At 64.9% G+C, this 55792-nt stretch carries 51 protein-coding genes, 2 tRNA genes and 1 pseudogene (1 of these 54 cut by a window edge); 30 read left to right on the top strand and 24 right to left on the bottom strand.

Annotation, left to right across the window (positions count from 1 at the left end):
• From IP68_RS08110 to IP68_RS08090, 5 genes are all read left to right on the top strand, one after another.
• Positions 1 to 188, top strand: partial view of a hypothetical protein gene (locus IP68_RS08110; RefSeq protein ID WP_054134476.1) — the 3' portion only. The gene continues 88 nt to the left of window position 1, outside the view; the window shows 188 of its 276 coding nt (coding positions 89-276); its start codon lies off the left edge, out of view; it ends in the stop codon at positions 186 to 188.
• Complete coding sequence (locus tag IP68_RS08105; RefSeq protein WP_054134475.1) at positions 185 to 559, top strand: type II toxin-antitoxin system VapC family toxin; 375 nt, start codon at positions 185 to 187, stop codon at positions 557 to 559. Before IP68_RS08110 ends, IP68_RS08105 begins: the two co-directional genes overlap by 4 nt.
• On the top strand, positions 556 to 1287 hold the full coding sequence (gene trmD, locus IP68_RS08100) for a tRNA (guanosine(37)-N1)-methyltransferase TrmD (RefSeq protein ID WP_054134474.1): 732 nt from the start codon (positions 556 to 558) through the stop codon (positions 1285 to 1287). The genes IP68_RS08105 and trmD overlap by 4 nt, the downstream gene beginning before the upstream one ends.
• A gap of 10 nt (positions 1288 to 1297) precedes the next feature.
• On the top strand, positions 1298 to 1687 hold the full coding sequence (gene rplS, locus IP68_RS08095; protein WP_054134473.1) for a 50S ribosomal protein L19: 390 nt from the start codon (positions 1298 to 1300) through the stop codon (positions 1685 to 1687).
• Between the two features lie 274 nt (positions 1688 to 1961).
• Complete coding sequence (locus IP68_RS08090) at positions 1962 to 2987, top strand: aspartate-semialdehyde dehydrogenase (protein WP_054134472.1); 1026 nt, start codon at positions 1962 to 1964, stop codon at positions 2985 to 2987.
• Positions 2988 to 3043: 56 nt separating this feature from the next.
• Here IP68_RS08090 and IP68_RS08085 read toward each other — a convergent pair whose 3' ends face one another.
• From IP68_RS08085 to IP68_RS08075, 3 genes are read right to left on the bottom strand one after another with little or no spacing between them, the layout of a single operon-like run.
• Complete coding sequence (locus IP68_RS08085; protein ID WP_054134471.1) at positions 3044 to 4627, bottom strand: DHA2 family efflux MFS transporter permease subunit; 1584 nt, start codon at positions 4625 to 4627, stop codon at positions 3044 to 3046.
• A 9-nt stretch (positions 4628 to 4636) separates the two neighbouring features.
• A complete protein-coding gene (locus tag IP68_RS08080) occupies positions 4637 to 5749 on the bottom strand; it encodes an HlyD family secretion protein (RefSeq protein ID WP_054134470.1) in 1113 nt (370 codons plus the stop codon).
• Positions 5742 to 6176 (bottom strand): MarR family winged helix-turn-helix transcriptional regulator, encoded by a 435-nt coding sequence (locus tag IP68_RS08075; protein ID WP_054134469.1) that lies wholly within the window; start codon positions 6174 to 6176, stop codon positions 5742 to 5744. The genes IP68_RS08080 and IP68_RS08075 overlap by 8 nt, the downstream gene beginning before the upstream one ends.
• A gap of 84 nt (positions 6177 to 6260) precedes the next feature.
• On the opposite strand from IP68_RS08075, the gene IP68_RS08070 reads away from it, so the two are divergent.
• The 3 genes from IP68_RS08070 to IP68_RS08060 all read left to right on the top strand — a co-directional run bounded on the left by IP68_RS08070 (position 6261) and on the right by IP68_RS08060 (position 9594).
• Positions 6261 to 6911, top strand: coding sequence for a 2-hydroxychromene-2-carboxylate isomerase (locus IP68_RS08070; protein WP_054134468.1), 651 nt, complete (start codon positions 6261 to 6263; stop codon positions 6909 to 6911).
• Positions 6908 to 7675 carry an alpha/beta fold hydrolase gene (locus IP68_RS08065; RefSeq protein WP_054134467.1) on the top strand — a complete coding sequence of 256 codons (768 nt, stop codon included), beginning with the start codon at positions 6908 to 6910 and terminating at the stop codon, positions 7673 to 7675. Before IP68_RS08070 ends, IP68_RS08065 begins: the two co-directional genes overlap by 4 nt.
• A 77-nt stretch (positions 7676 to 7752) precedes the next feature.
• Positions 7753 to 9594 (top strand): M2 family metallopeptidase, encoded by a 1842-nt coding sequence (locus IP68_RS08060; RefSeq protein WP_156317991.1) that lies wholly within the window; start codon positions 7753 to 7755, stop codon positions 9592 to 9594.
• 232 nt (positions 9595 to 9826) lie between these two features.
• Here IP68_RS08060 and IP68_RS08055 read toward each other — a convergent pair whose 3' ends face one another.
• The 5 genes from IP68_RS08055 to IP68_RS08035 form a co-directional block, all read right to left on the bottom strand.
• Positions 9827 to 10408 (bottom strand): hypothetical protein, encoded by a 582-nt coding sequence (locus IP68_RS08055; RefSeq protein WP_054134466.1) that lies wholly within the window; start codon positions 10406 to 10408, stop codon positions 9827 to 9829.
• Positions 10409 to 10590: 182 nt separating this feature from the next.
• Positions 10591 to 12216, bottom strand: a complete 1626-nt coding sequence (locus IP68_RS08050) for a SulP family inorganic anion transporter (RefSeq protein ID WP_054134465.1) — start codon at positions 12214 to 12216, stop codon at positions 10591 to 10593.
• 33 nt (positions 12217 to 12249) lie between these two features.
• The gene (locus IP68_RS08045; RefSeq protein WP_054134464.1) at positions 12250 to 12921 is read right to left on the bottom strand and encodes a carbonic anhydrase; all 672 of its coding nucleotides are present in this window, start codon (positions 12919 to 12921) and stop codon (positions 12250 to 12252) included.
• Positions 12922 to 12954: 33 nt separating this feature from the next.
• Entirely contained in the window at positions 12955 to 13296 is a 342-nt protein-coding gene (locus IP68_RS08040; protein WP_054134463.1) for a metalloregulator ArsR/SmtB family transcription factor, read from the bottom strand.
• A 73-nt stretch (positions 13297 to 13369) separates the two neighbouring features.
• Complete coding sequence (locus IP68_RS08035) at positions 13370 to 14809, bottom strand: AMP nucleosidase (protein ID WP_054134462.1); 1440 nt, start codon at positions 14807 to 14809, stop codon at positions 13370 to 13372.
• A 164-nt stretch (positions 14810 to 14973) separates the two neighbouring features.
• Here IP68_RS08035 and IP68_RS08030 point away from each other — a divergent pair, with 164 nt between their 5' ends.
• Positions 14974 to 15507, top strand: coding sequence for a YbjN domain-containing protein (locus IP68_RS08030; protein ID WP_054134461.1), 534 nt, complete (start codon positions 14974 to 14976; stop codon positions 15505 to 15507).
• A gap of 103 nt (positions 15508 to 15610) precedes the next feature.
• Here IP68_RS08030 and rplI read toward each other — a convergent pair whose 3' ends face one another.
• The 5 genes from rplI to IP68_RS08005 all read right to left on the bottom strand — a co-directional run bounded on the left by rplI (position 15611) and on the right by IP68_RS08005 (position 19689).
• The gene (gene rplI, locus IP68_RS08025) at positions 15611 to 16222 is read right to left on the bottom strand and encodes a 50S ribosomal protein L9 (protein ID WP_054134460.1); all 612 of its coding nucleotides are present in this window, start codon (positions 16220 to 16222) and stop codon (positions 15611 to 15613) included.
• A 12-nt stretch (positions 16223 to 16234) separates the two neighbouring features.
• Positions 16235 to 16459 (bottom strand): 30S ribosomal protein S18, encoded by a 225-nt coding sequence (gene rpsR, locus IP68_RS08020; protein WP_017670246.1) that lies wholly within the window; start codon positions 16457 to 16459, stop codon positions 16235 to 16237.
• A 20-nt stretch (positions 16460 to 16479) separates the two neighbouring features.
• Complete coding sequence (gene rpsF, locus IP68_RS08015; RefSeq protein ID WP_054134459.1) at positions 16480 to 16839, bottom strand: 30S ribosomal protein S6; 360 nt, start codon at positions 16837 to 16839, stop codon at positions 16480 to 16482.
• A 183-nt stretch (positions 16840 to 17022) separates the two neighbouring features.
• On the bottom strand, positions 17023 to 18165 hold the full coding sequence (locus IP68_RS08010; RefSeq protein WP_082382215.1) for a GGDEF domain-containing protein: 1143 nt from the start codon (positions 18163 to 18165) through the stop codon (positions 17023 to 17025).
• 117 nt (positions 18166 to 18282) lie between these two features.
• Complete coding sequence (locus tag IP68_RS08005) at positions 18283 to 19689, bottom strand: phosphotransferase family protein (protein WP_054134457.1); 1407 nt, start codon at positions 19687 to 19689, stop codon at positions 18283 to 18285.
• 140 nt (positions 19690 to 19829) lie between these two features.
• On the opposite strand from IP68_RS08005, the gene fabD reads away from it, so the two are divergent.
• From fabD to mltG, 5 genes are all read left to right on the top strand, one after another.
• Entirely contained in the window at positions 19830 to 20768 is a 939-nt protein-coding gene (gene fabD / locus IP68_RS08000; protein WP_054134456.1) for an ACP S-malonyltransferase, read from the top strand.
• Positions 20769 to 20949: 181 nt separating this feature from the next.
• Positions 20950 to 21687: a 3-oxoacyl-[acyl-carrier-protein] reductase gene (gene fabG, locus IP68_RS07995; protein ID WP_054134455.1), complete on the top strand. Its 738-nt coding sequence runs from the start codon at positions 20950 to 20952 to the stop codon at positions 21685 to 21687.
• Positions 21688 to 21826: 139 nt separating this feature from the next.
• On the top strand, positions 21827 to 22063 hold the full coding sequence (locus tag IP68_RS07990) for an acyl carrier protein (protein WP_023836488.1): 237 nt from the start codon (positions 21827 to 21829) through the stop codon (positions 22061 to 22063).
• Positions 22064 to 22282: 219 nt separating this feature from the next.
• The gene (fabF, locus tag IP68_RS07985; RefSeq protein ID WP_054134454.1) at positions 22283 to 23539 is read left to right on the top strand and encodes a beta-ketoacyl-ACP synthase II; all 1257 of its coding nucleotides are present in this window, start codon (positions 22283 to 22285) and stop codon (positions 23537 to 23539) included.
• Positions 23540 to 23546: 7 nt separating this feature from the next.
• The gene (gene mltG, locus IP68_RS07980) at positions 23547 to 24521 is read left to right on the top strand and encodes an endolytic transglycosylase MltG (RefSeq protein WP_117352359.1); all 975 of its coding nucleotides are present in this window, start codon (positions 23547 to 23549) and stop codon (positions 24519 to 24521) included.
• A gap of 21 nt (positions 24522 to 24542) precedes the next feature.
• On the opposite strand, the gene IP68_RS07975 is transcribed toward mltG, so the two are convergent.
• On the bottom strand, positions 24543 to 24962 hold the full coding sequence (locus tag IP68_RS07975; RefSeq protein ID WP_054134453.1) for a hypothetical protein: 420 nt from the start codon (positions 24960 to 24962) through the stop codon (positions 24543 to 24545).
• Positions 24963 to 25185: 223 nt separating this feature from the next.
• On the opposite strand from IP68_RS07975, the gene IP68_RS07970 reads away from it, so the two are divergent.
• Positions 25186 to 25731 carry a peroxiredoxin gene (locus IP68_RS07970; protein WP_054134452.1) on the top strand — a complete coding sequence of 182 codons (546 nt, stop codon included), beginning with the start codon at positions 25186 to 25188 and terminating at the stop codon, positions 25729 to 25731.
• A 107-nt stretch (positions 25732 to 25838) separates the two neighbouring features.
• On the top strand, positions 25839 to 26360 hold the full coding sequence (locus IP68_RS07965) for a 2'-5' RNA ligase family protein (protein ID WP_054134451.1): 522 nt from the start codon (positions 25839 to 25841) through the stop codon (positions 26358 to 26360).
• 6 nt (positions 26361 to 26366) lie between these two features.
• Here IP68_RS07965 and IP68_RS07960 read toward each other — a convergent pair whose 3' ends face one another.
• Positions 26367 to 26852 (bottom strand): hypothetical protein, encoded by a 486-nt coding sequence (locus IP68_RS07960; protein WP_054134450.1) that lies wholly within the window; start codon positions 26850 to 26852, stop codon positions 26367 to 26369.
• A gap of 270 nt (positions 26853 to 27122) precedes the next feature.
• Here IP68_RS07960 and IP68_RS07955 point away from each other — a divergent pair, with 270 nt between their 5' ends.
• The 3 genes from IP68_RS07955 to IP68_RS07945 are packed head-to-tail and all read left to right on the top strand — an operon-like array spanning position 27123 to position 31762.
• Complete coding sequence (locus IP68_RS07955; protein WP_156317989.1) at positions 27123 to 28484, top strand: hypothetical protein; 1362 nt, start codon at positions 27123 to 27125, stop codon at positions 28482 to 28484.
• Positions 28484 to 30085 (top strand): SUMF1/EgtB/PvdO family nonheme iron enzyme, encoded by a 1602-nt coding sequence (locus IP68_RS07950; protein ID WP_054134448.1) that lies wholly within the window; start codon positions 28484 to 28486, stop codon positions 30083 to 30085. Before IP68_RS07955 ends, IP68_RS07950 begins: the two co-directional genes overlap by 1 nt.
• A 3-nt stretch (positions 30086 to 30088) precedes the next feature.
• Positions 30089 to 31762: a caspase family protein gene (locus tag IP68_RS07945; protein ID WP_054134447.1), complete on the top strand. Its 1674-nt coding sequence runs from the start codon at positions 30089 to 30091 to the stop codon at positions 31760 to 31762.
• 78 nt (positions 31763 to 31840) lie between these two features.
• Here IP68_RS07945 and IP68_RS07940 read toward each other — a convergent pair.
• Together IP68_RS07940 and IP68_RS07935 are read right to left on the bottom strand one after the other, a co-directional pair.
• Positions 31841 to 31931: transfer RNA gene (locus IP68_RS07940), tRNA-Ser, on the bottom strand.
• Positions 31932 to 32021: 90 nt separating this feature from the next.
• Entirely contained in the window at positions 32022 to 32657 is a 636-nt protein-coding gene (locus IP68_RS07935) for an adenylate/guanylate cyclase domain-containing protein (RefSeq protein ID WP_054134446.1), read from the bottom strand.
• A gap of 82 nt (positions 32658 to 32739) precedes the next feature.
• Between IP68_RS07935 and IP68_RS07930 the strand changes: the two genes are divergently transcribed.
• The 3 genes from IP68_RS07930 (at position 32740) to IP68_RS07920 (ending at position 35977) form a co-directional block, all read left to right on the top strand.
• Positions 32740 to 33777 (top strand): peptidylprolyl isomerase, encoded by a 1038-nt coding sequence (locus tag IP68_RS07930; RefSeq protein WP_054134514.1) that lies wholly within the window; start codon positions 32740 to 32742, stop codon positions 33775 to 33777.
• An 84-nt stretch (positions 33778 to 33861) separates the two neighbouring features.
• Positions 33862 to 34977, top strand: a complete 1116-nt coding sequence (gene ald, locus IP68_RS07925) for an alanine dehydrogenase (protein ID WP_054134445.1) — start codon at positions 33862 to 33864, stop codon at positions 34975 to 34977.
• A gap of 28 nt (positions 34978 to 35005) precedes the next feature.
• A complete protein-coding gene (locus IP68_RS07920; protein WP_054134444.1) occupies positions 35006 to 35977 on the top strand; it encodes an oxidoreductase in 972 nt (323 codons plus the stop codon).
• A 13-nt stretch (positions 35978 to 35990) separates the two neighbouring features.
• On the opposite strand, the gene IP68_RS07915 is transcribed toward IP68_RS07920, so the two are convergent.
• The 3 genes from IP68_RS07915 to IP68_RS07905 all read right to left on the bottom strand — a co-directional run bounded on the left by IP68_RS07915 (position 35991) and on the right by IP68_RS07905 (position 38356).
• A complete protein-coding gene (locus IP68_RS07915; RefSeq protein WP_156317988.1) occupies positions 35991 to 36389 on the bottom strand; it encodes a hypothetical protein in 399 nt (132 codons plus the stop codon).
• Positions 36390 to 36656: 267 nt separating this feature from the next.
• Complete coding sequence (locus IP68_RS07910; RefSeq protein WP_054134442.1) at positions 36657 to 38087, bottom strand: tetratricopeptide repeat protein; 1431 nt, start codon at positions 38085 to 38087, stop codon at positions 36657 to 36659.
• 192 nt (positions 38088 to 38279) lie between these two features.
• Positions 38280 to 38356, bottom strand: a tRNA-Met gene (locus tag IP68_RS07905).
• Between the two features lie 200 nt (positions 38357 to 38556).
• On the opposite strand from IP68_RS07905, the gene IP68_RS07900 reads away from it, so the two are divergent.
• The 4 genes from IP68_RS07900 (at position 38557) to IP68_RS07885 (ending at position 45760) form a co-directional block, all read left to right on the top strand.
• Complete coding sequence (locus IP68_RS07900) at positions 38557 to 39792, top strand: NAD(P)/FAD-dependent oxidoreductase (protein ID WP_054134441.1); 1236 nt, start codon at positions 38557 to 38559, stop codon at positions 39790 to 39792.
• A gap of 179 nt (positions 39793 to 39971) precedes the next feature.
• Entirely contained in the window at positions 39972 to 41126 is a 1155-nt protein-coding gene (locus IP68_RS07895) for an efflux RND transporter periplasmic adaptor subunit (protein ID WP_054134440.1), read from the top strand.
• A 9-nt stretch (positions 41127 to 41135) separates the two neighbouring features.
• Positions 41136 to 44327: a multidrug efflux RND transporter permease subunit gene (locus tag IP68_RS07890; RefSeq protein ID WP_054134439.1), complete on the top strand. Its 3192-nt coding sequence runs from the start codon at positions 41136 to 41138 to the stop codon at positions 44325 to 44327.
• Positions 44324 to 45760, top strand: coding sequence for an efflux transporter outer membrane subunit (locus IP68_RS07885; protein ID WP_054134438.1), 1437 nt, complete (start codon positions 44324 to 44326; stop codon positions 45758 to 45760). Before IP68_RS07890 ends, IP68_RS07885 begins: the two co-directional genes overlap by 4 nt.
• A 565-nt stretch (positions 45761 to 46325) precedes the next feature.
• On the opposite strand, the pseudogene IP68_RS07880 reads toward IP68_RS07885, so the two are convergent.
• Both IP68_RS07880 and IP68_RS07875 read right to left on the bottom strand, forming a co-directional pair.
• A pseudogene (locus IP68_RS07880) lies at positions 46326 to 48074 on the bottom strand (DEAD/DEAH box helicase); the annotation flags it as partial.
• A 162-nt stretch (positions 48075 to 48236) separates the two neighbouring features.
• Positions 48237 to 49019: a TylF/MycF/NovP-related O-methyltransferase gene (locus IP68_RS07875; RefSeq protein ID WP_054134436.1), complete on the bottom strand. Its 783-nt coding sequence runs from the start codon at positions 49017 to 49019 to the stop codon at positions 48237 to 48239.
• Positions 49020 to 49297: 278 nt separating this feature from the next.
• Here IP68_RS07875 and IP68_RS07870 point away from each other — a divergent pair, with 278 nt between their 5' ends.
• A complete protein-coding gene (locus tag IP68_RS07870; protein WP_156317986.1) occupies positions 49298 to 49684 on the top strand; it encodes a hypothetical protein in 387 nt (128 codons plus the stop codon).
• Between the two features lie 19 nt (positions 49685 to 49703).
• Here the strand turns inward: IP68_RS07870 and IP68_RS07865 are convergent, their stop codons facing one another.
• Both IP68_RS07865 and radC read right to left on the bottom strand, forming a co-directional pair.
• Positions 49704 to 50891: an NAD(P)/FAD-dependent oxidoreductase gene (locus tag IP68_RS07865; protein ID WP_054134434.1), complete on the bottom strand. Its 1188-nt coding sequence runs from the start codon at positions 50889 to 50891 to the stop codon at positions 49704 to 49706.
• 197 nt (positions 50892 to 51088) lie between these two features.
• Positions 51089 to 51781: a DNA repair protein RadC gene (gene radC / locus IP68_RS07860; protein ID WP_054134513.1), complete on the bottom strand. Its 693-nt coding sequence runs from the start codon at positions 51779 to 51781 to the stop codon at positions 51089 to 51091.
• Between the two features lie 1805 nt (positions 51782 to 53586).
• Here radC and IP68_RS20830 point away from each other — a divergent pair.
• From IP68_RS20830 to IP68_RS07845, 3 genes are read left to right on the top strand one after another with little or no spacing between them, the layout of a single operon-like run.
• Positions 53587 to 55155 (top strand): YdbH domain-containing protein, encoded by a 1569-nt coding sequence (locus tag IP68_RS20830; protein WP_369814832.1) that lies wholly within the window; start codon positions 53587 to 53589, stop codon positions 55153 to 55155.
• Positions 55156 to 55169: 14 nt separating this feature from the next.
• On the top strand, positions 55170 to 55379 hold the full coding sequence (locus IP68_RS07850; protein WP_369814828.1) for a YnbE family lipoprotein: 210 nt from the start codon (positions 55170 to 55172) through the stop codon (positions 55377 to 55379).
• On the top strand, positions 55379 to 55759 hold the full coding sequence (locus IP68_RS07845) for a YdbL family protein (RefSeq protein WP_054134431.1): 381 nt from the start codon (positions 55379 to 55381) through the stop codon (positions 55757 to 55759). The genes IP68_RS07850 and IP68_RS07845 overlap by 1 nt, the downstream gene beginning before the upstream one ends.
• Positions 55760 to 55792 lie beyond the last annotated feature (33 nt).

Below are 55792 nucleotides of genomic sequence, written 5' to 3'. Positions count from 1 at the left end.
GGGAGTGGACGATCACCGAACAGAATGGCGAATATGTTGTTCGGGAAATCGGCGCGCCAAGGCGCAAGTTCAATATCGATAAGGTGGCGGGGTCAGCGACCAGCCTCAAACCGATCAAACCCGAGGACAGGGTGTTTGAAGAGCGGCCGCTGCGCTGGGATTTGTTGGGCGGCAGTGACGGTTCATGAAATACCTGCTCGACAGTAACGTCATCATTGCCCTGACGATGAACGCAGACGATCGTGTTATCGGTCGCGCCGGTGAGTGTTTTGAGGGGGACATTGTCACGTCCGCCATCGCTATCGCCGAGGTTGCTCTCGGATCGGTTCGGGGAAAGCCCCCTGGGTTCGCTCAACTGCAAGCCTTTCTCGAGGAAGTACCCGTCTTGGCCTTCGACATCGCAGCAGCCCGCGCCTATGCCGCGTTGCCGTTCAAGCGTCGCAGCTATGACCGCCTGATTGCTGCACAGGCATTGTCCCAGAATCTTATCATGGTCACGGACAATGAGAATGATTTCGCCGACATCCCCGGCCTCAAGGTCGAGAACTGGACCCAATGACCTTCGCAGCCCAGATCCTCACGCTCTACCCCGAGATGTTCCCTGGCCCGCTCGGCCACAGCATCGCGGGGCGTGCGCTGTCCGAGGGGCGGTGGTCGCTCGACGCGATCCAGATTCGTGACTTTGCCACCGACAAGCACCGCAGTGTCGATGATACGCCTGCGGGTGGCGGGGCGGGGATGGTGCTGCGCGCCGATGTGCTCGCCAGCGCGGTCGATCATGCACTTGAACGCTCGCCGAACGCGCCAGTGATCGCGATGACACCGCGCGGCGCGCCGCTCACCCAAGCGCGCGTAAGGCAACTCGCGGACGGCCCTGGCGTCTCCATCCTGTGCGGGCGATTCGAGGGGTTTGACGAGCGATTGTTCGAGGCGAGGCCAATCGAGCAGATTTCGATCGGCGATTACGTGCTTTCGGGCGGGGAAACCGGGGCTTTGGTGCTGCTTGACGCTTGCGTTCGGCTGTTGCCCGATGTAATGGGCGCCTCTTCCAGCGGAGACGAAGAATCGTTCGAGAACGGTTTGCTCGAATATCCGCACTACACCCGACCTCAAATTTGGGAAGGGCGTGCGATCCCCGAAGTGCTGCGATCGGGGGATCACGCGAAAATCCGGGCATGGCGTGACAGCCAGGCTGCGGAGATAACACGGCTAAGGCGGCCGGATCTTTGGGAGCGCCATGGGGGCACTCCGGATCAGTCGCCCTCTGGTGCGCGGCGAAAAAGATAGGACAGGTCATATGAACCTCATCCAGACGCTCGAAGCTGAAGCTATCGAGGCATTCAAGGCTAGCAAGACCATCCCCGACTTCCGGGCTGGCGATACCATCCGCGTCGGCGTGCGCGTGGTCGAAGGCGACCGCACCCGCGTCCAGAATTACGAAGGCGTGTGCATTGCACGTTCGAACCGGGGCCTCGGCTCCAACTTCACCGTGCGCAAGATTTCGTTCGGTGAAGGCGTCGAGCGTGTGTTCCCGCTCTATTCGCCCAACATCGATTCGATCACCGTGGTGCGCCGCGGCGTCGTGCGTCGTGCGAAGCTGTATTATCTGCGCGGCCTGACCGGCAAACGCGCACGTATTGCAGAGCGTCGCGACAACCGTCCCGCCAAGGGCAGCACCGAAGCCTGATCGTTTTCGACAGTCTTTGATCTTGCAAAAGGGCGGTCTGCAAAGGCCGCCCTTTTTCGTTGTCACGTCGTCCCGATGCAGGCCCGCCCAACTCCCCGATCCCCATCCGGGAATTTTCGGCGAGTTGAAGGCAGGCTGATGGACGGTTTGTTTCGCAAGCTGCAGATGTGGCGCAATAATATCTTCGCGCTGTCGCATCATCGCCACTCGCAGCTTGTATTGCCGGGGCTGAGCCGCTAGGCGCCCCGGTGCATTGCACTGGAGGAATTGATCCGTGGGTTATCGAGTAGTCGTAGTCGGCGCGACCGGAAATGTCGGTCGCGAAATGCTGGCCATCCTGGCCGAGCGCGAGTTCCCGATTGATGAAATTGCAGCAGTTGCCTCGTCGCGTTCGACGGGCACCACGGTCGAGTTCGGCGATACCGGCAAGATGATCAAGGTGCAGAACATCGAGCACTTTGATTTCACCGGCTGGGACATCGCGCTGTTCGCAGCCGGCTCTGCCGCGACCAAGATATATGCGCCCAAGGCCGCCTCGCAGGGCTGCGTGGTGATCGACAACTCGTCGCTGTATCGCATGGAGCCCGACGTGCCGCTGATCGTTCCGGAAGTGAACCCCGATGCGATCGATGGCTACAAGGCGCGCAACATCATCGCCAACCCCAATTGCTCGACCGCGCAACTGGTCGTCGCGCTCAAGCCGCTGCACGATGCCGCGACGATCAAGCGCGTCGTCGTCGCGACCTATCAATCGGTGTCTGGCGCGGGCAAGGAAGGCATGGACGAGCTGTTCGAGCAGTCGCGCAACATCTTTGTCGGCGACAGCGCCGAGGCGAAGAAGTTCACCAAGCAGATCGCCTTCAACGTCATTCCGCATATCGACGTTTTCCTCGACGATGGATCGACCAAGGAAGAGTGGAAGATGGTGGTCGAGACCAAGAAGATCCTCGACCCCAAGATCAAGCTGGTCGCGACCTGCGTGCGCGTTCCGGTGTTCGTCGGCCATTCCGAAGCGGTGAACATCGAGTTCGAAAACGAACTGAGCGCCGAGGACGCGCAGAAGATCCTGCGTGAAGCGCCGGGAATCATGCTGGTCGACAAGCGCGAAGACGGCGGATACGTGACCCCGGTCGAGTGCGTCGGCGATGGCGCGACGTACATCAGCCGCGTGCGCGACGACAGCACGGTCGAGAACGGCATCTCCTTGTGGTGCGTGTCGGACAACCTGCGCAAGGGCGCGGCACTCAACGCGGTGCAGATCGCCGAACTGCTGGGCCGCCGCCACCTCAAAAAGGGCTGAAACGTAAGCGCGGTGAGGGCGCTAACCTCACCGCGCTTTACGAGCCTACTGTGCTCTCACTCCCCGATATGGACCGGGGCGACGGCCATGTTCTTGGGCCGGCGCAGCAGCAGAAGCAGCGGGATCGCGGCGAGATTGACCAGCATCATCGCGTGGAAATCGTCGATATAGGCGATCATCGCTGCCTGGCGGTTGATCTGGGCATTGACCACCAGCAACGCCGCATCGCCCAGCGACCCGAACTTGTCGGCAGTGCCGGGGTCCAGCATGGCAAGCGAAGAACCGGTGATGTGCGCGGCCAGATCGCTGTGGCTGACTTGGATGTTGAAGCTTAGCAAGGTGGTGAGCACGGAGATGCTGACCGACGCGCCCAGGCTGCGGGCGAGGTTGAGCAGGCTGGCGCCATCTGTACGGTGGCGGGGCTCGAGCGTGGCGAACGCCAGAAAATTGAGCGGGATGAACACCAGCCCCATCCCGATCCCCTGCACGAACCCTGCGACCACTATCGGGTGCCAGGTCATGTCCAGCGACCATCCGGTCATCATCCACAGCGAATAGGTCGCGGTCGCAGCCCCGGTGATCATCAGATAGCGCGGGTCGACCGTGTTCACCAGCCTGCCTGCCACCCCCATGCTGATCAGGATGCCCAGCCCGCGCGGGGCCAGCAGCAGGCCGGTATCCAGCACCGAATAGCCGAACAACTGCTGCAGCATCGGCGGTAGCAGCGCCATGCTGGCAAACATCACCACGCCCACCACCAGCATGAACAGCAAGGCAGCGGCCATGTTGCGATTGCCCAGCAGGCCGTGCTCGAACAGCGGATTGCGACCCCAGATCATATGCACCGCGAAAATCCACAGACATGCAATCGAGATTGCGGCTTCGATCAGGATTTCGGGGCTGGAAAACCAGTCGAGCTGGGTGCCGCGATCGAGCATGATCTGCATCGCGGCAAGCCCGAGCGCGAGCATCGAAAAGCCGAACAGGTCGAACCGGCGGCGGGTGCGCTCCCGGCTGGGCAGCAGCCAGGCAAGCAGCGCGATGGTGACGATGCCCACCGGCACATTGACCAGAAACACCCAGCGCCAGCTGTAGCTCTCCGTCAGCCAGCCGCCCAGCACCGGCCCCATGATCGGCCCGATCATGATCCCCATGCCCCAGATCGACATCGCGCGCGCCTGGCCGCTGGGCGGGTTGATGTCCATCAGCACGGTCTGCGACAAGGGACCGATGAATGCTGCAGCAATCCCCTGGATGGCACGGAACAGCACCATCTCTTCCAGAGTGGCCGCCGCGCCGCACGCCATCGAGGCGAGCGTGAAGGCGATGACCGCCCAGACGAACAGGTTGCGTGATCCGACGCGCTCGGCCAGCCAGCCGGTGATCGGCATCGCGATCGCGGATGCGACCAGGTAGCTGGTCAGCGCCCAGATAACCGTATCGGCGGTTGCGCCCAGGCTGGATTGCATGTGCGGAAGCGCGACATTGGCGATGGTGGTGTCGAGGATCTGCATGATCGTCGCCATCATCACTGCGAGCGTCAGCAGTCCCCGGTGGCGAACCGGCATGGCGGGCAGGTCGATGGGCAGGGCCCCCGGCGCAGGCCCGGCGAAACGGGCAGGGGCGGCGCGGCTAGCCATCGCCCGGTCCTAGCGGTGCTTGCCGGTATCAATGGTGACGTCTGCCGAAAGCCCTGCGATCAGCCGCCGGTCAGCGGTTTTGTCCAGCCGGATGCGTACCGGCACCCGCTGGGTTACCTTCACCCAGTTGCCGGTCGCATTCTGCGCCGGAAGGATCGAGAACTCCGACCCCGTTCCCGCGCCGATGCTTTCCACCCGCCCGGTCAGCTTGAGATCGGGATAGGCATCCAGCCTGACCTCGGCTGGCTGACCAACCCGCATGTGGTTGAGGTCGGTCTCCTTGAAATTTGCCTCGATCCAGCTGCGGTCATCGACCACCAGTGTGAGCGCGGGAAGGCCGACGACCATGGCCTGGCCGCGCTGCAGCCGCTCTGCCTGGACCACGCGGCCACTAACGGGCGCGCGGATCACGGTGCGGTCGAGATTGAGCGCAGCAGTGTCGCGCCGCACCCGGGCCTGCGCGATGGCGGGGCTGACGCCCGGGACAGCCGTTCCAGTTGCCAGCCGCGATCTCGCCTCGGCCGCGCTGGCCTCGGCTGCGCGCAGTTGCTCGCGCGCCATCTCTACCCTGCGCTCGGCTTCGTCGAGCCGTGCCCTGGTGGTGAAACCGCGCTCCATCAGCGCCTGCTGGCGCTCCAGATCGATCCGCGCATAGGCGATTGCATCGCGCGCGGACGCTATCCCAACGCCGGTCGAGCGTGCTTCGCTCGCCAGCGTGGCGACCGAGACCTCAGCGCCTGCGATATCGGCATCGGCCTGGCGCACGGCCAGCGCATAGGGTTCGGGATCGACGCGGAAGAGGATGTCGCCCTGCTTGACGGACATGTTCTCGCGGACCCTGACATCGATGATGCGCCCGCCGACCTCTGCCGAAATGGCAACCTTGTCCTGCTGCACATAGGCATTGTCGGTGGAGACATAGCGCCCGCCAGACAGCCAGTAATACGCGCCCAAAGCCAGCAGCACGACAGGCACCGCCAGCATCAGGCCGCGCACGGCCCAGCGCCCGGAAGGCTTTTCCGGGGCATCGATCGCGGCAGGTCGGCTGCCTGCTTCGGACGCCGGCGCCACCGAAGTGTCCTGCGTTTCGGGGGAGGTTGCCTTGCTGTCGCCGTCAAGCATCGACCGCCTCCCGCCGCGACAGGTTCACGCGCATGCGCTCGACAAGATCGCCCAGAACGGCGCGCTCTTCCTCGCTCAGCCCTGTCAGGGCAAGCTCCTGCACCAGATCGGCCTCGCGCTGCAGCTGCGCCATCAGCGGTTCGGCCTTTTCGGTCAGATACAGGTTCCAGGCGCGGCGGTCGTTCGGATCGGGCTTGCGGCACACCATGCCCGATTCCGCCAGCCGATCGATCATCCGCGAAAGCGTGATCGGCTCGACTTCGAGCAGATCGGCCATCTCGCTCTGGCGCATGCCGGGATCGCGCTTGAGCCGTGCGACCGTGCGCCATTGCAGGCTGGTCATTCCCAGATCGCGGATGTTGCCGTCGAACATCCGGCGGAAAAGCCTGGCGGTATCGTTGATGAGAAAACCGATCGAGTCTGTCATGGCTATCGATATAATAGCATATGACACTAACTCAAAGCGCGAATGCATTTGCATCCGGACGGATGTTTTGGCAGTCTTTGTGTCATGACATTGACAGCCGACATCTTCTGGTCGTTCCGCTCGCCTTACAGCTATCTCGCGACGCGGCGGTATCGCGCGATGGCAGAGCGCTATGACCTCGCGCTCAACCTGCGCCCGGTCTATCCGCTGGCGATCCGCCAACCCGATTTCTTCGAGAAGAGCCAGCCCGGCTGGCTGCGTTACACGCTGACAGACGTATTCCGGCTGGCGCAGTATCTGGACATCCCGTTTGCGCCGCCAAACCCAGACCCGATCAAGCAGAACATCGCGACGCGGACGATCTCGCCCGACCAGCCTCATGTCTATCGCATCACGCGGCTGGGGCAGGTGGCCTCGCGCCAGGGCAAGAGCCTTGCCTTCTGCGACGAGGTTTCGCGGCTGATCTGGGGCGGCACCGCTGGCTGGCACGAGGGCGAGCATCTGGCCGGCGCCGCCGCGCGCGCAGGGCTGGACCTTGCCGAGCTTGACGCCATTGCGCTGGCCGAGCCCGAGGCGCTGGACGCCGAGCTTGCCGCCAACCAGGAAGCGCTGGAGATGGCGGGCCACTGGGGCGTGCCGACCCTGGTGTTCGATGGCGAACCGTTTTTTGGTCAGGATCGGATCGATCTTGCCATCTGGCGCATGGAGCAGGCTGGCCTTAAAGAGCGGGGATGACCCAGCCCAGCACCACCATCACCACCAGCCGCATCCGCTCCTTCGACGGCACCGAGCTTGCGGTGCACCAAACCGGCGAGGGCAGGGCGCTGTTGCTGCTCCACGGGCTGTTCTCGAGCGCGGAGACCAACTGGATCAAGTTTGGCCATGCGGCAAGGCTGGCGAGTGCGGGCTTTCGCGTCATCATGCCCGATCTGCGCGCGCACGGCGCAAGCGGCGCGCCGCATGATCCGGCGGCGTATCCGCGCGATGTGCTGGTCGACGATGCATTGTCGCTGATCGATACGCTCGGGCTCGACGATTTCGACCTCGGTGGCTTCTCGCTGGGGGCGCGCACCACCGCCAAGCTGCTGGCGGCAGGGGTGACCCCGCGCAAGGCGGTGCTCGCCGGCATGGGCTGGGAAGGGCTGACCGGCTGGGGACGGCGGCGCGATTTCTTCGTCACCGCGATCGACCGGCGCGACGAGGTCAAACGCGGCGATCCGCATTTTCTGGCGGTTGCGTTCATGAAGACCCAGGGGATCGACCCCATCGCTGCGCGCTTGCTGCTAGACAGCTTTGGCGACGTCGATACCGATGCGCTGGTCAAGCGCGACGTTCCCGTGCTGGTGGTCTGCGGCGCCGACGACCAGGACAACGGCTCTGCGCCCGAGCTGGCGCGGCAGCTGCACGTTGCAACCTATCGCGAGATCAGGGGCACGCACATGTCGAGCGTGCTGGAGCCCGCGCTGGCGGACGAAATGGTTTCATTTCTCACCGCTTGACGCTCCGCCGTGGCGGTTCCATCGTTGCTGCCATGCTGCTGCGCCGCTGTACGGCGCATGATGAGAAGGTGTCTGAAATGAAATCCCTGAAATCGATCGTGTCCGTCATCGCATTGTCCGTTGCCGCCTGCGCTGTTCCCGCATTTGCCGAGGACGCTGCTCCGCAGAGCGTCGCTGCCAAGCCGACCGCTGCCGAGGCCGATGCCTTTGTTACCGCTGCCGAAAAGGAGATGTACGACTACATCATCTCGGCCAGCCGGGTGTTCTGGGTCAACTCGACCTATCTCACCGACGATACCAATGCGCTGGCGGCCGAGGTCGGCGCCAAGGGCACCGAGATGCAGGTGCGCTTCGCGCTCGAGGCGGCGAAGTTCAACGATGTCGCAGGGCTCAGCGACGAGACGCGGCGCAAGCTCGACAAGATGCGCGGCGGCATCGTGCTGCCCGCGCCGACCACTCCGGGCGCAGCGGCCGAGCTCAACACCATCGCCACAAACCTGCAGTCGATCTACGGCAAGGGCAAGGGCACGCTCGAGGGCAAGCCGGTGAACGGATCGGACATCGAGGCAGCCATGGGTGAAAGCCGTGACCCCGATGCGCTCAAGGAAATGTGGGCGAGCTGGCACGACAATGTCGGCGCGCCGATGAAGGACGACTACGCCCGGATGGTCGACATCGCCAACCAGGGCGCGCGTGAGCTGGGCTTCAAGAATGTCGGCGCGATGTGGCGCTCGCAATACGACATGAGCGCGGACGAGTTCGCCGCGCTGACCGAGAAGCTCTGGCAGCAGGTCAAGCCGCTGTACGACGATCTGCACTGCTACACCCGTACCAAGCTCAACGAGAAATATGGCGATGCGGTGCAGGCCAAGACCGGACCGATCCGCGCCGATCTGCTCGGCAACATGTGGGCACAGGAATGGGGCAACATCTATGACGTTGTGGCCCCTGCGGGCGCGGGCGATATCGGCTACGACGTCACCGAGCTGCTCAAGGCCAAGCAGTATGATCCGATCAAGATGGTCAAGGGCGGGGAGGCGTTCTTCTCCTCGCTGGGCTTTGCGCCGTTGCCCGAGACCTTCTGGCAGCGCTCGCAGTTCACCAAGCCCGCCGACCGCGAGGTGATCTGTCACGCCTCGGCCTGGGACGTCGACAACAAGGACGATATCCGCATCAAGATGTGCATCAAGGTGAATGCCGACGACTTCACCACCATCCACCATGAGTTGGGGCACAATTACTATCAGCGGGCCTATAACAAGCAGGACACGCTGCATCTCGATGGCGCCAATGATGGCTTCCACGAGGCGATCGGCGACATGGTCGCGCTGTCGATCACGCCCGATTATCTGGTCGAGATCGGCCTGCTCGACAAGGCCAAGGTACCCGGCGCGGACAAGGACCTTGGGCTGCTTCTGCGGCAGGGCATGGACAAGCTGGCGTTCCTGCCCTTCGGCCTGCTGGTCGACCGGTGGCGCTGGGGCGTGTTCGACGGCAGTATCAAGCCTGCCGGATACAACGAGGCCTGGACGGCGCTGCGCCTGCAGTACCAGGGGATCACGCCGCCGGTTGATCGGCCCGACAATGCTTTCGACGCTGGCGCGAAATACCATATCCCCGGCAACACGCCCTATACCCGCTATTTCCTCGCGCGAATCCTGCAGTTCCAGTTCTACAAGGCCGCGTGCGACATCGCCGGCTGGAAGGGCCCGCTCCATCGGTGCACCTTCTACGGCAACAAGGAGGTCGGCAACCGGCTGAACGCGATGCTGGAGATGGGTGCGTCCAAGCCCTGGCCCGATGCGCTCGAGGCGTTCACCGGATCGCGCGAAATGGATGGCACCGCGATGGTCGAATATTTCGCGCCGCTCCAGACGTGGCTCAAGGAACAGAACAAGGGCAAGCAATGCGGCTGGTAAGCGGCGCTGGTTTCAGGGGTCGGTAACAGAACAGGAGCAGAAACTACGGCCCGAGAGCCGCAGCATCTGCCCCTGTCTGAGGTCGCAGCGACCGATGACCGGTCGTTAGAATGATGGGGCCTGCTCTCCTGAAGCGGGGGGCGCCTCTTGCCGGAAAACAGGCCCCGAGGCACCGCGCATGAGGGAATCGCGCGCAGCACCTATCTGTTGGGCGGGTTACAGCCGGGGCTGATTACCGCTTGGTGTTCGTATACGGCGCACCTGCTGCGCTGGTCGTCGAAGGAACGACGGTCGGATCGACATAGTCGCTGTTCTCGTCGGCCTGCGGCGCAGGATCGACCTTGCTCTTGCGGGTCAGCGCGATGGCCGCTGCGATCAGCGCGATACCGCAAGCCGCAAGACCGATGGCCACTGCCGGATGCGCGCGTGCCTGGTCGGCGGCGTATTTGCTGTTCTGGCTGACCTTGGCGGAAAGCTCGCGTGCGGCAACCGTCAGACGCTCAGAGGCATCTTGCGCTAGTTCGCCGGCCTTGTCGCGAAGCGGGCCCATTTCGGTGGTCAGCGCCTTGGCATTGTCCGAAATGATGTGCGCGGCAGCGTTCGCGTTGCGGCGGGCGAGGTCGGATGCGATCCGGGCGTTCTCCGAAATCACTTCGCCGGCCAGCTTGGCGGTTTCGGTGGCCTTGGCGCGCAGTTCGTCGCGGTGGTCATTGACCGATGCAAATGCACTCGCAGCTTCCGTGCGGGCACGTTCGGCGAGGTTCAGCGCGTCTTCCTTGATGCGCGCTGCAGCAGTCTTGATGGCATCGCTCATAGATAATCTCCTTGGCTTCATCGGCTGGGGTTACCATTCCGTTGATGGAGGCATTACGCCGACCACCGCCAAATGTTCCCTTGATCCCGACACAAACTGCATGGTTTTCGACAGAGGAATGCAAAAAGGCCGCCGGGTTGCCCCGACGGCCTTTGTTTCTGTAGCAGTTAGAGAGGGTTGGATCAGGCAGCCGGCTCAAGCACCGGCGGGGCTTTTTTTGGCCCCTCTCCCGGCTGGTCCGGATTGCCGTCGAACTGATCCTGCATCTTCTGGTAAGGCGATGCATAGCGATCGCGAAGATCCTTCCACTCCATAATCATGGTGCCGCCCGTGGCGTTATGCTGCTTCTCCCATGCGCCCAGCATGTCGAGGCAGGCGTGGTCGATATGGTCGAGATGTTCGACATGCACGTGCACTTCGCGGCCCGACTTGACGGTTTCCAGCACGCTCGCAAGCCGTGGGATCGAGAAGAAGGTTGCCGATCCGTGCAGGAACACATCGGTGCGGTTGGCCATCTCGTCGTCCTCCAGATCAACCCGCACATGCGTGAAGGTGTACACCACCTTGGCGGTGGCCAGCACGAAGCCGATGATCACGCCGGTGAGCAGATCGAACACCACGATGCCGCCCAGCGTCGCGAAGTAGATCACCAGTTCGATCCGGCCATAAGAGGCGATCTTCTTGATCTGTGCGATGTTGACCAGCTTGTAGCCGGTATACACCAGGATCGCGGCCAAGGCTGCGGTAGGGATATAGGCCAGCAGCCAGGGCAGGGCGGCAACCGTGCCGAGAATCCAGACGCCGTGCATGATCGCCGAGAGGCGCGATTTGCCACCGGCCTGGACATTCGCGGACGAACGCACGATCACGCCTGTCATCGGCAGCGCGCCGACCGCACCGCATAGCATGTTGCCGATGCCCTGCGCGCGCAGTTCCTTGTCGTACTTGGTGCGCGGGCCGGTGTGCATCTGGTCGACCGCGGTGGCGCACAGCAGCGTCTCGGCGCTGGCGACGAACGCGAAGACCACACCCAGCAGCAGGATGTCCATCGAAAGGCCGCGCTGAAAGGCTTCGGCCGTGGGGATGTTGAGCGATGCTACGATGTTGTCCGGCACGGTAACGCGGTTGATGTCGAACCCGGCAAATAGCGCGACCAGCGTGCCAACGATCACGGCGATCAGCGGGGCGGGCACGACGGCGAGCGACTTGGGCTTGAACTGGTTCCACAGCAGGATCGCGGCGATCGTCGCGACGCCAACCATGGCCGCGAGGTGATGGCTGTCCATCGCCATCGGGAACACTGCCTTGTAGATCGCCTCGGGGATCGAGATCAGGTTCTCGAGGCCGCTTCCACGCGGGCTGTCATCGATCATCACATGAAACTGCGAACCCAGGATCAGCACGCCGATCCCGGCGAGCATCCCGTGAATGACAGACGGCGATATCGCACGAAACCACTGGCCGAGCCGCGCGACCCCTGCCATCAGCTGCAGCGCGCCGGCGATCAGGCCGACGACACCCATCATGATCAGGCCGTGCTCTTCCACCAGCTGGTAGCACAACACGGCAAGACCCGCCGCCGGTCCGCTGACCTGCAGCGGAGAACCGGCGAGCGAGCCCACGACGATCCCGCCGATGATGCCCGTGATCAGCCCCAGCGCAGGCGGTGCGCCCGATGCAATGGCAACGCCAAGGCACAGGGGCAACGCCACCAGGAACACGACGACAGAGGCCAGCAGGTCCTGTGGCCAGCTTTTCTTCATCGTCTCGAATTCACCCATCGGGGCGGTAGTCGCGGTCATGATCATGCTCCTGGGGATCGGAAGGTCAGGGACTCAGGTTCAGGCTGCACATTCATGCTTGGCCACGGCAATCGCGGCCATTTCACTGGCGTAATGCTCGTGCACGGCCACGAACTTGCCGGTGGTGTCATCATAGGCGGTCACATCGCCCGTGCGGATATCATAGACCCAACCGTGGAGCTGAAGCTCACCCGCGGCGAGTCGCGCGGCGACAGCGGGGTGGGTCCTGAGGTGATTAAGCTGCAGGATGACATTTTGTTCCAGCAGCATCTGCATCTTGCCCGCATCATCGAGGTTGCTACCCAGATGATTCACTACTTCGACCGCAGCGCGGGTATAGCCCAGCCATTCGCGAACATGGGGCAGGCCGTCGAGGCCCTCGGGGTTCATCGCGCCCTTCATGGCACCGCATTCCGTGTGTCCGCAAATCACGATGTGCGGCACCTTGAGTGCAGCAACCGCGAACTCGATCGAAGCGGTCATGCCGCCGGTGTGGTTGGTGTGCGGGGGAACGATGTTGCCCGCATTGCGGCAGATGAACAGCTCGCCCGGATCGGTCTGCGTGATCATCGCGGTTTCGATGCGCGAGTCCGAGCAGGTGATGAACAGGGCTTCGGGCGACTGGCCCTTGGCGAGGCTTTCGAACAGCTCCTGCTTCTCGGGGAAGACTTCGGTCTGGAAGCGGACGACGCCTGCGGCGAAATGGGGCATGGGGAGGCTCCTTCTTGATAGATGTCTAAAGGGTCAGGACCAGAGTTCTCGCACTTCCTGCAGCTCTCCGGCCAGGGCCGCCGGGGCGCGAGCCTCGACAAAGGCCAGACCTTCGGTGATCCAGCCCGCGATCTGCGGCTGGGCAAGGCTGTAGAGGTGCTGTCTGCCGTTGCGCCGTTCCGCAACCATCCGGGCAGCCCGTAACAGGCTGAGATGCTGGGAAAGACGGGTCGGGGGCAGGTTGAGCCTCTGTGCGAGCGTGTTCACGTCACACTCGCCCGTGCGCAGTTCCTCGATCAGACGTATCCGGTCGGGATGCGCGATGAGCTTGAAGAACTCGGCAAGCTCACGGGCGATAGGGATGCGCTTTGGCATGAGCCGCAGGCTGGCGCATCTTCAGCTCTGCGTCAATGCATATCTGCAAATATATGCAGACGTTATGATAAAGTTACCGGAACGGCGGCTCGTTGAAGGCGCGCAGCTTGCGGCTGTGCAGCGAGTTGCTCTCCCCGCGCAGCATTTCGCAGGTGCGGATTCCGATCTGCATGTGCGCGGCGATCGCCTCCTCGTAGAAGCGATTCGCCTGGCCGGGCAGCTTCAGTTCGCCGTGCAGCGGCTTGTCCGACACGCACAGCAAAGTGCCGTAGGGCACGCGGAAGCGATAGCCCTGTGCGGCGATGGTCGCGCTTTCCATGTCGATTGCCACCGCGCGCGATTGCGAGAACCGCAGCGCGCTGGCCGAATAGCGAAGCTCCCAGTTGCGGTCGTCGGTGGTGACCACCGTTCCGGTGCGCATCCGTCGCTTGAGATCGGCGCCGCTGGTGCCGGAGATTTCCTCTGCCGCGCCGGCCAGCGCCTGCTGGATTTCCGCGATGGGAGGGATCGGGATTTCCGGTGGCAGCACATCGTCCATGATGTGGTCGTCGCGCAGATAGGCATGGGCGAGCACATAGTCGCCGATCCGCTGGGTGGGGCGCAGGCCGCCGCAATGGCCGATCATCAGCCACACTTCGGGGCGCAGCACGGCAAGGTGATCGGTGATGGTCTTGGCGTTGGACGGGCCGACGCCGATGTTGACCAGGGTGATGCCGCCGAAATCGGGCGCGATCAGGTGATAGGCGGGCATCTGGTGGCGCCGCCATGCGCTGTCGGCCACCAGCGGGCTGGGGTCGGACCCCGGCTGATCGGTGTACAGCCCGCCCGCGCCCGACAATGCGGTGTAATGGCCCTTGCCGATCTGGCTGCAGGCCCAGCCCACGAATTCATCGACATAGCGGTGATAGTTGGTGAACAGGATGAAGCGCTGGACATGCTCGGGCGGGGTGCCGGTGTAGTGCCGGAGCCGCGCCAGCGAGAAATCGGTGCGCAGGCCGTCGAACAGCGACAGCGGGCGGTCCATGCCCTGGCCGAACGGCAGAAAGCCGTCGGCGATCTCGTCCCCGATATCGGCAAGCTCGGTGGTCGGGAAATGGCGGGCGAGTTCGAGCGGGGTGATTCCCCCCAGGTCCATCCCGGCGATCCCGTCGAGCACATAGGGGAAGGGGATTTCCTGGGTGCTTGCCTCGACCGACATGGCCACGTCGTAGTTCTCGCGCAGCAGGTTCAACTGCTCGGTCAGATAGTCGGCGAACAGGCGTGGCCGGGTGACGGTGGTGGTGTAGAGCCCCTGCGCGTTCAGCCGCCCGAACGCCAGACCGGTGGAGGAGCCGCGCTCGCGTCCATCATACTCGATCCGCAGCAGCGGATAGCTGAAACCGCCATTGCGGCGCTGCTCCGGATCGGGGAGCGTTCCATGCTCGACAAAGGCCCGGATGGCGGTCTGGAGATTGGCAACCGACTGCTCATAATGGTCGGCAAGGGCGGTGATGATCTGGTCTACACTGTTCATGTTCGACGCTTAACGACTTTGCGCGACACTGTCATTACCGGAAAATGACCGCCCCGCTGCGGTTTTTCGAAAGGTTGCAACCTGCGACAGGCACCGCTTATGATGCACCCCACACACCAAAGGGGGGGCAGGAGATGACGATGCACAGGCGAGTGACATTGCAGATGTTGAAAACGGGTCTGGTGGGCTGCCTTGTGCTGGCCGCCGCGCAGATGCCCGCGCTGGCGCAGCAGCCGCCGTCCGGCAACCCGGACGACATGACCGAAGTCAACGCCTTCACCCCGGCGAGCGTGCGCCAGATCCTGTCGTCCTTCGGCACCGCCATCACCATTGCCGACCGGCAGACTCCCGAGGGGCGCCCGTTTGTCGAGGCGAGTTTCGGCCAGCTGAAGATCAACATGTTCTTCACCGCCTGCCCGCCGGGGCAGCCCGATCAGTGCCAGGGGCTTTACCTCCTCGCGTTCTGGCCCAAACCGGCGGAGCGCAACCTTGCCAACCTTACCCAGGCGGCAGGCGACTTCAACCGGCTCTACGAGTTCAGCAAGGCGGGCGTTTCGGTGGCGGGTGAGCCGTTCGTGGCTCGGTATCTGATCAGCGATTTCGGCGTGAAGCGAGGAACGCTGCGGCGCGAGGTCACCAACTTCGTGGTGCTGGCGCAAAGGTTCAACCAGGAAGTCGTCGCGCCGCCTGCGCGGTAACACGACCGATCCGCGCGGCCGCGGGCGGGAATGACACGGGCAACAAAAAAGCCGGGCTCCTTTGTGAGGAACCCGGCTTTTTGTGTGTCGGTATCGAACCCGATCAGGCGTCGGTATCGTCGCCTTCGGCTTCTTCGGTCTCATCCTGCGGGATGAGGCCCGGTTCGGCATTGGGGTCAAACTTTTCGACGAAGCCGGCAGGCTGCTGGTCTTCTTCAAACATCTGACGCATCACGTCGACGCCGGCCTTCTGCAGCTCGGCTTCGTCATCGCTGCGCGCAACGTTGACGGTGACGCTGACCGAAACTTCCGGGTGCAGCGCGATCTTGACCGGGAACACGCCCAGCGTCTTGATCGGGCGTTCCAGGATGATCATCGCCTTGGTGACGGCGGTGGCACCAGCTTCGTTCAGCGCATCCGAGATATCGCGAACCGAGACCGAGCCGTAAAGCTGGCCGCTGTTCGACGATGCGCGGATGAGGATGACCTGCATGCCATCGACCGTTTCGGCACGCTTGGCAGCTTCGTCACGCTTGGCGACGTTGTCGGATTCGATGCGCTCACGGTTGGCTTCGAAGACCTTGCGGTTGGCTTCGTTGGCGCGCAGGGCCTTCTTGTTGGGCAACAGGAAGTTGCGGGCATAGCCGTCCTTCACGGTGACGACGTCACCGATCGAGCCAAGCTTCTCGATCCGTTCGAGCAAAATGATCTGCATGTCTCTTGCTCCTTACTTCACGATGTACGGCAGCAGGCCGACGTGGCGTGCGCGCTTGATGGCCTTGGAAAGTTCACGCTGCTTCTTGCCGGAAACGGCAGTGATGCGGCTGGGAACGATCTTGCCCCGCTCGGACATGAAGCCCTGCAGCAGGCGCACATCTTTGTAATCGATGGCGGGAGCATTCTTGCCCGAGAACGGGCAGGACTTGCGGCGGCGGAAAAATGGGCGTGCCATGTGTCTTTATCCTTCTTGGCTCAAGCGTCGCGGTCGCGGCGGGGGCGACGTTCGCGGTCCTGCTTGCGCATCATGACCGACGGGCCTTCTTCCAGCTCGTCGACGCGCACGGTCAGATAGCGGATGACATCTTCGTTGATCGACGTCTGGCGTTCCAGCTCGGCGACGACGCCGGCGGGGGCGTCGATGTTGAGCATCACGAAGTGCGCCTTGCGGTTCTTCTGAATCTTGTAGGCGAGGTTGCGCAGACCCCAGGTCTCGGTCTTGGTGACCTTGCCTGCGTTCTGTTCGACAATCTCGGTGGCGGTCTGGGCCAGCGCGTCTACCTGGGCCTGTGACAGGTCCTGGCGCGCCAGAAAGACATGCTCGTAAAGCGGCATGTATTGGCTTCCTTTACTCATCTGCCGATCGCTGATGCGCGCACCATGCAACGCACCCCTCCGGCTTTCTTCGAATGCCCGCAGACGATCAGTCGTCCGAAGGCAAGCGCGGGCTAATACCCAGAACCTTGAAGAAAGCAAGCGCGGAGACGAGAAAAAGAGGCATCTGGAAAGGATTCCCGATCAATTCGAGGAGTTGAAGATCAGCACCTTGTTGCGGCCGCTGTGCTTGGCTTCATATAGGGCCGCATCGGCATTGCGCAGAACCTGGCGGTTGGGTTCGCCCGGATTGAACGGCGCAATGCCTGCCGAGAAGGTTACCCGGCCGATATTCTGGCCGTTGTCCTTGTTGACCAGCGAACGTTCGGCCAGCTCCTCGCGAACAGCGTCGATCTGCTGCTTGGCTTCCTGGGTGCTGGTGTTTTCCAGCACGATGACGAACTCCTCGCCGCCATGCCGGGCCAGATGGCAGTTGCCCCGGCCGAACCCGTCGAGCGTCTTGGCCACCAGCTGCAGCACGCGGTCGCCCGCTTCATGGCCGTGGGTATCGTTGACCTGTTTGAAATGATCGATGTCGATGAACGCGACCGAGAGAGGCTCGAAGCGCTCCTTGGCACGGATCGTTGCGGCGGAGAACTGCTGTTCGAACGCCCAGCGGTTGGGGAGGCCCGTCAGCTGGTCGCGCTGCGCCTTGTCGTTGGCCTCGTCGAGCCGGTTGCGCATCTGGCTGAGCTTCTTGGTGCTCTGGTCGAGGCTTTCGCTCGCCTTCTTGGTCGATTGCAGCATCTGCGAGGTGATCTTGAGCAGCGCCTTGAACTGCGCCTCGATCGGCATGTCGGCCTGGTCGGCCGGGTCCAGATCGCGCATCCAGTCGAGCCGCGACTGCAGCACCTCGGCATAGGCCATGCTTTCCTTGCCGCTCTTGCTCAGCGTCTTGAAGCCGCCTGCAAGCAGCGTCTCGCTCTCGGCGACAAGCGCGTTCAGGTCCTTGACCTTCATCTGGCCTTCGCATTCGTCCAGGATTTCCGCAACGATCTCGGGCGACAGCCGCCCGTTGGCATCGAGCTTGCGGTTCACAGCCTCGCGCAGCATCATGTTGCCGCCGTTGAGATATTCCCACGCCAGGCGGTAATGATCGGGCACCGGGTCCAGCTGAACCTGCTCAAGGAACGAGAACACCTTGAGGTACTGGAGCTTGCTGATGTTTTCAAAGACGGTTTCTTCCCGCGGGGCATCGTCCTCTGCCCTGGACTGGCCCGCCAGGATGGAAGCCGCCAGCTTCATCCGGTCCCTGAAATTGCCCCGCTGTACCTGGTGTTCCGCCATCGGTTGAGCCCAATCGTCCTTAATCAACTCTTCACCAGCATTAACGACCGCGCGCCGCAGGCCTTAAGTGGAAACTTGATGTCGAGACGATTTTGTAACCTGGCGTAACCGGGCGGGTCAGAGGGGCGAGGTCCAAAGCTGCCGGGCGACCGCTAGTCCGGCATAGCGCGGCTGGTCGATCAGGCAGTTTTCCACCGCCAGCCGGCGCAGATGATCGTGCTGCATCCGGGTCACGCTGCCAGGCTCGCAGCGCAACCGCTTGCGTAAGGTGCCGGCATCCATGCCGATGTCGGCAAGCCTGTGCTGCTGCAGGGCGGCAAAGCCCGGGCCCATGGCGGCGTCGCGCGCGGCCATGCCCAGCGCGTTGATCGCGACCTTCGCCTCGAACCTTGCATGGCCGCTGGCCTGGTCCGCGATCTGCGCATCGAGCCAGCCGCTCACCGCACCGATCAGCGCCGCGCCGCTTGGCACGCCGTTTTCGGTTGCGTGCTCCGCCTGGGGCCATGGCATCGGGGCTTGTGGCGACGGCAGGTCGTCGGACAGCATCAGCAGCAGGTCGATCTCGACCTCGGACGCGCGCCGCCCGATCACCAGCCGCTCGGGCCCCTCCCGCTCGCTGCGCCGCCAGATATCGGCCATCACCAGGCAGCACACCCCCCACCACAGGCAAGAATAGACCAGCCAGAAGCGGAAGCGCGCCGGATCGACCGCATGGCCGGTCAGCGCCTCGTAATGCTGGAGCATGGCGCCGGGCTGGGCAAATCCGCCCAGCATCTGATCATAGTGGCCAAAGCGCCAGCTGGGGATGCAGCCAAAGGCAAGGTCCTGCACCGGGTCTCCCAGATGCGCGAGCTCCCAGTCGAGCACGGCGGACAGGCCATCGGGTGTCAGCAGCAGGTTGCCCATGCGGAAATCGCCGTGGCACAGCGAAGGCTCGACAGGGTCGGGCAGGGCATGCTCGAGCCAGCCGAAAGCCAGCGCATAGATCGGCGAGACACCGCCCAGCGAATGCCAGCGCTGCTCGAGCTCGGCGACCATCTCGGCAGGGCTGCGACAGGGCAGTTCGGCGGGAAGGCGGCCCGGAGATATGGCATGGATCGCCGCGAGCTGCTCGGCCCATTGGCGTGGCAGGCCTGCCAGCGCGTCGCCATAGGCAGGGTCGCGCAGCAGCACCTGCGGCAAGGCCTCGCCAGCCGCGCAGGCCATGATGAAGCCTTCGCCAAGCCCGTCCTCCGGTCGCAGCCGCGCGCGCACCGCCGGCACCATCACCCCATGCTCGCCCGCTCGCTCGATCACGTCGGCCTGGCCGTCGAGCGAGAGGCTGGCGGATTCGATCGCCGCATCGTCGCCGCTCAACCCTTCGGGCATCCGCCGCAGGATCAGCGGCTCGTCGCCCCAGCCAAAGCGCCAGCTCTGCATGCTCGCACCGCCGGAAAGCCGCTGCAACCCGGTAAGCGGACCGTCGCCGCCCAGCCGCTCGCGGCAAAGCGTTTCCAGCGACGCTGCAAAAAGTGTATCGTCCATGGCGAGGTGTTAAGTGGTCGATTAACAGGCCGCAAGCACCTTGCAACGCTGCGTCATCGGAGATAACGGGCGGCGCTTGTCGCGCGAGACCGGGGGGTCTTGCCAGCGACGGACAGATCGGGGCGAGGGACAGCAGGATCATGACACGCGCATTCATTTTTCCCGGACAAGGCAGCCAGAAGGTCGGCATGGGCAGGGAGCTCGCCGCCTCGAGCACCCAGGCGCGCGAGGTCTTCCAGGAGGTCGACGATGCGCTGGGGCAGAACCTGTTCCGGCTGATGTGCGAGGGCGATGCGGACGAACTGCAGCTGACCGAAAACGCCCAGCCTGCGATCATGGCCAACGCCATCGCCACGCTGCGCGCGCTGCAGCATGAAGCAGGCACCGGCAGCCCGGTCAGCTTCGTCTATGTCGCGGGGCACAGCCTGGGTGAATATACCGCATTGTGCGCAGCCGGATCGTTCGATCTGGCGACCACGGCGCGGTTGCTGAAGATCCGTGGTCAGGCAATGCAGGCGGCAGTACCGGTCGGCGTCGGCGCGATGGCGGCGCTGCTGGGCATCGAGTTCGAGCAGGCTGTCAAGGCCGCCGAGCAGGCGGCGCAGGGCGAGGTGTGCGCGGTCGCCAACGACAACGCGTTCGGCCAGGCGGTCATCTCGGGCCATGCCAGCGCGGTCGAACGGTGCCTGCCGATCGCCAAGGAGCTTGGCGCGCGCAAGGCGATGATGCTGCCGGTCTCGGCCCCGTTCCACTGCGCGCTGATGCAGCCTGCGGCAGACCGCATGGCCGGCGCACTGTCCGAAACCGAAATCCGCGAGCCTGTCGTGCCGCTGTTCGCCAACGTCACCGCAGCGCCGGTGAGCGAGCCTGCGGAAATCGGCGCACTGCTGGTCGAGCAGGTCACCGGCATGGTGCGCTGGCGCGAATCCGTGATGGCGATGCACGCTGCTGGCGTGGATCAATTCATTGAGCTGGGTGGCAAGGTGCTGGTCCCGATGATCAAGCGCATCGTCGAGGATGTCGCCTGCGACAGCCTGGTCGACATGCGCGATATCGAAAGCCTGTTGGAGGCGGTGTGATACTTGCTCCTCCCCTTTGACGGGGGAGGATACAAAGGCTTGTCAGCTTGCTGCCTAGCCGGTGTTGGAGAGGGTGGGGCGGTGTCCGCATTCCCCTCTCGCGCTGCGACTGGGTGGCAAAGCCACCAAGTCTCGCGGCCTTTCCCGCAAGGGGAGAGGCGTTAACAGTCAGGAGACTTCAATGTTCGATCTTACAGGCATGACCGCCCTCGTCACCGGCGCCAGCGGCGGCATCGGTTCCGCGATCGCGCGCGGACTGGCGGCGCATGGTGCGCGGCTGGCGCTGTCGGGGAGCAACGCAGCCAAGCTTGATGCCTTTGCAGCCGAACTGGGCGGCGACCATGTCACGCTGGCGTGCGACCTGTCCGACCCGGCTGCGGTCGATGCGCTCGTGCCGCGCGCGGTCGAGGCGCTGGGCGGGCTCGACATTCTGGTCAACAATGCCGGGATTACCCGCGACAACCTGGCGATGCGGATGAAGGACGACGAGTGGTCCGACGTGATCCGCGTCAATCTGGAAGCCGCGTTCCGCCTGTGCCGCGCGGCTGCCAAGCCGATGATGAAGGCGCGCTTCGGCCGCATGATCTCGATCACCAGCGTGGTCGGTGCCACCGGCAATCCGGGACAGGCCAATTATGCTGCGTCCAAGGCTGGCCTTGTCGGCATGTCCAAGGCGCTGGCGGCAGAGCTTGCCAGCCGCAACATCACCGTCAATTGCGTCGCCCCCGGCTTCATCGCCTCGGCCATGACCGAGGTGCTGCCCGAGGGGCAGAAGACCGCGCTGCTGGGCCGCATTCCGGCGGGCAAGCTGGGCGAAGGGGACGATGTCGCCGCCGCCGTGGTATATCTTGCCAGCCGCGAATCCGGCTATGTCACCGGCCAGACGCTGCACGTGAACGGCGGCATGGCGATGCTGTGACCTGCCGTCGCGGGCAAGCAGCGCGGCGCATCCACCATGTTTGGCTGCGCCCGCCTCTTGCCAGCGATCAAAAGCCGCATTAGGGCGGGCGGGTATTTTCGTTCGCACATCCATTTACACACTATTGAAGGAACTCTGAATGAGTGAGACTGGGGACCGCGTTAAAAAGATCGTGATCGAGCATCTCGGCGTTGAAGCAGAGAAGGTCACCGAGGACGCAAGCTTCATCGACGATCTGGGCGCTGACAGCCTCGACATCGTCGAACTGGTGATGGCTTTCGAGGAAGAGTTCGGAGTTGAAATTCCCGACGACGCCGCCGAGAAGATCAGCACCGTCAACGATGCCATCGAATATATCGACAGCCACAAGGGCTGATCTGCAGCTGACACAGGGGCTGGGCCCGAAGTGCCTGCGCAAACCGCACCAGCGGTCGCAGGAGGGCAGCGTCGTCATGATGCAGATGGCGACCATGTGAAATAGGATGGCTTCCCTGTCTGTCGCGATGCGACCGGGGAAGCCATTTTTCGTTCCGGCCAGTGCCCTCGATCGTTTGAGGGAACTGATCGCACAGAAGATATGCAGGAGTGAGGGCGTATGCGCCGCGTAGTCATAACGGGTCTGGGACTGGTCACGCCATTGGGGGCGGATGTCGAGACGACATGGGCGAACCTCATCGCCGCCAAGTCGGGCGCGGGACCGATCACCCGGTTCGATGCGAGCGATCAGAAGTGCCGCATCGCCTGCGAAGTGAAGCCCAAGGACCATCCCTGGGGCTTTGATGCGGACAAGCGCGTCGATCACAAGGTCCAGCGCCAGGTCGATCCGTTCATCATCTACGGCATCGATGCGGCGGGCCAGGCGCTTGAAGACGCCGGGCTGACCGACATGAGCGAGGAAGAACGCTTCCGCGCGGGATGCTCGATCGGTTCGGGCATTGGCGGTCTGCCGGGAATCGAAAGTGAATCACTGCTGCTGGCCGAAAAGGGTCCGGGCCGCGTATCGCCCCACTTCGTCCACGGTCGGCTGATCAACCTCATCTCGGGCCAGGTTTCAATCAAGTACGGCCTGATGGGACCCAACCATGCCGTCGTCACCGCGTGCTCCACCGGAGCACACTCGATTGGCGACGCAGCGCGGATGATTGCGCTCGACGATGCCGATGTCATGCTGGCGGGCGGCGCTGAAGCGACGATCTGCCCGATCGGCATCGCCGGTTTCGCGCAGGCGCGCGCGCTCAACATGACCTATAACGACCGCCCCGAACAGGCCAGCCGCCCTTATGACCAGGACCGCGATGGCTTCGTGATGGGCGAGGGCGCAGGCGTCGTCGTGCTCGAAGAGTACGAACGGGCCAAGGCGCGTGGCGCGAAGATCTATGCCGAAGTGGTGGGCTATGGCCTCTCGGGAGACGCGTATCACGTGACCGCGCCGCAGCCGGAAGGCAGCGGAGCCTATCGTTCAATGGAAATGGCGCTGAAGCGGGCGAACATGACCCCCGCCGATATCGATTACATCAACGCTCACGGAACTTCGACGATGGCCGACACCATCGAACTGGGCGCGGTCAAGCGGCTGTTCGGCGATGCCATTTCCAACGTTTCGATGAGCTCGACCAAATCGGCCATCGGCCATCTGCTTGGCGGCGCGGGCGCGGTCGAGGCGATCTTCTGCATTCTTGCGATCCGCGATCAGATCGTCCCGCCGACGCTCAACCTCGACAACCCGAGCGAGGGCTGCGAGGGCGTCGATCTGGTGCCTCACACTGCCAAGAAGCGCAAGGTGACCGCGGTGCTCAACAACAGCTTCGGTTTCGGCGGCACCAATGCCAGCCTCATCATGAAGGCGGTATAACGCCATCATGCTGCGCCGATTGGGATGCATCGTTCTGGCCGGAGCCGCGGCCCTGGTGCTGTTGATCGGCGGCAATTTCTATTGGGGCTGGACGGGTGAAGGCCCGGCGCAGCAGGAATTGGCAATCGTCATCCCCGCGGGCAGCTCGCTTGCCCGCGCGGCGCAAGTGCTCGAGGACAAGGGCGCGATCAGTTCGGCAGGGGCCTTCCTCAACCGGGCCAAGGTGTTCGGCGGCGATGATCCGATCAAGGCGGGCGAGTTCGTCATCCCCGCACGCGCCAGCAACGCGCAAATCCTCAACATCCTGCAGGGTGGCGAGGTCGTATTGCGGATGGTCACCGTTCCCGAGGGCATGCCCAGCATCCTGGTGCAGGAAAAGCTGATGCGCGAGCCGTTGCTTACCGGCGAGGTTCCGGTGCCCGAGGAAGGATCGCTGCTGCCCGAGAGCTACAGCTTCGAGCGCGGTGAAAAGCGCATCGCGGTGATGCTGCGGATGCAGAAGGCGATGCAGGACACGATCGCCGAACTGTGGCCCAAGCGCTCGCCCGAAACGGTGGTCAAGACGCCCAAGGAAGCGATCACGCTGGCCGCGATCGTCGAGAAGGAAACCGGCAAGCCGTCCGAGCGCCGGATGATCGCAGGGGTCTATTCCAACCGCATCCGCAAGGGCATGATGCTGCAGGCGGACCCGACCATCATCTACCCGATCACGCGCGGCAAGCCGCTGGGGCGGCGCATTCGCCAGTCCGAGATCGCCGATGTCAACGACTACAACACCTATGCGATGACGGGTCTGCCCAAGGGGCCGATCACCAATCCGGGGCGTGCCTCGATCGAGGCGGTGCTCAACCCGGCGCGGACCGAGGCGCTGTATTTCGTCGCCGACGGCACCGGCGGGCACGTCTTCGCCAACACGCTCGCCGATCACAACCGCAATGTCGAAAAGTGGTTCGCACTGCGCAGGGCGCGCGGCGAGATGTAGTTTTGTCCTGCTGGCGCTGCCCTAGCGGCTCCAGCGGCGCTTTTTCGCAGTCAGTGCCAGCCAGATTTCAAGCGCGATCGATCCTGCGATCAGCGCCTGGAAGCCCAGAACCTCGGCCGTGAGATTGGCCGGATCGCCAAACAGCCACGCGTTCTGCAGCACCAGACCAACGGCCGAAGCGATGAACAGCCACAACGCGACATGCCGCCGCAGCAGCAGCGCGATGACCCCCGCCGTGCCCGCAACGGTGGCGAGCACGAAGCCGTAGAACGCGATCGCGGGACGCGCGGCGTATATCGCCTGCTGTTCCGGCGCGAGCTTGCTCACATCGCCCAGGCCGATCACCGGATCGTACAGCAACGCGATGAGGCCGATGACATTCCAGGCAAGCAACGCGATCGCCAGCAACCAGAACCAGCCAAGCGGGCGGGACATCAGCATTCAGAACCTCCAGAAACATTCAAAATGAAGCTTTCTGCTCATTTTGGCAAGCATGTCACGGAACCATGCATCGGGTCCAACCGGACTGTCGCCGGGAATGCGGTCAACTCATCGAAAAAAGCGATCAGGCCAGTCCAATCAATTCATTTCACTCCGTGCGGCAGGGTCGCTACCTGCTGCAGTGCAAAAACAATTTTCCCCCATCGTTCAAAGGAGTTCTACTATGATTGGACGTCAGGTCCCCAATGTGTGCCTCAAAACGCGCGTGCGCGATGAGAGCATCGAAGGCCCCAATCCGTTCCGCTGGCAGGACCAGCTCACCGGCGATCTGCTTGCCGGCAAGCGCGTCGTCATCTTCTCGCTCCCCGGCGCGTTCACGCCGACCTGCTCGACCTCGCAGGTCCCCGGCTTCGAAGCGCTGTACGACGATTTCCGCGCGCAGGGCATCGACGAAATCTACTGCGTGTCGGTCAACGACGCGTTCGTGATGTACCAGTGGGGCAAGTCGCTGGGCGTCGAAAAGGTCAAGCTGCTTCCCGATGGCTCGGCTGACTTTACCCGCCGCATGGGCATGCTGATCCGCAAGGACCATGTCGGCTTTGGCGAGCGCAGCTGGCGCTATGCCATGGTCGTCGACAACGGTGTGGTCACCGACTGGTTCGAAGAGCCGGGCATCAACGACCACGGTCTGGACAGCGATCCCTATGGCGAAACCGCACCTGAAAACGTGCTCGCCAAGATCAAGACGAAGCAGCTCGAACTCGCATAAGCGAGAGCGCTCGCAATATACCCTGACGGGTCGCAAGCGGGGGGCGCGGAGCAGAGATGCACCGCGCCCCCTTTGTATGTTGCGCAGGCCAAGGCTAAGGCATCGTCATGCGACGCGAACCGATCATCATGACTGCCAGTATGGGCGCGGCGGATCAGGCTTGGGCCAATGCCCTGCGCCGCGCGCATTATCCGCCCGAGCGCAATGTGCTCGATGCGCATGTCACGCTGTTCCACCACTTGCCGGGTGCCTATGAGGCCGAGGCGGTGGCGCGCGCCAAGGCGCTGGCGGCAGAGTTTGCCGCCCCCGATGCCCGGCTGAGCGAGGTGATGAACCTGGGCCGCGGTGTTGCCTATCGCATCCATTCGCCGGGCCTGCTGGCGATCCGCGACATGATGGCAGAAGGGCTGCACGGCCTGCTCACCGCGCAGGACCAGGGCCAGCCCAGGCTCCACATCACGGTGCAGAACAAGGTCGAGCCGGCAGCGGCCAAGGCGCTGCTGCAACAGCTGAGCGCCGAATTCCTGCCGCGTCCGATCGCAATTACCGGGCTGGCGCTGCACCGCTATATGGGCGGACCATGGGAGCCGATCGGCGACTGGCGCTTTCGCGGCAAACAGCGCGCCTGAGCCGGGTCAGCGCCCCAGCGCGCGCGCTCCGGCTCTGACCGCCAGAACCAGCGTCGCAATGATCGCCGTGCCGGTGAGGGCGAACTTGAGCGGGGTCAGCACCGTCTTGGCATCCAGCAGATCGGCACGCCCGCTCAGCGCCAGAAGTTGCACGATATTCTCGGCGTAGTCCGCGACCATCCCGGCCAGCATTGTCAACGCGACCCAGCCCGCCGGTGCGCCACCCAGCCGGATCGCAAGCCCGGCAAAGAAGGCGCCATAGGCCAGCGGATACAGCCCATCATAGATCAGCGTGGCATGCGCGTGCACATCACGCTGCCACGGTGTCAGCTGCGCCAGAAAGGCGCGGGCCTGTGTCCCGTTCAGCGTCAGGTCGAGCATCCCGCCGATCGCATCGCCCGTCTGTCGCAGCAATCCCGCCAGCAGCACCATCGCGCCAAAGCTGATCGCGAGCACCGAGGTGCGGGAAAGGCGGGGAACGGCATCTGGCATCGAACCACTCCTGAAGCTGGCGCGGGTGATCCGGGCGGCTGCGGCAGTGCCACCATGCCCCGGCGCACGCGACAGGGCAATTGCCGGGTGTATCGCGCAGCACGAAGCGGGACGCCTCGCGAAACGGCGATTTGTCGCGGTTTGCGACAATTTGCCACAGCGTCCCCGCGAGGCCAACGGTTCAAGCTGGCTCAGTGGCCGGACTGCGACGGGGCAAGGCAACGCCCGTGTTCCGGCCCCTCATCAGGTGTCTGTTCCAAGGGGGAATACGTGTCCAAATTGAAATTCGGCAGCGCGCTCGCTGCCTGTGCGGTGCTGTGCGCCGGTACTTCGGCCTTTGCCCAGCAGGCGGGCCAGCCGGTCCCGAACATCGCCAATTACCAGGAGCTCAGAAAGTCGTTCCGCATCGGCATCCGGGTCAACAACCAGCTCAACGGCTTCGACCAGTCGGCCCGCTTCGAGCAGGACACGATCGACGACATCATCGACTTTCTCGACCCCAGCGTGATCGCCACCGTGGTCGGCTTCCAGAATGCCCAGCTGGGCGCGGTGTCGGGCGTGTTCGACATTCGCGGCGCGACCGCCGTTGCAGGCTATCTGCAGAACAGCGCGCTGCTGACCGTATCGATCGTCTCGCCGACCGGTCAGCTGGTGACCCAGCGCAATGGTGCGGCGTGTACATTCACCTTCAACGGGATCAACCGGCAGCAGGCGTTCAACGCGTTCGATGCCGCAGTGGACGATGAAGGCACGCCGACCTCGCAAGCGCTGCTCGGCTGTCTGGCGCGTTCGTTCACGCGCTTTTCGCCCGCAGATCCGCTGGCGGGCAACCCGGGCAGCCTTCAGGCGCAGCTCACCCGCAGCGCGCTCGATCTGACCAATGGCGATTCGCTGGTCGAGCAGGACGCACAGCCCGAGGGCGCGAACACGCCCAACGATCCCTGGCTGATCGGCGCAACCTACAACACCGGTTCTGCCGGCCGTTTCGACATCGGCCGGGTGGATGCCCGCGTTCAGCGCAGCTTCCGCATCTTCGAGGGCAACCGCGCGCTGCTCAAGTTCGACCTGCCGTTCAACTATGCCCGGATCAACGGCATCGACAGCTACAGCGCGCAGATCGGCCTGGGGCTGGAAATCCCGCTGATCGAGCGCAAATGGTCGATCGAGCCGCGCATCGGCTATGGCGCGGTCTATTCTGAAAATGCCGGCTCGCTCGGGCACATCCTGCAGGGGTCGATCACCAGCCGCTATGTCATCGACGGGATCGGCCGGGGGCGGCTGATCGTCGGCAACATGGTCGGCTATGGCCAGACGCTGGACACGCCGGGGACGCAGGCGAACATCAACCCCGACCTCAAGAACTGGTCATTGCGCAATGGCGTGGCCTATGACCTGCCGCTCAAGGCGCGGTTGTTCAGCCGGGGCAGCTCGATGCGCGCAAGCTATGCGTTCACGCAGTACTTCGGCAGCGATCTGCGCAACGACAGCTTCCACGAGGCGACGATCTCGTTCGGTATCCGCGGGCGGGAGGATTCGGTGCGGGCCACGCGTGACCTGATCCGGATCAACTTCAGCACCATCCAGGCGCGCGGGTACAGCACCTACAGCGCGGGCATCGGCTTCCGCTTCTGATGCTGCGGCTCGTCCCGTTGCTGGCGCTGGCTCTGGCCTCTTTCGGGGCGTGGCTGATGTCGGCGCCAGATGCCTTCGGACAGAGCCAGGCGCGTGAACCGCGCCTGGCTCTGGTCATCGCCAATGGCAACTATCGCGGGTTCGACCGGCTGCAGGCGACCTTCGGCGATGGCGAGCGGATCGCCGCGGCGCTTTCGGGCACCGGCTTTGTCGATCCCGGCGGCGGCGCGGTGCGCACCCGCCGCGACCTGAGCGCGGCCGAGATGGAGGCGGAGATCGCCGCGTTCCGCGCCGCGCTTGCCACCGCTGGGCCCCAGGCCTTTGGCGTGCTGTACTTCTCCGGCCATGGCGTCGCGCTCGGCAATGGCGGCGATGTCCAGATGGTGCCGGTCGATGGCTCACCGGTCGGACTGGCGGCTGGCGGATCGCTGTCGCGTTCGGCTGTCACCCGCAACCTGATGGGCTCTGGCGCACGCACGGTGCTGGTCGTGCTCGACATGTGCCGCAACACGATATCGCTGCCGGTCCAGCAAGTGTCGACCAGCGATGCGGTCACCGGCGGCGATACGCTCGTCCCCGGATCGAAAGGCCTGCGCCGCGTGATCCGCTCTGCCGAAAGCAGCATTCGGCCCGATCAGGGCTATCTCGTCGCGTTTTCCACCAGCGCCGACCAGTTCGCGTTCGACAATGGCATCTTCTCCAAGGTGCTCGCTGAGGAAATCCGGCGCCCGCAGCAGAACATTGCCGATGCGATGAAGCGCGTGTCGGATCGGGTCGCCATGGCCAAGGCGGCAAGCTTCCAGAAGCCGACTTTCGATTATGGCCTGCAGGGCCAGCCGCCGTGTTTCGTCTCGTGCGATCCCAGCAGCGGCAACCGCTTCTATGACTGCGCGAACTGCCCCTGGATGCGGATCATCCCGGCGGGCAAGGGGGTGATCGGTTCGCCGGTGTCCGAACCCGGGCGCGGCAAGGACGAGGCTGCCCAGCAGACCGCGGTGATCGCGCGCGACTTCGCGATGGGGGTGTACGAGTTGACGGTGGCCGAATGGACCGCGTGCGTGCGGGATGGCGGTTGCCCGAAGCTGTCGACCTGGGCGGCGGACAACCCCAACCCGCTGATCCCGGCGACCAGCATCAGCCATGACGATGCGCTCTCGTTTCTGGGCTGGCTGTCGCGCCAGTCGGGCCGGGCCTATCGCCTGCCCAGCGATACCGAATGGGAATATGCCAGCCGGGCAGGGGCCAGCAGCGCCTTTCCCTGGGGCGACAGCATCACCCCTTCGGAAGCCAATTACGATCATACCGCGCGCTACCAGGGGTCTCCGACGTCGCCCTATCGCGGCTATCCCGAGGCGGTGTCGGGCTATCCACCCAACAGCTTCGGTCTCTACCAGATGCAGGGCAATGTCTGGGAATGGACCTCGCAGTGCCTTGATGCGGCCTGTCGCAACCGGGCGGTGCGCGGCGGATCGTTCGAAAGTGTTCCTGCGGCGCTGCGCTCTGCCAACCGTTTCGGCGTGGCTCCAACCAAGCGCCGCGACGATGTCGGGCTGCGGGTGGCGCGCGACCTGGAACCGGACGAAGCCGGGGTGGGCGGCTGAGCCATGCGCGCTGCCTTGCGCCTGTGCAGTCTGGTTCTCGCGCTGGTCGCCGGGGTCGGCTCGCTACCCGCCTATGCCGAGACCCGCGCAATCCTGGTGGGCGTGTCGCGCTATCAGTCGGCCAGCATTCCGGACCTTGCCGGACCTGCAAATGACGTGTCCGCGATGGAGCGGCTCGCGCGCAGTCTTGGCGCCAGCGACATCGTGACGCTCGCCGATGGCGCGGTCACCCGGTCCAGCGTCGAGACCGCGATCCATGACATGGGCCAGCGCAGCCGCAGCGGGGATTGGGTGCTGTTCTATTTTTCGGGTCATGGCGCGCAGGCGCGCGCGCAAAATCCTGACGAGACCGATGGCGCCTATGACCAGTTCGTGCCGCTGCCGGGCTTCGATCCTGTGGGACAGGATCCGGAAAGCTTCATCGTCGACAAGGACTTCTATGCGTGGATGAAGCGCTATCTGCCGCAGGATGTCGCGATCCTGATGGTCGTCGACAGCTGTCATTCGGGCACCATGCACCGCGCCATCGATCCGCGCACCTTCGCCTTCACGCCGCGCATCGCCTTCCGCCCCGGCGAAGCCCGCGCGATCGAGCTGGTGGCGCGGCCCGGGCCAAGGCTGGGTGCGCTCGGGGCGGACGCGACGCCGGGCGTCGTACCCGGCGAGATTGCGGTGCCCAGGCGCGAGGACCTGCCCAATCTGGTCTATATCGGCGCATCGCGCGACGATCAGCTGGCGCTGGAAGCGGCGCTGCCGCAGGAGGGCGCACCGCAGCGCGGCGTGCTCACCTATGCGCTGGAACAGGCGCTCAGCCTGCCGGGCAGCAACGATCAGTCGCCGGTGGCGGATCTGGATGGCGACGGGCTGGTCACGGTGGTCGAGATCGGCTCCTATCTCAACAGCCAGGTGCGCATGCTCACCGCGCAGCGGCAGGAAAGCACGTTGTTCTTTCCCGCAGGCTGGGCCGAACGCCCGGTGTTCGCGGCAGTGCCCGTTCCCCGGCTGACCTTCGATCTGCCTGCGCCCTCTGTGATGATCGCCGGGCAGGGCGACGACCTTGCCACCGCCCCGCAGGACGCCGCCTGGCAGCTGGCGGCATCGTCCAACGAGGCCGATTTCCTGTGGCTGCTGGGCTCGCGCGAGGTGCTGCGCAGCTCGGGCGATGTGGTGGCCAGCGGCATCGCCAGCCAGGCCGCCTTTGCGGGCGTGATGGACAAATGGCAGGCGATCCTGACGCTGCGGCCTTTGGTGTCCGAGCTGGCGATGCGGCTGACGGTGAATCCGCTGGGGTCAGACGCGCTCTATGGCGAGGGTGCGCCGATCGCGGTGGCGCTGGCCCGCACCCGGCGCGGCGGCGGGCCGCGTTACGCCACGGTGTTCAACCTCGCCTCGGACGGCACGGTGCAGTTGCTCTATCCGCTGGGCCCGGATGGCGACGGGCAACTGGACGATGCGCTTCAGCAGTCGCTGCTGGAGACGGTCGTGGTGCCGCCGTTCGGGGTCGATCACCTTGTAGCCCTCGCCACCCCGGATGTTCCCGAAGCGCTGCGCGCTGCCCTGCGCAACGCCGATGGCCAGCGCGCGGCAGGGGGCCTGGCAGCGCTGATCCGCGCAGAGCTCAAAAAGGGGCGCGGCAAGGCCTCGCTGTCGATCGCGGAACTCTACACGGGCAACTGAACGCCGCGCCAGGCGAGCCAGGGCGCGCGCGACGGCGGCGGTGCAGAGCGGCTTTTGACAAGGGCTGCTGGGGGGTGCTGGCGGAGCGGGTGGGATTCGAACCCACGATAGGCTTTTGACCTATACACACTTTCCAGGCGTGCGCCTTCGACCACTCGGCCACCGCTCCGCTTGTCCTGGGAGCCGCCCCCCTAAAGGCAAGTGCGGACCAGTGCAAGAGGTGGTTTGGCGGGCGCGGCGGGGGCCGTGCCGCGCTGGCTTACAACACCATGTGATAGTTCAGCGCCAGGCCCGAAATGCTGAGCTGTTCGGGCCTGGTCTCGACGGTCTTGAGTGTCAGTGTCGCCCTTGCCGCTTCGGTCAGCAGGATCTCGCTGCGCGCGGCAATGTCCTCCCCCAGCTTGCACGCCAGGTTCATCTCGTCGCCGAACAGATCCTCGTCATCGATGTTGAGCACCGCGCCATAGCCGATCCCGATCGAGGCATAGAGCCTGCGATCCTCGGGCAGGATCAGGTTCGCGGCCTTGAGCTGGCGCACGATCGCGCGCGCGGCGCGCACCGCGTCATCGGTCGTATCGAACAGGCAATAGAGGTTGTCGGCCTCCGCCTTGACCAGCAGCCCGCCCTTGTCCTCGATCTCGGGCATCGCCAGACGTTTCATCTGGTGCACCATCAGCAGGAACGCCGCGATCCCGTGTCGCTGGGTGGTGCGCGAAAAGCCGCTCATGTCGAGCACCATGACCGCGCGGGTTTCGCAGAACACCTGCTCGATGGTTTCGGCCAGCGTTGCCATCCGGTCGGGAGTTTCGATCATGTCGTCGAGCAGCCGGTCGAGCGTCGCGCGGCTGTTGCGCAGCGACAGCGGGGTATCATCGTTTTCGTCAGGAACAGCCATGATATTCTCCCCCGCGACCCTGCAAAACCTGCACCGGCTTGCGCGGTTTCGCAAGCGGTCAGCGCGTGATAGCGTGTCCGCCATGACAAAGACCCGAATCCGCTCCGCCTTGCTGAGGTCCATCGCTGCACTGGCCCCGCTGGCGCTGTTGGCGGCTGCCGAGCCGCCACCTGCCAGCCCAAGCCCCGGCGAGATCGTCGAAGCCGCGCCGGCTGCGCATTGGACTGCGATCGCGGCATCGGATCTGCTGGTGATGGAGCTTGCCCCCGATGCGGCGGGCAAACCGCGCCGGGTTGTTATCCAGCTGATGCCCGCGCCGTTCAGCACCGGCTGGACCGACAACATCCGCAAGCTCGCCGCTGCCAAATGGTGGCATGGCCTCGCCATAGTGCGGGTGCAAGACAACTACGTCGTGCAATGGGGTGATCCCGACGGCGAGGACGCGGCCAAGGCGAGGCCGCTGCCTGCCGGGATCGCGCAGGTCCCGGAGAGCGGGTATGTCATCGGGATGGATGCCTTTGATGCAGCCGTAAAGGAATGGTTGTCGGCGGACGACAGCGCCGGGGCCGCTGGAGCCTCCGCTACGGCTATTGGCGAGGAAGTATCGCAGGACGATGGTCGCCCTTGGGCCGGGCCTGACACATACGCCAAGACGCTGGATTTCTTCCGTGGTTGGCCGATTGCCGGAAACGATGAAAATGTGTGGCCAGTGCATTGCTATGGCATGGTCGGTGTCGGGCGCAACCTGTCGCCCGACACCGGCAGTGGAGCAGAGCTCTACACGGTGATCGGCCATGCGCCACGCCACCTCGACCGCAATATTGCGCTTGTGGGCCGGGTGGTCGAAGGCATCGAGCATCTGTCCAGCCTGCCGCGCGGTACGGGCGAATTGGGCTTCTACGAAACGCCCGCAGAACGCACGCCTATTGTGTCGGCTCGCCTGGCGTCGGACTTACCGGAAGCGCAGCGCCCCAGGCTCGAATACCTCGACAGTACCAGCGAATCATTCGTCCGTTACGCGCACGCGCGGTCCAACCGCAAGGACGCGTTTTTCAACATCCCCGCAGGCGGTGCGGATATTTGCAACATTCCAGTGCCAATTCGGAAAATTACGCAATAATGTAATAAAGTAACAAAATGATGTCGCACAGGGAAGGCGGTGCAGGTAAGCCATGGGCAAAACATCCAGCAGGAGAAGTCTGTCATGCGCGTCGGAACCGTCAAGGAAATCAAGAACCACGAATACCGCGTCGGCCTGACGCCCGAGAGCGCCCGCGAACTGGTGCAGCACGGCCATGAGGTCTGGGTGCAGAAGGGCGCAGGCCTGGGCATCGGCGAGAGCGACAACGACTATCTGCGCGCTGGCGCCAAGCTGATCGACACCGCGGCCGAAATCTTCGCCGAGTGCGAGATGGTGGTAAAGGTCAAGGAACCGCAGTCGGTCGAGCGTGCGATGCTGCGCGAAGGCCAGATCCTGTTCACCTATCTGCACCTTGCGCCCGACCCTGAGCAGACCAAGGATCTGGTCGCTTCCAAGGCGGTGTGCATCGCCTATGAAACCGTCACCGATGCCAGCGGCGGTTTGCCGCTGCTCAAGCCCATGAGCCAGGTCGCAGGGCGCATGTCGATCCAGGCGGGTGCGACCGCGCTCGAAAAGGCGCACGGCGGACGCGGCATCCTGCTCGGCGGCGTTCCGGGCGTGGCGCCCGGCAAGGTCTGCGTGATCGGCGGCGGCGTCGTCGGTTTCAACGCCGCGCAGATGGCGGCAGGCCTTGGCGCCGACGTTACCATCCTCGATCGCAACCCCGAGGTGCTCGAGCGGCTGGGCTATTATTTCGAATCGCGTGCCAAGACGCGCTTTGCCAACGCCGCCAATGTCGCCGAATGCGTCGCGGCCGCCGATCTGGTGATCGGCGCTGTGCTGATCCCCGGCGCTGCCGCGCCCAAGCTGGTGACGCGCGAGATGCTTTCCACGATGCGTCCGGGCGCGGTGCTGGTCGATGTCGCGATCGACCAGGGCGGCTGCTTCGAAACCAGCCACGCGACGACGCATGCCGAGCCGACCTATATCGTCGATGGCATCGTGCATTACTGTGTCGCCAACATGCCCGGCGCGGTTGCGCGCACCAGCACCTATGCGCTCAACAATGTTACGCTGCCGCATATGCTGCGCATGGCCGACAAGGGCTGGAAGGACGCGCTGCGCTCTGACGCACATCTGGCCGCGGGCCTGAACGTGTGGAACGGCCGGGTCACATACAAGGCGGTGGCGGATGACCTTGGCTACGACTATTGTCCGATGGAAGAGGCGCTCGCCTGAGGCGCCCACAGCGCAGCAGGAGAGCTTCATGATCGCAGCCCATCAGACCCCCGTCGATTCGCCTTTCGGTCGCCACAGCGAACCGCATGAGGTGCTCGCCGGGATCGATCTGACAGGCAGGAATGCGATCGTCACCGGGGGCTATTCGGGCATCGGGCTGGAAACGGTGCGCGCGCTGGCGGCAGCGGGCGCATCGGTCACCGTGCCTGCGCGCGATAGTGCCAAGGCGCACGCCGCGCTGGACGGCATCAAGGGCGACATCCGCATCGCGCTGATGGACCTTGCCGATGTCGCATCGGTGCGGCGTTTTGGGCAGGGCTATGCCGAGAAGGTCACGCGGCTCGACCTGCTGATCAACAACGCAGGTGTCATGGCGTGCCCGGAAACACGGGTGGGGCCGGGCTGGGAGATGCAGTTCGGTACCAATCATATGGGCCATTTCGCGCTGGCCGACGTTCTGCTGCCGCTGCTTGAGCGTAGCGGTGAATGCCGCGTGGTGGCGCTGTCATCGACCGGGCACAAGCTTTCCGACATCCGCTGGGACGACCCCAACTGGAGCGATGGCAGCTACGACAAATGGAAGGCTTATGGCCAGTCCAAGACCGCCAATGCGCTGTTCGCGGTCGCGCTGAATGCGCGGCTGGCCGAAAGCGGCGGTATGGCGTTTGCCGTCCACCCCGGCGGCATCATGACCCCGTTGCAGCGGCATCTGCCGACCGAGGAAATGGTCGCATTGGGCTGGCTGAACGAGCAGGGCGAGATTGCCGAGGGTGCCCGCGCCATGTTCAAGACACCCGCGCAGGGCTGCACCACCACGCTGTGGGCCGCCACCAGCCCGCTGCTACACGGCAAGGGCGGGGTCTATTGCGAGGATTGCAACATCGCGGCAGTCTCCAGCGGCGAGCCCGTCCGCTATCGCTTTGTCGAGCCGCACGCGGTGGACAGCGACAGTGCCAAGCGGCTGTGGGACCTGAGCGGCCGGTTGCTCGCCCACGCCTGAGCCGCAAACTGCCCTAGCGGAAATCCGCAAACGCGATGAGCTTGCGAAACCCGGCCGTGCAGCTGGGCTTGCCATCGACCACGCGCTGCTCGACCCAGATATCGCCCGAGTGATACCCCCATTGCGCCAGCCGCTTGCGGGGTTGCGCCACCGTCTGCCCGCCCAGCCAGCGCGCGACCGCAGGTTTGAGCGCCAGCCGCGCGCGGCCTTGCGCGTTGCAGGCGCGGGTGCCGTGCCAGCTTTCGATGTTCCTCGCGAGATCGGCCTGGACGCGGGTCCGCTTGCCTGGGGGAGTGCCGTGATCGGCCGAGCGGAAGGACAGCATCTGCGCCTGGGCGGGCCAGCCGAGCACGACCCATGCACCCAGCACGCTGGTCAGGAACAGCGCCAGACCTATCGCCACTCGCCGCATGGAGTCCCCCGAAGGCCGTCCTGCCGATGGCAAGACCCAAACACCCCGATCGATCGGCCCGATGCTGTGGCCGGGTGACAAGGGTGGCCTGATCGCCGGGGCCGGGGCACGAAAGATGGCCAGCAGCCAGTTGGGTCGACGAATACCCCCGGTCCCGCCGATCAGACCATGATCCTGCTAGCGCAAACGGGGCGAAACTAGGCTGTAGCAAATTGTTGCGAAGCGGTGAAAATCGCGGAGTATGCAGGTGACGCAGGCGTTACTCGATCAGGTCAGCCGCACCTTGGGGGTGGCGATCACCACCTTGTTGAGCAGCGCCTGCACCTCGGCATCGCCCTGCCACTGCTGGGCGATGCGCTTGTTCAGCGTCGCCGAATACCAGCGTTCGCCCAGCATCGCTGCCTGGCGCAGCAGCGCGACCAATGTCTCGCGGTCGCCCATGCTGGAGGCCTGGAAGGCGGGGGTCATCCGCGTCTTGCGCTCGCCTGCGGCAAATTCGCGCTGGGCATCGGCCACCAGCACCAGATGCGCTGTCGCCGGATTGCGGACGACCGCCGTATCCAGTTTCTGTGCAAGCGCGAGCAGCTCGGGCACCTTGCGCAGCCTGGCCAGCTCGCCGAATTCACGGGCATAAGCGCGGATGTCGCCGCGCGAGATATGCGCCCAGGCCAGGCAGTTGCGGATCGTCGCATCGTCGGGATATTGCGCCTTGAGCTGGTTGAGTTCCATCAGCGCACGACGGTCTCTTCCCGCCTGCCAGTGCGCGCACGCGCGTTCGATCGCGATCGCCGGAGTGCCCGGCAACAGCAGCTGCGCGGTATCATACTCGCGCTGCGCCGCCGTATCCTGGCCCAGATCGGCCAGAACGTTGGCGTACCAGAAATGGCTCAGGCCATCGTGCGGGTCGAGCGTCAGCGCGCGCTGGAACGAATTCACTGCGCGCTGGGCGTCATAGCTCCACCAGTACTGGATGAAGCCATTGGCACGGTGTGCGGCTGGCAGGCGGCTGTCGAGCTTCAGCGCCTGTTCGACGGCGGATTTCGCCGCGCTATAGGCCCGGCTCTCGGTCGCCGCGCCGTATTCGCGCGTGATCAGCCATGCCTCGGCAAGGCCTGCATAAGCGGGCGCGAATTCGGGATCCGCGGCGATCACGCGCTCATACAGCCCGATCGCCCGGCTGAGCGCGGCGGGCGTGCGGCGAGCCCACAGATCACGCGCGGCGACATAGTCGCTGGCCACCTTGGGGTCGCGGGGCAGGGGGACGATCTGTTCGCTGCGCGGTTCGCCGGGCGACTGCGCCCCGCCAAGCATCGGCAGCGACACTGCAAGCACGCCAGCCAGCGCCACCGCGCCGAGGGAAGGCCACAGCCAGCGCCGGGACGATTGCGACGGTGCATCCGTCCCGAGCGATTGCGTCTGAGGCGCGGACGGTGGCGGTGCGCTGCTGGCGGGCAGCGGAGCTTCGGGCTCGGGCGCTGCCGGCGCGTTAGCTAGGTCGTCCTGCTCGGCGCGGCGAGCCCAGGTGGCAAGCTCGCGCTCATAGGCGAAAACGGATCCCTGTTTTCCGCCGGGCAGGCGGTGGACGGGCAGGTCACGCTCGCGCGCCCAGCGCATTACGGTCGTCCGGTCACGGCGGAAATATCCGGCGATAGACTTCCAGCCATCCAGTCTGCGATCGGGGGATTCCGGCTGGTTCACCACTGGTCTCACAGATGCCTAAGCGCGCGCTCAGCAGCCCGGACACGCACAATAGCCGCCGGAACGCACGCCGACATTATCGGCAATCTGCCGATGGAGTCTATCTAAAATGCTGAAAACCAAGCGGATCATGGCCGCTTAAAATCTCGGCGGGGGCAAAGAAAAAATTTCCGGCGCCGATTGTGTCCGGGATGGTAGCGGAGGAGGGACTTGAACCCCCGACCTACGGATTATGATTCCGCCGCTCTAACCAGCTGAGCTACTCCGCCATCCCGGCGCGCCCGGCGTTATTCAGCCGGGGCAGGCCGCGCGCTATAGTTGGCACTTGCGCGATGGTCAAACCAAAATGCGCCTCAACACCGCTATTGGATTGCGCCATGATGAGCAGGCTTGTTTTCCGCAGCGTCAACCGGCACATGGCGCGCAGGATCACGGTTGCCGAAGGGCTATCGAGCAGGAGAGGGATGCGGTGCAGGACAGCTATGACATTGCCATCGTCGGAGCAGGACACGCGGGCGCACAGGCGGCGATCTGCCTGCGCCAGATGGGGTTCGCAGGCTCGATCGCGCTGATCGGCGAGGAGCAGTTCCCCCCTTATGAGCGCCCGCCGCTGTCCAAGGAATATCTCGCCGGCGACAAGCCGTTCGAGCGAATCCTGCTGCGTCCCGAAACCTTCTGGAGCGAGCGGCAGGTTGACCTGCAGCTCGGCAAGCGGGTGACCGCGGTCGATCCGGTCGCCAAGTTGCTGACCACCAGTGGCGGCACGCAGACCGGCTATGGCCAGCTGATCTGGGCAACCGGTGGCACGCCCCGGATGATGGATTGCCAGGGCAGCAATGCCAGCAACGTCTTTGCCGTGCGCACCCGCGCCGATGTCGACAAGATCATAGCGCGGCTCGACAACACGCAGAGCGTCGCGATCATCGGCGGCGGCTATATCGGGCTGGAAGCGGCCGCGGTAATGCGCAAGCTTGGCAAGCAGGTCACGCTGATCGAGGCGCTGGACCGGGTGCTCTCGCGGGTTGCCGGCCCGTCGCTGTCGGCATTCTTCGAAAAGGAACACCGCGACCACGGTGTGGATCTGCGCACCGGCTACACCGTCGATCACATCGAGACCGACGAGGCGGGGCATGCCGTCGCGGTGCGCTGCGGCAATGGCGAGCGGATCGCGGCGGACATGGTGATCGTCGGTATCGGCATCATCGCGCAGACCGGGCCGCTGATCGCAGCCGGGGCAGCGGGCGGCAACGGGGTCGATGTCGACGAGTTCTGCCGCACCAGCCTTCCCGATGTCTATGCCATCGGCGATTGCGCCGCGCACGCCAACGCCTTTGCCAACGACCGGGTGATCCGGCTGGAATCGGTGCAGAATGCCAACGACCAGGCCAAGGTCGCCGCAAGCCACATCATGGGCACGGCCGAGCCCTATCAGGCGGTACCGTGGTTCTGGTCCAACCAGTATGACCTCAGGCTGCAGACCGTCGGCCTGTCGCTCGATTACGATCAGGAACTGGTGCGCGGCGATCCTGCCAGCCGAAGCTTCTCGGTGATCTACCTGCGCGGCGGCAAGGTGATCGCGCTCGACTGCGTCAATGCCACCAAGGACTATGTCCAGGGCCGCAAGGCGGTGCTCGAAGGCGTGCCGCTCGATCTGACGGAACTGGCCAATCCGGCTATCCCGATCAAGGAAGTCAGTCACGCCTGATTGGCCGGAGTGCCGGTGCGGACCATGGTGTCGGTCCATCGCGAAATTTTGTTGCCGGGGATGAAACAAACTTGCCCCGTCAGGGGTTAACCTTCTAATACCGCGCCATAATCGTATACGGTGTCCCCAGTTTCTTCGAGTCTGTCATTTCCTTATCCGTTCGACCAACACGAACGATCGTGAAGCACGTCGCCCTGGCAGGGCTGGCGGCGCTCGCGCTTGCCGGATGCTCTAGCGCAGAGGACGACAAGAGCGGCGAACGGCCTGTGCCCGAAGTCGGCTTCGTTGTCGTCCGGGCGAGCCCCGTGCCCGTTTCGGTCGAGCTAGCCGGGCGGATCGCTGCTTTCGAGATGTCCGAGGTTCGCCCGCAGGTCACTGGCATCATCCGCCGCAGGTTCTTCGCCGAAGGCGCTGTGGTGCGGGCAGGGCAGACGCTCTACGAAATCGATCCGAGGCTGTATCGCGCGGCGACCGCAGAGGCGAACGCCAACCTCAACAGCGCGATGGCCAATGCCGAGGCAACCCGCATCCGGGCCGAGCGGCTGAAGCCGCTAGCCGAGGCGCAGGCGGTGGCGCTGCAGGATTATGTCGATGCCGCCGCCGCTGCGCGTCAGGCCGCCGCAGCGGTGCAGCAAAGCCGCGCGCAGTTGCAGACCGCTGACGTGAACCTGCAGTTCACCCGCGTTCCTGCGCCGATCACCGGGCGCATCGGGCGTTCGCTGTTCACCGTGGGCGCGCTGGTCACCGGCAACCAGGCCGAGCCGCTGGCGGTGATCCAGGGGGTCGATCCCGTGTTCGTGGACATCCAGCAATCGAGCGCGGAACTGCTGACGCTGCGCCGCTCGCTCGCGCAGGGCGGGGCTGCGCCAGCGAGTGCAGAGGTGTCGCTGGTGCTGGAAGACGGCAGCGACTACGGGCCGCGCGGTGTGGTGCAATTCTCCGAAGTGATGGTCAACGCCGCGACCGGTACGGTCACGCTACGCGCGCGCTTTGCCAATCCCCAGGGGCTGCTGTTGCCCGGCATGTTCGTCCGCGCCCGCTTCGACCAGGCGATCAACACCAGCGCCATTCTGGTGCCGCAGGCCGGGCTCAGCCGCAATGCCCGCGGCCAGGCGGCGGTCTTCGTGATCGACGCGCAGAACCGCGCGACCGAACGCCAGGTGACCGCAGACAGGGCCGTGGGCACCGACTGGGTGGTCACCAAGGGACTGAAGCCGGGCGACAAGGTGATCGTCCAGGGACTGGCCAAGGTCAGGCCCGGCGCGCCGGTCCGCCCGGTTCCGGCCAGCAAGCCGCAGGTGATTGCACCGCCGCCCCCGCCGAAGCGCGGCTGAGGCCGGCGCATGTCACGGATATTCATCGAGCGGCCGATCTTTGCCTGGGTGCTGGCGATCATCACCATGCTGGCCGGGGTCGGGGCGATCTATCTGCTGCCGATCGAACAATATCCCGATGTCGCGCCGCCACAGGTCAACATCCGCGCGACCTTCCCCGGAGCATCGGCGGACACGCTGGAGAACAGCGTCACCCAGATCATCGAGCAGCAGCTCACCGGGATCGATGGGCTGCTCTATTTCAATTCCAGCTCGAGCTCGCGCGGGCAGGTGACGATCAGCGCGACGTTCGAAAAGGGCACCGATCCCGATATCGCCCAGGTCCAGGTGCAGAACCAGGTCCAGCAGGCGCTGGCCCGCCTGCCGCAGCAGGTGCAGCAGCAGGGGCTGCGCGTTACCAAGTCCAACCCCGATTTCCTGCTGATCGTCGGCGTCTACGACGAGACCGACCGCAGCACCAATATCGACGTCTCCGACTTTCTCGTCTCCAACCTGCAGGATCAGCTCGCGCGGATCGAGGGGGTCGGCGAGACCAACGTGTTCGGCTCGCAATATGCGATGCGCATCTGGATGGACCCGGACCGGCTGGCTTCGGTCGGTTTGATGCCGGGTGACGTGATCACCGCGATCCGTAACCAGAACACCGAAGTGGCCGCAGGCGAGGTGGGTGGCCTGCCGCAGCCCGATACCAACCAGCTCAACGCCACGGTAACCTCGCAATCGCGGCTGCGCACCGTCGACGAGTTCAAGGCGATCATTCTCAAGTCCGAACAGAGCGGCGCGATCGTCCGCCTGTCCGATGTCGCCCGGGTGGAGTTGGGGGCAGAGAATTACTCTGCATCCAGCCGGATCAACGGCCATCCGGGGGCAGGTCTTGCGGTGTCGTCCGCGCCGGGCGCCGACGCGCTGGCAACCGCAGATCTGGTCAAGCAGGCGGTCAGCGAGGCCGAGGCGAACTTCCCGCCCGGCTACAAGGTCGCCTATGCCAACGATACCACCGCGTTCATCCGGCTGTCGATCGACGAGGTCGTCCAGACGCTGATCGAGGCGATCATCCTGGTCGTCATCGTGATGTTCGTGTTCCTGCAGAGCTGGCGCGCGACGCTGATCCCCACCATCGCGGTTCCGGTGGTGCTGCTGGGCACGTTCGCGATCTTCTATCTGTTCGATTTCTCGATCAACACGCTCACCCTGTTCGGGCTGGTGCTGGCCATCGGCCTGCTGGTCGATGATGCCATCGTGGTCGTCGAGAACGTCGAGCGGTTGATGGAGGAAGACCCCGAGCTCACCCCCAAGGAAGCCACGATCAAGTCGATGGCCGAAATCCAGGTCGCGCTGGTCGCCATTGCGGTTGTGCTCTCTGCGGTGTTCCTGCCGATGGCGTTCTTCGGCGGATCGACCGGGGTGATCTACCGCCAGTTCTCGATCACCATCGTCTCGGCGATGGTCCTCTCGGCGCTGGTCGCGCTGATCCTCAGCCCGGCGCTGACCGCCAGCCTGTTGCGGCAGAAGCAGATCGACGGGCACGAGCGGCAAAGCTGGCTCGAACGCCGCTGGCCAGCTGGCGCGCGGCGCGTCGACAAGGCGCAGCACTGGTTCAACCACGGCTTTGCGCGCGGTACCGACCGCTATGTCGCTGCGGTCGAGAAGGTGGTGGACCGCAAATGGCTGTTCCTTGCGATCTATGCGATCGTCCTGGTCCTGCTCGCGGTGCTGTTCGTGCGGCTGCCCACCAGCTTCCTGCCGACCGAGGACCAGGGCTCTGCGCGCGTGCAGTTCCGCCTGCCCGCCGGTGCCACCCAGGGTCGCACCCGCGAGGTGCAGCTGGCGATCGAGAAGTACATGCTGGAAAAGGAACGCGACAACATCGCGGTGATGTTCATCGTTGCCGGTGGCGGGCAAGGCGCGGCGGGACAGAACACCGGCCAGGGCTTCGTCAACTTCGTCGACTGGTCCGAGCGCGAGGGCGCGGAAAACTCAGCCGACGGAATTGTCGAGCGCGCCGGAAAGGCATTTTCGCAGTTCCGCGATGCGCAGGTCAACGCGCTTGTCCCCGCCGCCATTCGCGGCCTTGGGCAGACCAACGGCTTCAGCCTACAGTTGCAGAACACCAGCGGCATGACTCGCGAAGAGTTTACCGCCGCGCGCGACAAATTGCTCGAGCTGGCGGAAGGCGACCCGGTTCTGGCCGGCGTCCGGCTGGGCGAGCTGCCCGATGTCGCGACGCTGCAGGTCAACATCGATCAGCCCAAGCTGGCGGCCCTAGGGCTCAACCAGCAGGATGTGAACACCACGCTGTCGGCCGCCTGGGGCGGGCAGTATGTCAACGACTTCATCGATCGCGGCCGGGTCAAGCGCGTGTTCGTGCAGGGCGACGCGCCCTATCGCGCGACGCCCGATGATCTCAATGCCTGGTTCGTGCGCGGCGCGCAGGGCCAGATGGCGCCGTTCTCTGCCTTTGCCCGCACCAGCTGGGCGACCACGCCGACCACGCTGTCGCGCTTCCAGGGCTATCCCAGCTTCCAGTTCGAAGGCCAGGCCGCGCCGGGCGAAAGCTCGGGCGCTGCGATGGACCGGATCGAGGAGCTTGCGAAAGAGATTCCCGGGGTCGGCGTCGCCTGGTCTGGCCTGTCGTTTCAGGAACGGCTGTCCTCAGGACAGGCGCCATTGCTTTACGGCCTCTCGCTGCTGGTTGTCTTCCTGTGCCTGGCTGCGCTGTACGAAAGCTGGACAATTCCCGTTGCGGTGATGCTTGTCATCCCGCTGGGGCTGGTCGGCGCGGTATTCGCGGTGACGCTGCGCGGGCTGGAGAACGACGTATATCTGCAGATCGGGCTGCTCACCACCATGGGGCTGGCGGCGAAGAACGCCATTCTGGTGATCGAGTTCGCCGAACAGGCGGAAAAGCGTGGGAGCCGCGTGATCGATGCGGCGCTGGAAGCGGCGCGGCTGCGGTTGCGACCGATCCTGATGACCAGCCTTGCCTTCATCTTCGGCGTGCTGCCGCTGGCTCTGTCCAGCGGAGCAGGGGCCAACAGCCGCATCGCCATCGGGACGTCGGTGATCGGGGGCATGCTGACCGCGACGGTGCTGGCGATCTTCTTCATCCCGCTGTTCTTCGTGCTGGTCCGCCGCACCACGCGCGATACCTTGAAGAAGCTGCACATCGGCGAACCCAAAACGAGCGAGGGCGCGGTATGAGGGGCGCTGCACTGATCGCGATCGCGTTGCTTTCGGGCTGCTCGATGGCGCCCAAATATGTCCAGCCAGAGCTGCCGGTGCCGCAATCCTGGCCGGTGGGCGATGCCTATCTGGCGCAGAGCGAGGCGTCTCTGCCGGTATTGTCCTATCGCGAAGTGTTCGTCGATCCCCGGCTGGCGCAAGTGATCGATCAGGCGCTGGCCAACAACCGCAACTTGCGCGTCGCAGCCGCCAATATCGAGGCCGCGCGTGCGCAGTTCCGAATCCAGCGGGCCTCTCAGCTTCCGCAGATCGGGGTGGCGGCGGGTCGCACGCAGTTCGACAACGGCACCGCCAACCAGAACCGCAACCAGGATGTCGACATCGGCAACAGCCCGACCGCGAGTCGCTCGACCGCAGGGGTGCGTTATACCGCCGATGTCAGCACCACCGCATTCGAGCTGGACCTGTTCGGGCGGCTGCAATCGCTGTCCGATGCCGCGCTCAACCGCTATTTCGGCACCGAGGCGGCGGCGCGCGCCACGCGGCTGACGCTGATCGGCGATATCGCCGATGCCTGGCTGACCTATGCCACCGACCGCTCTTTGCTCAAGCTGGCCGAGGACACCGCCGCGAACGCGCGCGAGCGTGTGAAGCTGACCCGGCTGCGGCTCGATGGCGGCATCGCGCCGCGCACCGATCTGCGCCAGGCCGAGCAGATCCTCGCGACCGCCGAGGCCGATATCGCCGCACAGACCACCGCGCTGGCGCAGGATGTCAACGCCTTGCAGCTGCTGGTGGGGGCCCCGGTCGACGAGGCGCTGCTGCCGCGATCGCTCGCCGATGCGGGCGAGGCGGTGAAGACTTTGCCCGCCGGGCTCGATTCCACCATCCTGCTGCGCCGCCCCGATGTGATGCAGGCGGAGTATGAGCTGCGCGCCGCCAATGCCGAGATCGGCGCGGCGCGCGCAGCGCTCTTCCCGCGGATCACGCTGACGGGGCTTGCAGGGCTTGCCAGCAACGCGTTGTCGACGCTGTTCACCGGCGCGGCGTTCAATTATTCGGCAGGCGCCAATGTGCGCTATTCGCTGTTCGCCGGCGGCGCCGCGCAGGCCGGCGTGGCGCAGACCCAGGCGCAGCGCGATGCGGCGGTGGCAGGCTATGAAGGCGCGATCCAGGCGGCATTCCGCGATGTCGCCGATGCGCTGGCGCGCCGCGGCACGATCACCGAACAGCTCCGCGCCACCCGCGCCTTTATCGAGGCGGCGGAGGACAACTACCGGCTGACCGACATGCGCTATCGCGGCGGGCTGGACTCGTTCCTCACCAGCCTCGATGCGCAACGCTCGCTCTACACCGCAGAGCGCACGCTGCTGACGACGCGGCTGGTGGAAGCGAGCAACCGGGTGACGCTGTACCGCGCGCTGGGCGGCGAGGCGATTACAGCGCCGTAAGGTGGTGCCAGGCGGAAGCCAAGTTGCAGCCTTCAGCAAAGCAAACGCTCAGTCGATCGTCACGCCCGCGCACGCGGGGGGCCCGCTCATCTTCCGCAGTCGCGCAAAAGCGGGATTCCCGCGTTCGCGGGAATGACGAGGCTATGAAAACGCTGGGAATGGCCGCCTGCCTCGCCTCGCTGAGAGCGCGAAGGGCAAGGCAGGCGAATTCTATTCCAGGATAGGCTCAGCCCTTGGGGCGCTTGCCGGGGCCACCTGCACGGGGCTTGGCATCAAAGCGGGGCTTGCCTTCGGGACGTGGACGGCTGTCGCCGCGCGGGGCGAAGGACTTGCCGCCGCCGGGTCCACCCGAACGCGGGCCATCGCTGCGCGGACCATCGCTGCGCGGTCCGCGCGGCTTGTCGGCGAAGGATGCCCGGTCGGCATTGGTCTTCTTGTCGCCATAGGGCTTTTTGTCACCAAACGACTTGTTGTCGCCGAAGGGCTTCTTGTCGCCAAACGCGCGCGGCTCGCCATAGGGCTTGCGGTCGCCTGCAGGCTTGCGATCGCCGAACGGCTTCTTGTCGCCGAACGGCTTTTTCTCGCCGAATGCCTTGGCTTCATAGCGAGGCTTGAGCGGGCCGGAATTGCCCTTGCCCTTGTAGCCCGATCCCGAACCGCTGCGGCCTTCGGGGCGGCGCGGCGGGCCCGAGCGGCTGTGGCCCTGCGGGGGACCATCGGCACGCGCGATCACCAGGCTGCCCTCGTCGCTGTCCTCGCCGCCTGCGGTACGCTCTACAGCTTCGGCAAAGCGATCGGCAACGGCACGGGGAACCTCGAAATGGCTCTGCTCGTCACCAAGGCGGATCGCACCGATCTCGCTGCGGGTGATGTGGCCGCGACGGCACAGCAAAGGCAGCAGCCAGCGCGGGTCAGCGTTCTGGCGGCGTCCGATGTTCATCGTGAACCATACCGTGTCCTCGAACCCGGCGCGCGGGCCGGTTTCGCGCGGGGGCGGCGATGAATCGGCGTCGAGCAGTTCCTCGGGCAAAGGCATCTGCGCGCGGTGCGCCTGCACCAGCATGATCGCGATGTCCTCTGCGGTGCGTTCGCCCAGCAGCTTCTCGGCCAGCATGCGGTCGGCCTCGTCAGCCTCGACCGGCGCGCGCAATTTGTCGAGCAGGCGGTCATGGTCGGCGCGGCGGATGTCCTCGGCCGACGGCGCGTTGATCCACTGCGCGTTGATATTGGCTCCGCGCAGCATCGATTCGAGGCGGCGGCGGCGCGGATAGGGCACGATCATCAGCGCGGTACCCTTCTTGCCCGCGCGTCCGGTGCGGCCCGAACGGTGCTTGAGCGTGTCCATGTCGCGCGGCAGCTCGACATGGATCACCAGCGACAGGCTGGGCAGATCGATCCCGCGGGCGGCAACGTCGGTGGCGACGCAGACGCGCGCGCGGCGATCACGCAGCGCCTGCAGCGCGGAGTTGCGCTCGTTCTGGCTGTGCTCGCCGGACAATGCGACTGCGGAAAAGCCGCGCTCGATCAGGCTGGCATGGAGGTGGCGGACATTGTCGCGTGTCGCGCAGAACAGCATTGCGGTTTCCGCCTCGTGCAGGCGCAGCAGGTTGACGACGGCGTTCTCGATATCGGCAGGGGCCACGGTGACCGCGAGATATTCGATATCGCCATGGCCGCGGTCTGCGCCCACGGTCGAAATGCGATGCGCATCGCGCTGGTAGCGCTTGGCGAGCGCGACGATCGGCTGCGGCATGGTTGCCGAAAACAGCATGGTGCGGCGGCCATCGGGGGTCGCGTCGAGGATTTCCTCGAGATCTTCGCGAAAGCCCATGTCGAGCATTTCGTCGGCTTCATCGAGCACCGCGACCTTGAGGCCGGAGAGGTCGAGCGCGCCGCGTTCGAGGTGATCGCGCAGGCGACCAGGGGTACCGACGACGATCTGTGCGCCCTGCGACAGTGCGCGGCGTTCCTTGGATGCGTCCATGCCGCCGACACAGGTCGCGATGCGCGCACCTGCAGGGCCATAGAGCCAGATGAACTCGCGGCTGACCTGGAGTGCCAGTTCGCGTGTCGGCGCAACGATCAGCGTCTGCGGGGTGTGGCTGGGGGCCACGCGGCCATCCTCGCCGATCAGGTCGCTTGCCATGGCAAGGCCGAAGGCGACGGTCTTGCCCGATCCGGTCTGCGCCGAAACGATCAGGTCGCGACCATGTGCGTCCGGGGCGATCACGGCCTGCTGGACCGGTGTCAGGGTATCATAGCCGTGCGCGTCGAGCGCGTCCGACAGGATGGCGGGAACAGTATCAAATGGCATGGCTTATCAATTCGTCTTGAAGATGCGAAGGCTCCGCATCTTCAGGCGAAACCGCGCGCGACGCACAAAGGGGCGTCGCTGCAAGCGATTGCGCGTAGCCGAAAGTGTGCAGTTGCACAATGATAATCGGGCCGCCGCGCCACAGCCGCGCGGCCAGGACGGTCAGACGAGCCCCGGCAAAGGGTTGCGGCCATTCCTGGTCCAATAGGCATTGGCATCGTGTTCGTAGATCGGGTCGGTGATTCCGAAATAGTCGCGATAGTCGGTCACCGCCATTCTGCAGCCGGGCAGATGCCAGTCGTCGATGATCACGATCCCGCCATCGGAGAGCCGGGGATAGAGATGTTCGAGCGATGTCTCGACAGAATCATAGGAATCGGAATCCAGCCTGATCAGCGAGAAGCGCTCAGTGGCGAGCGTATGCAGCGTATCGGCGAAAAAGCCGGGGACGAACCTGACCCGCTCGTCGAGCATCCCGAAACGCTCGATATTGCGTTTCACCTCGTCGAGCCCTGCGACCCAGCGATCGGACCATTGGTCGACGGGGTCGTTCTGCGCGCGAGTGTTGAGCGGGATGCCGGCGAACGAGTCTGCTGCAAACACCTTGCGGTCGGCAATGTCATAGGCGCCGAGCAACGCGCGTAACAGTATGATGACTCCGCCGCGCCAGACGCCCGCCTCGATATAGTCGCCGGGGACGCGGGCAGCCTCGATCGCGACCACCGCCTGTTCGATCAGGTCGAGCTGCCCCTTGCGCAGCAGGGTAGTTGGCTGCACCGATCGGTCGATCTTCCACTCGCTCTGATCCATGTCGTAATGCGAGACACAGCGGAACTGCTCGAACGAGGCCTCTTGCCCCAGATAGTGATAGTTGGTGATCGATCGCTTGAGCAGATCGACATAGGCGTCGCGATCGAATTGCACGGGCGGCGCTGCCGTTTGCATTGTCTCAGGCCTTGTGTGGGTAAGAATGGAATTCGCAGCTGCATCAACGCGTTAGCCTGCTGCATGTTCCATGCGCGGTGCAGCAAGAATGCGGGTTTTTGGCTCGGTTCGTCGTTTTTTGTGGCGGTGCGGTCGCTGATCGGCATTAGATTGCCGCCGGGCCCCGCCGCATCTCCAGAATGCGGGCAAGGCACGAGTCGCATCGCTGGATGTCTGCGCCGACGCGCAGCAGCGGCGACGGCGGTTACCCATGGGAATATTGGAAAGGATGGCCTGCAATGAAATCACTGTCTCTCGCTGCCAAAGCCATGATCATGGCAGCGGCGTGCATCGTTCCGGCAAGCGCAATGGCGCAGGAAGTCGGCGACTGGGTGCTCTCGCCCTGGCGCGGCAGCAGCGTGTTCTATCCCGGCGTGGTCGAATCGCGCAGCGGATCGGTGATCACGGTGCGCTTTGACGATGGCGATGTCGAGACGCGTCAGGCCGATACGGTGGTGCCGTTCGACTGGCAGGCGGGCAGCCGCATCTCCTGCGCGTGGAGCGATGGCAAATGGTACAAGGCGACGATCCGGTCGATCGCTGCCGATGGCTACACCATGCAGATCCGCTATGACGACGACGGCACGGTCGAGAACACCAACACCGGGCGCTGCCGCACCCGCTGATCGGTTCGATGGCCTGGCGTCAGATGGCGAGCCCTGCGGCGTGGCCGCTGGCCCAGGCCCATTGGAAATTGTACCCGCCCAGCCAGCCGGTGACATCCACCGCCTCGCCTATCGCATAAAGGCCAGGCACCTTGCGCGCCTCCATGGTCTGCGATGACAGGCCATCGGTGCTGATGCCGCCCGCGGTCACCTCGGCCTTGGCATAGCCTTCGGTGCCGTTGGGGTGAAAGTCCCACGCTCCCAAAAGTCGTTCGGCCTGGGCCAGCAATTTGTCGCTCTGATCGGCGAGGCGCTTGTCGCCCGCCAGCCGTTCGGCGAGCGTCGCAGCGAGGCGGTCGGGCAGGAGGCCACCCAGGGCGCTGCGGAGGGTAGCGCGGGGCTGGCTGCGCTTGGCCGTGGTCAGCCAGCCTGCGGGCGTATCGGGCAGAAAGTTGACCGCGACCGGCTCGCCATGGCGCCAATAGCTCGAAATCTGCAGGATCGCGGGGCCGGACAGCCCCTTGTGCGTGAACAGGGCCGCCTCGCGAAACGCCGTCTTGCCTGCGCGCACGATGACTTCGGTGGCAACCCCCGAGAGCGATCGGAACAGTGTCTCTTCACCGCCCAGCGTCAGCGGCACGAGCGCAGGGCGCGGCTCGACAACCTTGAGACCGAACTGCCGCGCGAGATCATAAGCAAATCCGGTCGCGCCCATCTTGGGAATCGATGGCCCGCCGGTGGCGATCACCAACGCCCGCGCGGACGCTGTTTTCGAGCCGTAAGTGACGCGGTAAGTTCCTTCGGCGTGCGCCACGTCGCCGATCGGCTGGCCCAGCGCGATCTGCACGCCGCCCTTGGCGCATTCGTCGAGCAGCATCGCGACGATCTGCCTGGCCGAGCCATCGCAGAACAGCTGCCCTAGCGTCTTTTCGTGCCAGGCGATGCCATAAGCATCGACCAATGCGATGAAATCCTGCGCGCTGTAGCGGCCCAAAGCGGACTTGGCGAAGTGCGGGTTCGCGCTGATATAGCGATCGGGCTGGGTGTTCACATTGGTGAAATTGCACCGCCCACCGCCCGAGATCAGGATCTTCTTGCCGGGTGCATCGGCGTGATCGATCAGAAGAACCTTGCGCCCGCGCTGCCCGGCGACCGCTGCGCAGAACAATCCCGCGGCGCCTGCGCCGAGGATGATCGCGTCATAAGGAGTGGGGGCGGGGGAGGGCATGGCGCGGGTCTATGGCGTGAGGGAGCAGTTTAGTCGAGGATTTCCCGGTTCAAGTCCTCCCCGAGCTTGTCTCGGGGAGGGGGACCGCGACGCGTAGCGGCGTGGTGGAGGGGCATGGCGCAACCGTTTGAACATCTGCCCCTCCGTCAGCGCTGCGCGCTGCCACCTCCCCGAGACAAGCTCGGGGAGGATTGTCGTCACATCAATCCCATCGACCGCATGCTCGAATGCCCATCCAGCCCGATGATGATGTGGTCATGGACATCGATCCCCAGCCGTTTGCCCGCCTCGATGATCTCGCGGGTGATCTGGATGTCCTGCTTGCTGGGCTGCGGGTTGCCGCTGGGGTGGTTGTGCACCAGGATCAGCGATGTCGCCCCCAGGTCGAGCGCGCGCTTGATCACCTGGCGGGTGTAGATCGCCGCCTGATCGACCGACCCTTCGGACATGTTGTCATCGCTGATCAGCATGTTCTTGGCGTTGAGGAACAGCACCCGCACCCGCTCGCGGGTCAGGTGCGCCATGTCGAGCCTGAGATAGTCGAGCAAGGCCTGCCAGCTCGACAGGATCGGCTGGCGGCGCACGGGTTCGCTGACCAATCGCGACGCGGCCACCTGCACGATCTTGAGCGCCGCCGCGCTGGTCTCGCCCATGCCGGGGATCGCGCGCAGCGAATCGCCATCGGCGGTCAGCACGCCTGCCAGCCCGCCGAAATGGTCCATCAGCTGCTTGGCCAGCTGCTTGGTGTCGCGGCGCGGGATCGCCAAGGCGAGCAGATACTCAATGATTTCATGGTCATGCAGCCCGGTTCCGTCACCGTTCAGCAAACGCTGCCTAAGGCGCGAGCGATGCCCTGCGCCGTGATGGCCACCCGCCACCGCATCGGGCATCTCGGCATCGGCCAGCAAAGGCAGCACGGGCGAAGAGGAGGGCATGGTTTGAGGTTAATCTTTCGCATGCTGCCGGGCAAACGCTTTGTCCCCGACGCCTCTGCCGCCGCGACTTTTCGTGGTCGGCGTTGCAACCACGCGCGTTGCAGCGCATTCAGGTCAGGATGAGCGACGCCGACACCGAAGCCGAAGCGATCCCGCCCGCGCGCAAGGTGCGGGCGTGGCAGCGCACGGCATGGCCGTTGAAGATCGCGCTGTATGGCATCGCGTTGCTCGGGCTGGTCGGCCTGATCGCTTGGACCCAGCGCGAGGACATCGCGCGCAACCTGATCGGCGCCGAACTGGAACGGCAGGGCGTGCCGGCGACTTACGAGATCGAATCGATCGGCGTCGGGCGGCAGGTGGTGCGCAATCTGGTGCTCGGCGATCCAAGGCGCCCCGATGCGACGATCGAGCGGCTGACGGTCGATATCGGCGGCGGACTGTTCGGCCTGACGGTCGACAGCGCCGTGGTCGAGGGCCTGCGCGCCTTCGGGCGCTGGGAGAACGAGCGCCTCAGCTTCGGCAGCCTCGACCGCTTCCTCTATACCGACAGCACCGAGCCTTTCAGCCTGCCGCGGCTGGACCTGACGCTGCGTGATGCCCGCGTCAAGATCGACAGCCCGTATGGCGCGCTGGGCATCAAGGCGGATGGCAGCGGCAATCTGCGCGGCGGGTTCAAGGGCACTCTGGCGGCGGTGGGCAAGCAGCTTGCCTATCGCGGGTGCACGCTCGACCAGCCCAGCCTTTACGGCACGGTCAGCATCTCCGGGCAGCGGCCCGCATTCCAAGGCCCGCTGCGGTTCGATGCGCTGGCGTGTCAGGCGGGCGGGCTGATGATCGCGCGATCGGCGGTTGCCGTGCGCGCAGATGCCAATGTCGCTCTCGACCGGGTCAGCGGGTCGCTGGGCCCGCAAGCGGGCGCGATCCGGGCCGCCGGATTTGCTGCCTCTAACCTGCGCGGCAAGATCGATTTCGCCGCAACCGCGCAGCAGGTCGATGCCGATGTTGATCTCGCGCTTGCCAAACCTGCCGCTTCGGGGATCGGCTTTGCCGACATGGCCGCGAAGGGCATTGCCGTTCTGCGGCTGGGCGGAGCCTCACCGGGCTGGTCGTTCGAGGGGCGGGCCGAGGGCAGCGCGCTGACGGTCGATCGCGCAAGGCTCGCCGGACTCGACGACGCCGTAGCCGCGAGCGCCAATCTGCCGGTCGGGCCATTGGTTGCGCGGATGGCGCAGGCAGCGCGGCGGGCGCTCCCGGGATCCGATCTGGCGCTCGACCTGCAGGCGCGCGGCGGCGGCGATTCGCTCGCGCTGACGATCCCGCGCCTGTCGCTGACCAGCGCGCGCGGCGACCGGCTGGTCGGCGGCAACAGCCTCACCCTGCAGCAGGACGGTGATGCGCTACAGGTTGTTGGCAACATCTCCACCGGCGGCGAGGGGCTGCCGCGCGCGCAGCTGCGCATCACCCCGCGTGGGCAGGGGGCGTACGCACTCAGGGTCAGCATGGAGCAATATTCAGCCGGAGGTGCCTCGCTGGCGCTGCCCGCGCTTTCCGCGCTGTGGAACGGCCGCGGGCTGGCGACCTTCGGTGGACGGGCATTGCTGTCCGGCCCGATCCCCGGCGGATCGGTGCGCGCGCTGGCGCTGCCGTTGCAGGGTCGATGGAGCGAGGCGAACGGGCTGGCGCTTTACGATGGCTGCCAGACGCTGCGCTTCGACCGCCTGCAACTCGCCAACCTGACCGCGGACCGCCAGGCCATCACGATGTGCCCGCTGCGTGGCCAGCCGATGGTGCGGCAGGGGGCACGGGGCATGCAGCTGGCCGCGCGGCTCGGCGGGGCAACGCGGCTGCAGGCACGGCTAGGATCATCGCCGATGCAGCTTGCGGTCGGCGCAATGGCGGTCGACTTTCCAGGCTCGGTGACGCTGTCCGATGTCGATCTGCTGATCGGCAACCTCGAATCGGGCACGCACATCAAGGCGGCCGATCTCAGCGTCGATCTGGGCGGGGCGCTGGGCGGACGCTATGCCGATGCCGAGGCAACGATCGGCGCGGTGCCGTTGCTGCTCACGCGCGGCAGCGGCAGTTGGAGCTTTGCCGATTCGGTGCTCGGCGTATCGGGCGACGAATGGCTGCTGCGCGACCGGCAGGTGCCTGCGCGCTTCCAGCCCTTGGTCAGCACCGACATGCAGCTGACGCTCGCCGATGGCCGGATCGCGGTGACCGGAACGCTCGATGAACCGCAGACCGCGCGCGACGTGCTCCGCGTGGCCATTGCACATGACCTTTCGTCCGTCACCGGGCACGCCGACCTGTTTGTCGACCGGCTGACGTTCGATGACGATCTGCAGCCCGAGATGGTCAGCAATATCGTGCTCGGCATCATCGCCAACACCCGCGGGACGCTCGCGGGGAGGGGCCGGATCGACTGGTCCGCCAATGGCGTTACCTCCAGCACCGGACGCTTCCGCACCGATTCGCTTGATTTCGCCGCCGCCTTCGGCCCCGTGCGCGGGCTGTCGGGGGATGTCGTGTTCAGCGATCTGCTCGGGATGCAGACCGGGCCGGGGCAGGTGGTGCGGCTCGCCGAGGTCAATCCGGGCTTTGCGGTCTCGAACGGGACGATTCGCTATCGGCTGCTGCCCGATTTCCGGATGCAGGTGGAAGGCGGCGAATGGCCATTTGCAGGGGGGCGCCTGCTGCTTGATCCCGGCGTGATCGATCTGGTGAGCGAGCAGCCGCGGACTTTGGTGTTCCGAGTCGACCGGGTCGATGCCGCGCAGTTCCTCGCCGGGTTCGATTTCGAGAACATCAACGCCACCGGGCATTTTGCCGGCGTCATCCCGATCGTGTTCGACAAGGATGGCGGCCATGTCCGCGGTGGCAGGCTGGAGGTGATAGAGGATGGAGGTACGCTCGCCTATGTCGGTGAGCTCACGTATGAAGACCTCGGCACGATGGCAAACTTCGCCTTCAACGCCCTGCGATCGCTGCGTTACAAGTATCTGATCGTGGAGATGGACGGAGATCTGGCGGGCGAGGTGGTCACCCGCATCCGCTTTGATGGCCTCAGCCAGGGCGAGGGGGCGTCGCGCAATTTCCTGACGCGGCAGGTTGAAAGGCTTCCGCTGCAGTTCAACGTGACGATCAGTGCGCCGTTCCTGCAGCTGATCACGTCGGCGCGATCGCTGTATGATACGCAATATGTCACCGACCCGGCGCTGCTGGGGTTGCTGCCCGGCCAGGTCAACAATCCGGGCGCCGTGCTGCCCGGCGCGACACCACCAGATAAACCGGGCATTCAGCCCCCAGAAAGCGAGGATCGTCCATGAAGGGGACACACAGGATGGCGATGATGAGAAATCGGGCGGTTGGAATGGTGGCATTGGCGGCCACACTTGCAATCACGGCGACGGCGCTCGGGGGCTGTGTGACGGTATCGGCACCTGACAAACCGATCGTCATCAACCTCAACATCAACATCAAACAAGAGGTCGTCTACCGGCTCGATGGCAAGGCCAAGGCGGTGATCGACGAGAATGCGGAGATTTTCTGATGAACAGGGCAATATTGAAAACCGGCCTGGTGGCTTTTGTGGCGCTGGGGTTGGCCATGCCCGCTATGGCGCAGCGTGACCCGGCCTATGAGGCGGCGCGCGAGAACGGGTCGATCGGCGAAAAGCCCGATGGCTATCTGGGCATAGTCAGCGGCGGCGACGGCCAGCTGCAGCGCATGGTCAGCGACATCAACCTCAAGCGCAAGCAGGTCTATACCGACCGCGCGTCGGCCGAAGGATCGACTGTCGAGCAGTTCGCCTTCACCGCCGGCTGCAACACGATTTCGCGCACCAAGCCGGGCGAGAAATACCAGGCGCCCGATGGCAGCTGGAAGACTCGCGATTCCAGCCCGCCGGTGCGCGACGCGCGCTGTCCGTGAGGCAGATTGCCGCCCGGCAAAAGTTTCGGCCCG

The organism is Blastomonas sp. AAP25 (assembly GCF_001295965.1).
In the GTDB taxonomy this organism is placed as follows: domain Bacteria; phylum Pseudomonadota; class Alphaproteobacteria; order Sphingomonadales; family Sphingomonadaceae; genus Blastomonas; species Blastomonas fulva.
Note: the sequence above shows the minus strand (reverse complement) of the source record. Positions and strands in the feature narration are given on the sequence as shown.

Excerpts from the sequence above, each read along its gene's own strand:
- IP68_RS08105 (WP_054134475.1), top strand. The coding sequence starts at position 185 with ATGAAATACCTGCTCGACAGTAACGTCATCATTGCCCTGACGATGAAC.
- trmD (WP_054134474.1), top strand. The coding sequence starts at position 556 with ATGACCTTCGCAGCCCAGATCCTCACGCTCTACCCCGAGATGTTCCCT.
- rplS (WP_054134473.1), top strand. The coding sequence starts at position 1,298 with ATGAACCTCATCCAGACGCTCGAAGCTGAAGCTATCGAGGCATTCAAG.
- IP68_RS08085 (WP_054134471.1), bottom strand. The coding sequence starts at position 4,627 with ATGGCTAGCCGCGCCGCCCCTGCCCGTTTCGCCGGGCCTGCGCCGGGG.
- IP68_RS08080 (WP_054134470.1), bottom strand. The coding sequence starts at position 5,749 with ATGCTTGACGGCGACAGCAAGGCAACCTCCCCCGAAACGCAGGACACT.
- IP68_RS08075 (WP_054134469.1), bottom strand. The coding sequence starts at position 6,176 with ATGACAGACTCGATCGGTTTTCTCATCAACGATACCGCCAGGCTTTTC.
- IP68_RS08070 (WP_054134468.1), top strand. The coding sequence starts at position 6,261 with ATGACATTGACAGCCGACATCTTCTGGTCGTTCCGCTCGCCTTACAGC.
- IP68_RS08065 (WP_054134467.1), top strand. The coding sequence starts at position 6,908 with ATGACCCAGCCCAGCACCACCATCACCACCAGCCGCATCCGCTCCTTC.
- IP68_RS08060 (WP_156317991.1), top strand. The coding sequence starts at position 7,753 with ATGAAATCCCTGAAATCGATCGTGTCCGTCATCGCATTGTCCGTTGCC.
- IP68_RS08055 (WP_054134466.1), bottom strand. The coding sequence starts at position 10,408 with ATGAGCGATGCCATCAAGACTGCTGCAGCGCGCATCAAGGAAGACGCG.
- IP68_RS08050 (WP_054134465.1), bottom strand. The coding sequence starts at position 12,216 with ATGATCATGACCGCGACTACCGCCCCGATGGGTGAATTCGAGACGATG.
- IP68_RS08045 (WP_054134464.1), bottom strand. The coding sequence starts at position 12,921 with ATGCCCCATTTCGCCGCAGGCGTCGTCCGCTTCCAGACCGAAGTCTTC.
- IP68_RS08040 (WP_054134463.1), bottom strand. The coding sequence starts at position 13,296 with ATGCCAAAGCGCATCCCTATCGCCCGTGAGCTTGCCGAGTTCTTCAAG.
- IP68_RS08035 (WP_054134462.1), bottom strand. The coding sequence starts at position 14,809 with ATGAACAGTGTAGACCAGATCATCACCGCCCTTGCCGACCATTATGAG.
- IP68_RS08030 (WP_054134461.1), top strand. The coding sequence starts at position 14,974 with ATGTTGAAAACGGGTCTGGTGGGCTGCCTTGTGCTGGCCGCCGCGCAG.
- rplI (WP_054134460.1), bottom strand. The coding sequence starts at position 16,222 with ATGCAGATCATTTTGCTCGAACGGATCGAGAAGCTTGGCTCGATCGGT.
- rpsR (WP_017670246.1), bottom strand. The coding sequence starts at position 16,459 with ATGGCACGCCCATTTTTCCGCCGCCGCAAGTCCTGCCCGTTCTCGGGC.
- rpsF (WP_054134459.1), bottom strand. The coding sequence starts at position 16,839 with ATGCCGCTTTACGAGCATGTCTTTCTGGCGCGCCAGGACCTGTCACAG.
- IP68_RS08010 (WP_082382215.1), bottom strand. The coding sequence starts at position 18,165 with ATGGCGGAACACCAGGTACAGCGGGGCAATTTCAGGGACCGGATGAAG.
- IP68_RS08005 (WP_054134457.1), bottom strand. The coding sequence starts at position 19,689 with ATGGACGATACACTTTTTGCAGCGTCGCTGGAAACGCTTTGCCGCGAG.
- fabD (WP_054134456.1), top strand. The coding sequence starts at position 19,830 with ATGACACGCGCATTCATTTTTCCCGGACAAGGCAGCCAGAAGGTCGGC.
- fabG (WP_054134455.1), top strand. The coding sequence starts at position 20,950 with ATGTTCGATCTTACAGGCATGACCGCCCTCGTCACCGGCGCCAGCGGC.
- IP68_RS07990 (WP_023836488.1), top strand. The coding sequence starts at position 21,827 with ATGAGTGAGACTGGGGACCGCGTTAAAAAGATCGTGATCGAGCATCTC.
- fabF (WP_054134454.1), top strand. The coding sequence starts at position 22,283 with ATGCGCCGCGTAGTCATAACGGGTCTGGGACTGGTCACGCCATTGGGG.
- mltG (WP_117352359.1), top strand. The coding sequence starts at position 23,547 with ATGCTGCGCCGATTGGGATGCATCGTTCTGGCCGGAGCCGCGGCCCTG.
- IP68_RS07975 (WP_054134453.1), bottom strand. The coding sequence starts at position 24,962 with ATGCTGATGTCCCGCCCGCTTGGCTGGTTCTGGTTGCTGGCGATCGCG.
- IP68_RS07970 (WP_054134452.1), top strand. The coding sequence starts at position 25,186 with ATGATTGGACGTCAGGTCCCCAATGTGTGCCTCAAAACGCGCGTGCGC.
- IP68_RS07965 (WP_054134451.1), top strand. The coding sequence starts at position 25,839 with ATGCGACGCGAACCGATCATCATGACTGCCAGTATGGGCGCGGCGGAT.
- IP68_RS07960 (WP_054134450.1), bottom strand. The coding sequence starts at position 26,852 with ATGCCAGATGCCGTTCCCCGCCTTTCCCGCACCTCGGTGCTCGCGATC.
- IP68_RS07950 (WP_054134448.1), top strand. The coding sequence starts at position 28,484 with ATGCTGCGGCTCGTCCCGTTGCTGGCGCTGGCTCTGGCCTCTTTCGGG.
- IP68_RS07945 (WP_054134447.1), top strand. The coding sequence starts at position 30,089 with ATGCGCGCTGCCTTGCGCCTGTGCAGTCTGGTTCTCGCGCTGGTCGCC.
- IP68_RS07935 (WP_054134446.1), bottom strand. The coding sequence starts at position 32,657 with ATGGCTGTTCCTGACGAAAACGATGATACCCCGCTGTCGCTGCGCAAC.
- IP68_RS07930 (WP_054134514.1), top strand. The coding sequence starts at position 32,740 with ATGACAAAGACCCGAATCCGCTCCGCCTTGCTGAGGTCCATCGCTGCA.
- ald (WP_054134445.1), top strand. The coding sequence starts at position 33,862 with ATGCGCGTCGGAACCGTCAAGGAAATCAAGAACCACGAATACCGCGTC.
- IP68_RS07920 (WP_054134444.1), top strand. The coding sequence starts at position 35,006 with ATGATCGCAGCCCATCAGACCCCCGTCGATTCGCCTTTCGGTCGCCAC.
- IP68_RS07915 (WP_156317988.1), bottom strand. The coding sequence starts at position 36,389 with ATGCGGCGAGTGGCGATAGGTCTGGCGCTGTTCCTGACCAGCGTGCTG.
- IP68_RS07890 (WP_054134439.1), top strand. The coding sequence starts at position 41,136 with ATGTCACGGATATTCATCGAGCGGCCGATCTTTGCCTGGGTGCTGGCG.
- IP68_RS07885 (WP_054134438.1), top strand. The coding sequence starts at position 44,324 with ATGAGGGGCGCTGCACTGATCGCGATCGCGTTGCTTTCGGGCTGCTCG.
- IP68_RS07875 (WP_054134436.1), bottom strand. The coding sequence starts at position 49,019 with ATGCAAACGGCAGCGCCGCCCGTGCAATTCGATCGCGACGCCTATGTC.
- IP68_RS07870 (WP_156317986.1), top strand. The coding sequence starts at position 49,298 with ATGAAATCACTGTCTCTCGCTGCCAAAGCCATGATCATGGCAGCGGCG.
- IP68_RS07865 (WP_054134434.1), bottom strand. The coding sequence starts at position 50,891 with ATGCCCTCCCCCGCCCCCACTCCTTATGACGCGATCATCCTCGGCGCA.
- radC (WP_054134513.1), bottom strand. The coding sequence starts at position 51,781 with ATGCCCGATGCGGTGGCGGGTGGCCATCACGGCGCAGGGCATCGCTCG.
- IP68_RS20830 (WP_369814832.1), top strand. The coding sequence starts at position 53,587 with ATGTGCCCGCTGCGTGGCCAGCCGATGGTGCGGCAGGGGGCACGGGGC.
- IP68_RS07850 (WP_369814828.1), top strand. The coding sequence starts at position 55,170 with ATGGCGATGATGAGAAATCGGGCGGTTGGAATGGTGGCATTGGCGGCC.
- IP68_RS07845 (WP_054134431.1), top strand. The coding sequence starts at position 55,379 with ATGAACAGGGCAATATTGAAAACCGGCCTGGTGGCTTTTGTGGCGCTG.